42 protein-coding genes (1 of these 42 only partly in view) are annotated in these 48,909 nt (G+C 62.1%); 22 read left to right on the top strand and 20 right to left on the bottom strand.

The window, feature by feature from the left end; translation table 11 throughout:
- Both B9Z49_RS14720 and B9Z49_RS14725 read right to left on the bottom strand, forming a co-directional pair.
- Nucleotides 1-212 carry the start of a CaiB/BaiF CoA-transferase family protein gene (locus B9Z49_RS14720; protein ID WP_108354187.1) on the bottom strand. Its footprint begins 988 nt before the window's first position, so the window shows 212 of its 1,200 coding nt (coding positions 1-212); the start codon lies at nt 210-212; the stop codon falls past the left edge of the window.
- Nucleotides 209-1,153 (bottom strand): hydroxymethylglutaryl-CoA lyase, encoded by a 945-nt coding sequence (locus tag B9Z49_RS14725; RefSeq protein ID WP_108354188.1) that lies wholly within the window; start codon nt 1,151-1,153, stop codon nt 209-211. Before B9Z49_RS14725 ends, B9Z49_RS14720 begins: the two co-directional genes overlap by 4 nt.
- A 110-nt stretch (nt 1,154-1,263) precedes the next feature.
- Here B9Z49_RS14725 and B9Z49_RS14730 point away from each other — a divergent pair, with 110 nt between their 5' ends.
- Nucleotides 1,264-3,264, top strand: coding sequence for an aconitase family protein (locus B9Z49_RS14730; RefSeq protein ID WP_108354189.1), 2,001 nt, complete (start codon nt 1,264-1,266; stop codon nt 3,262-3,264).
- 15 nt (nt 3,265-3,279) lie between these two features.
- Here the strand turns inward: B9Z49_RS14730 and B9Z49_RS14735 are convergent, their stop codons facing one another.
- The 3 genes from B9Z49_RS14735 to B9Z49_RS14745 form a co-directional block, all read right to left on the bottom strand.
- Nucleotides 3,280-3,540 carry a DUF3297 family protein gene (locus B9Z49_RS14735; RefSeq protein ID WP_108354190.1) on the bottom strand — a complete coding sequence of 87 codons (261 nt, stop codon included), beginning with the start codon at nt 3,538-3,540 and terminating at the stop codon, nt 3,280-3,282.
- A gap of 90 nt (nt 3,541-3,630) precedes the next feature.
- The gene (locus tag B9Z49_RS14740; RefSeq protein WP_233254642.1) at nt 3,631-4,374 is read right to left on the bottom strand and encodes a response regulator transcription factor; all 744 of its coding nucleotides are present in this window, start codon (nt 4,372-4,374) and stop codon (nt 3,631-3,633) included.
- Nucleotides 4,371-6,254: an ATP-binding protein gene (locus B9Z49_RS14745; RefSeq protein ID WP_108354192.1), complete on the bottom strand. Its 1,884-nt coding sequence runs from the start codon at nt 6,252-6,254 to the stop codon at nt 4,371-4,373. The genes B9Z49_RS14740 and B9Z49_RS14745 overlap by 4 nt, the downstream gene beginning before the upstream one ends.
- Nucleotides 6,255-6,485: 231 nt before the next feature.
- On the opposite strand from B9Z49_RS14745, the gene B9Z49_RS14750 reads away from it, so the two are divergent.
- The gene (locus B9Z49_RS14750; RefSeq protein ID WP_108354193.1) at nt 6,486-6,767 is read left to right on the top strand and encodes a hypothetical protein; all 282 of its coding nucleotides are present in this window, start codon (nt 6,486-6,488) and stop codon (nt 6,765-6,767) included.
- A gap of 53 nt (nt 6,768-6,820) precedes the next feature.
- Here B9Z49_RS14750 and B9Z49_RS14755 read toward each other — a convergent pair whose 3' ends face one another.
- On the bottom strand, nt 6,821-8,593 hold the full coding sequence (locus B9Z49_RS14755; protein WP_146188535.1) for a DUF1302 domain-containing protein: 1,773 nt from the start codon (nt 8,591-8,593) through the stop codon (nt 6,821-6,823).
- Nucleotides 8,594-8,879: 286 nt separating this feature from the next.
- Here B9Z49_RS14755 and B9Z49_RS14760 point away from each other — a divergent pair, with 286 nt between their 5' ends.
- Complete coding sequence (locus B9Z49_RS14760) at nt 8,880-10,133, top strand: Hsp70 family protein (RefSeq protein ID WP_108354195.1); 1,254 nt, start codon at nt 8,880-8,882, stop codon at nt 10,131-10,133.
- Between the two features lie 172 nt (nt 10,134-10,305).
- Here B9Z49_RS14760 and B9Z49_RS14765 read toward each other — a convergent pair whose 3' ends face one another.
- Nucleotides 10,306-11,580: a tetratricopeptide repeat protein gene (locus B9Z49_RS14765; RefSeq protein WP_108354196.1), complete on the bottom strand. Its 1,275-nt coding sequence runs from the start codon at nt 11,578-11,580 to the stop codon at nt 10,306-10,308.
- Between the two features lie 18 nt (nt 11,581-11,598).
- Here B9Z49_RS14765 and B9Z49_RS14770 point away from each other — a divergent pair, with 18 nt between their 5' ends.
- The 3 genes from B9Z49_RS14770 to B9Z49_RS14780 all read left to right on the top strand — a co-directional run bounded on the left by B9Z49_RS14770 (nt 11,599) and on the right by B9Z49_RS14780 (nt 14,842).
- A complete protein-coding gene (locus B9Z49_RS14770; protein ID WP_108354197.1) occupies nt 11,599-12,783 on the top strand; it encodes an MFS transporter in 1,185 nt (394 codons plus the stop codon).
- A 189-nt stretch (nt 12,784-12,972) separates the two neighbouring features.
- A complete protein-coding gene (locus B9Z49_RS14775) occupies nt 12,973-13,440 on the top strand; it encodes a CoA-binding protein (protein ID WP_108354198.1) in 468 nt (155 codons plus the stop codon).
- A gap of 118 nt (nt 13,441-13,558) precedes the next feature.
- Nucleotides 13,559-14,842: an O-acetylhomoserine aminocarboxypropyltransferase/cysteine synthase family protein gene (locus B9Z49_RS14780; protein ID WP_108354199.1), complete on the top strand. Its 1,284-nt coding sequence runs from the start codon at nt 13,559-13,561 to the stop codon at nt 14,840-14,842.
- Nucleotides 14,843-15,025: 183 nt separating this feature from the next.
- On the opposite strand, the gene B9Z49_RS14785 is transcribed toward B9Z49_RS14780, so the two are convergent.
- On the bottom strand, nt 15,026-15,904 hold the full coding sequence (locus tag B9Z49_RS14785) for a DMT family transporter (RefSeq protein WP_108354200.1): 879 nt from the start codon (nt 15,902-15,904) through the stop codon (nt 15,026-15,028).
- The gene (locus B9Z49_RS14790; RefSeq protein WP_108354201.1) at nt 15,901-16,812 is read right to left on the bottom strand and encodes an alpha/beta fold hydrolase; all 912 of its coding nucleotides are present in this window, start codon (nt 16,810-16,812) and stop codon (nt 15,901-15,903) included. Before B9Z49_RS14790 ends, B9Z49_RS14785 begins: the two co-directional genes overlap by 4 nt.
- 138 nt (nt 16,813-16,950) lie before the next feature.
- On the opposite strand from B9Z49_RS14790, the gene B9Z49_RS14795 reads away from it, so the two are divergent.
- The 6 genes from B9Z49_RS14795 (at nt 16,951) to B9Z49_RS14820 (ending at nt 20,940) form a co-directional block, all read left to right on the top strand.
- Complete coding sequence (locus B9Z49_RS14795; protein WP_108354202.1) at nt 16,951-17,664, top strand: YebC/PmpR family DNA-binding transcriptional regulator; 714 nt, start codon at nt 16,951-16,953, stop codon at nt 17,662-17,664.
- 54 nt (nt 17,665-17,718) lie between these two features.
- Entirely contained in the window at nt 17,719-18,057 is a 339-nt protein-coding gene (locus tag B9Z49_RS14800; protein ID WP_108354203.1) for a type II toxin-antitoxin system RelE/ParE family toxin, read from the top strand.
- On the top strand, nt 18,054-18,365 hold the full coding sequence (locus B9Z49_RS14805; RefSeq protein WP_108354204.1) for a DNA-binding transcriptional regulator: 312 nt from the start codon (nt 18,054-18,056) through the stop codon (nt 18,363-18,365). Before B9Z49_RS14800 ends, B9Z49_RS14805 begins: the two co-directional genes overlap by 4 nt.
- Before the next feature lie 136 nt (nt 18,366-18,501).
- Nucleotides 18,502-19,500: a tripartite tricarboxylate transporter substrate binding protein gene (locus B9Z49_RS14810; RefSeq protein ID WP_199225071.1), complete on the top strand. Its 999-nt coding sequence runs from the start codon at nt 18,502-18,504 to the stop codon at nt 19,498-19,500.
- 315 nt (nt 19,501-19,815) lie between these two features.
- Nucleotides 19,816-20,415: a DUF502 domain-containing protein gene (locus B9Z49_RS14815; RefSeq protein WP_199225072.1), complete on the top strand. Its 600-nt coding sequence runs from the start codon at nt 19,816-19,818 to the stop codon at nt 20,413-20,415.
- A gap of 57 nt (nt 20,416-20,472) precedes the next feature.
- Complete coding sequence (locus tag B9Z49_RS14820; protein WP_108354205.1) at nt 20,473-20,940, top strand: DUF3237 domain-containing protein; 468 nt, start codon at nt 20,473-20,475, stop codon at nt 20,938-20,940.
- Here the strand turns inward: B9Z49_RS14820 and B9Z49_RS14825 are convergent, their stop codons facing one another.
- A complete protein-coding gene (locus B9Z49_RS14825; RefSeq protein WP_108354206.1) occupies nt 20,941-21,396 on the bottom strand; it encodes an Lrp/AsnC family transcriptional regulator in 456 nt (151 codons plus the stop codon).
- A gap of 118 nt (nt 21,397-21,514) precedes the next feature.
- On the opposite strand from B9Z49_RS14825, the gene B9Z49_RS14830 reads away from it, so the two are divergent.
- The gene (locus B9Z49_RS14830) at nt 21,515-25,102 is read left to right on the top strand and encodes an indolepyruvate ferredoxin oxidoreductase family protein (RefSeq protein ID WP_108354207.1); all 3,588 of its coding nucleotides are present in this window, start codon (nt 21,515-21,517) and stop codon (nt 25,100-25,102) included.
- 96 nt (nt 25,103-25,198) lie between these two features.
- Here B9Z49_RS14830 and B9Z49_RS14835 read toward each other — a convergent pair whose 3' ends face one another.
- The 8 genes from B9Z49_RS14835 to B9Z49_RS14870 form a co-directional block, all read right to left on the bottom strand.
- On the bottom strand, nt 25,199-26,419 hold the full coding sequence (locus B9Z49_RS14835) for an alanine--glyoxylate aminotransferase family protein (protein ID WP_108354208.1): 1,221 nt from the start codon (nt 26,417-26,419) through the stop codon (nt 25,199-25,201).
- A 131-nt stretch (nt 26,420-26,550) separates the two neighbouring features.
- Complete coding sequence (locus B9Z49_RS14840) at nt 26,551-27,789, bottom strand: FAD-binding oxidoreductase (protein ID WP_108354237.1); 1,239 nt, start codon at nt 27,787-27,789, stop codon at nt 26,551-26,553.
- A 529-nt stretch (nt 27,790-28,318) separates the two neighbouring features.
- Nucleotides 28,319-29,689 carry an MFS transporter gene (locus B9Z49_RS14845; protein ID WP_108354209.1) on the bottom strand — a complete coding sequence of 457 codons (1,371 nt, stop codon included), beginning with the start codon at nt 29,687-29,689 and terminating at the stop codon, nt 28,319-28,321.
- Nucleotides 29,673-31,154: a carboxypeptidase M32 gene (locus B9Z49_RS14850; RefSeq protein ID WP_108354210.1), complete on the bottom strand. Its 1,482-nt coding sequence runs from the start codon at nt 31,152-31,154 to the stop codon at nt 29,673-29,675. The genes B9Z49_RS14845 and B9Z49_RS14850 overlap by 17 nt, the downstream gene beginning before the upstream one ends.
- Nucleotides 31,155-31,192: 38 nt before the next feature.
- A complete protein-coding gene (locus B9Z49_RS14855) occupies nt 31,193-32,176 on the bottom strand; it encodes an alpha/beta hydrolase (protein WP_146188537.1) in 984 nt (327 codons plus the stop codon).
- On the bottom strand, nt 32,139-33,125 hold the full coding sequence (gene dgcA / locus B9Z49_RS14860) for an N-acetyl-D-Glu racemase DgcA (protein ID WP_199225073.1): 987 nt from the start codon (nt 33,123-33,125) through the stop codon (nt 32,139-32,141). The genes B9Z49_RS14855 and dgcA overlap by 38 nt, the downstream gene beginning before the upstream one ends.
- Nucleotides 33,122-34,126: a DUF1611 domain-containing protein gene (locus B9Z49_RS14865; protein ID WP_108354212.1), complete on the bottom strand. Its 1,005-nt coding sequence runs from the start codon at nt 34,124-34,126 to the stop codon at nt 33,122-33,124. Before B9Z49_RS14865 ends, dgcA begins: the two co-directional genes overlap by 4 nt.
- A 76-nt stretch (nt 34,127-34,202) precedes the next feature.
- Complete coding sequence (locus B9Z49_RS14870) at nt 34,203-34,868, bottom strand: cupin domain-containing protein (RefSeq protein WP_108354213.1); 666 nt, start codon at nt 34,866-34,868, stop codon at nt 34,203-34,205.
- A gap of 108 nt (nt 34,869-34,976) precedes the next feature.
- Here B9Z49_RS14870 and B9Z49_RS14875 point away from each other — a divergent pair, with 108 nt between their 5' ends.
- Entirely contained in the window at nt 34,977-36,299 is a 1,323-nt protein-coding gene (locus tag B9Z49_RS14875; RefSeq protein WP_158273510.1) for a serine hydrolase, read from the top strand.
- On the opposite strand, the gene B9Z49_RS14880 is transcribed toward B9Z49_RS14875, so the two are convergent.
- Nucleotides 36,278-37,564: a PLP-dependent aminotransferase family protein gene (locus tag B9Z49_RS14880; protein ID WP_369913614.1), complete on the bottom strand. Its 1,287-nt coding sequence runs from the start codon at nt 37,562-37,564 to the stop codon at nt 36,278-36,280. The two genes, B9Z49_RS14875 and B9Z49_RS14880, sit on opposite strands and share 22 nt — an antisense overlap.
- A 100-nt stretch (nt 37,565-37,664) precedes the next feature.
- On the opposite strand from B9Z49_RS14880, the gene B9Z49_RS14885 reads away from it, so the two are divergent.
- Nucleotides 37,665-39,782, top strand: a complete 2,118-nt coding sequence (locus B9Z49_RS14885) for a TonB-dependent receptor (RefSeq protein ID WP_158273511.1) — start codon at nt 37,665-37,667, stop codon at nt 39,780-39,782.
- Nucleotides 39,783-39,788: 6 nt separating this feature from the next.
- Nucleotides 39,789-40,214: a nitrilase-related carbon-nitrogen hydrolase gene (locus tag B9Z49_RS22400; protein WP_108354217.1), complete on the top strand. Its 426-nt coding sequence runs from the start codon at nt 39,789-39,791 to the stop codon at nt 40,212-40,214.
- A 106-nt stretch (nt 40,215-40,320) separates the two neighbouring features.
- On the opposite strand, the gene B9Z49_RS14895 is transcribed toward B9Z49_RS22400, so the two are convergent.
- Nucleotides 40,321-41,466 (bottom strand): M20 family metallopeptidase, encoded by a 1,146-nt coding sequence (locus B9Z49_RS14895; protein WP_108354218.1) that lies wholly within the window; start codon nt 41,464-41,466, stop codon nt 40,321-40,323.
- Between the two features lie 200 nt (nt 41,467-41,666).
- Between B9Z49_RS14895 and B9Z49_RS14900 the strand changes: the two genes are divergently transcribed.
- From B9Z49_RS14900 to B9Z49_RS14925, 6 genes are all read left to right on the top strand, one after another.
- Nucleotides 41,667-42,659 carry a dipeptidase gene (locus tag B9Z49_RS14900; protein WP_108354219.1) on the top strand — a complete coding sequence of 331 codons (993 nt, stop codon included), beginning with the start codon at nt 41,667-41,669 and terminating at the stop codon, nt 42,657-42,659.
- A 126-nt stretch (nt 42,660-42,785) separates the two neighbouring features.
- Nucleotides 42,786-44,057 (top strand): sarcosine oxidase subunit beta family protein, encoded by a 1,272-nt coding sequence (locus B9Z49_RS14905; protein ID WP_108354220.1) that lies wholly within the window; start codon nt 42,786-42,788, stop codon nt 44,055-44,057.
- A 15-nt stretch (nt 44,058-44,072) separates the two neighbouring features.
- Nucleotides 44,073-44,345: a sarcosine oxidase subunit delta gene (locus B9Z49_RS14910; RefSeq protein WP_233254646.1), complete on the top strand. Its 273-nt coding sequence runs from the start codon at nt 44,073-44,075 to the stop codon at nt 44,343-44,345.
- Nucleotides 44,324-47,200 carry a 2Fe-2S iron-sulfur cluster-binding protein gene (locus B9Z49_RS14915; RefSeq protein WP_158273513.1) on the top strand — a complete coding sequence of 959 codons (2,877 nt, stop codon included), beginning with the start codon at nt 44,324-44,326 and terminating at the stop codon, nt 47,198-47,200. Before B9Z49_RS14910 ends, B9Z49_RS14915 begins: the two co-directional genes overlap by 22 nt.
- Nucleotides 47,181-47,786 carry a hypothetical protein gene (locus tag B9Z49_RS14920; protein WP_158273514.1) on the top strand — a complete coding sequence of 202 codons (606 nt, stop codon included), beginning with the start codon at nt 47,181-47,183 and terminating at the stop codon, nt 47,784-47,786. The genes B9Z49_RS14915 and B9Z49_RS14920 overlap by 20 nt, the downstream gene beginning before the upstream one ends.
- Nucleotides 47,787-48,110: 324 nt before the next feature.
- The coding region (locus B9Z49_RS14925; protein WP_108354223.1) for a MotA/TolQ/ExbB proton channel family protein at nt 48,111-48,909 on the top strand (799 nt) is incomplete at its 3' end.

Consider the following 48,909-nt stretch of genomic DNA (forward strand, 5'->3'; position numbering starts at 1 on the left):
TTGATGCTCTTCTTGTTGCGGTTGAACATCGGGAAAAAGCCCGCGCCCGAACCCAACAAATGCCGTGTGCGGTCGCCCTCGATCGGCTCGACCTTGATGACCTCGGCCCCCATGTCGGCCAACACCATGCCGCAAGTCGGGCCCATGACCATGTGGGTGAACTCGACGACGCGCAGGCCTTCGAGCGGAAGTTTCTTGTCGGAAGTGTTCATGCCGTCACTTCAGTTGCGCGCAAGGTCTTGGGCAAACCCGCCTGCGCGATCGAACCGTGCAGGCTCTCGCCCGCAAGCCACTGCGCCACCTGGGCGCGCAAAGCGATGAGCTGACCGAAATCAATGCCGGTGTCGATGCCCATGCTGGCCATCAAATACGCCAAATCTTCGGTCGCCACATTGCCGCTGGCCCCGGGCGCATGCGGGCAGCCGCCGATGCCGGCCAGACACGCGTCAAACCGGGTCTCACCCGCTTGCAGCGCGGCCATCACGTTGGCCAGCCCCAAGCCCCGCGTGTCATGAAAATGCCCGCAGCCCAGCTTGTCGCCCGCCACCTCGCGGGCTTTGGCAAACAGCTCGCCCACCTGGCGCGGATCGGCATAGCCCACGGTGTCAGCCAAGCCGACGCGGTCCACGCCCAAAGCGACGACCGCCTGGAGCAATCGCAGCACTTCGTCGACGGCCACCTGCCCCTGAAGCGTGCAACCGAACGCGGTGCTCATGCCCACTTCGATGCGGATGGCGGAACCCCGTGCCCGGCGTGCCTCCACCATGGCCCCGATCTCGGCCACCACGTCATCCGGCGCTTTGCGCAAGTTGGCCAGACTGTGCGCGTGGCTGGCCGACAGGGGCAGCAGCATCCAGTCGGCACCGCTGTCCATGGCACGCTCGGCCCCCTTCAGGTTGGGCACCAGCACCGACACGACCAGGCCCGGCAGGGTTTTGGCAAAGGCCACCAGTTCGGCGGTGTCGGCCAGTTGGGGCAGCAGTTTGGGCGGCACAAAAGAGCCGACTTCGATCTCGCGGATGCCAGCGTCGTAAGCGCCTTGAATCCACTGCAGTTTTTGTGCAGTGGGCAGGGTGCGGGCAATGCTTTGCAAGCCGTCGCGCAGGCCCACTTCGCGGACCGTCACGCGTTCGGGCCAATGAAATACCGTCATGTCCAATGTCCTTTAAGGGGGGGTAAGAAGAGTTTAATGGCTCGGATCGCTCATAGAATTCAAATTGCCCTTTGACTCCTTGGTAAAGCATGCCTCACGACCACCCTCCCATGAACACCTTCCACGGGAAGATTCTTTACCTCAGCCAAGACCCTGCCCTGATTCGCCGCCAACTGGCGGGCGAGACCCTGACACGGGATCAGGCCGAGCCGCTGCGCGACGATGTCTCGACCGACGAGATCACGCCCGTGCACATCATGAGCCATTACGACGACAGCTTGGGCGACTTTGCCCACACCGGGCTGCGCTGCGGTCAAGACAACCCCATCGAACGCCGCGCGCTCAGGCAAGCGGGCTTTGCGGTGCTGGTGGGCGGAAGGCGTTACGGCAAGGGCTCGTCGCGCGAGCACAGTCCCACCGCCGAGAAGCTGGCAGGTGTGCAGCTGGTGATTGCCGAGAGTTTTGAGCACATCTACCGCCAGAACGCCGACAACATTGGCCTGTTCACTTCGACCGATTTCGGTCTGCTGGCGCGCATTGAGCGGGGTGAGCACATCACGCTGGCCGATCTGGTTCAAGGGCGCGAGGCCTTGGCGGCGTCGGTTCTGGAAGCGGGTGGTTTGCTGCGCTGGGGGCAACGGTTTTTATTGGGCGCACATTCGCCCACGGGGGTGGGATCCTACGAGGAAGACCATACGCGATCGGTTGCCATCAAAGCAAACGGCCCTCAAACGCTGTTTGAAAAAATCCTGATGCGCCACCACCTGACAGCGCCCCACACACCCGAGCAGCCCCAGCCCGGCGACGGCTTGTTCGTGCAGGCGGACTGGCGCTTCATCCACGAGTACTACACCGGCATGGCCGACACCTTGATGAAAAACGCACTGGGCAAGGATTTCACCCTGCAGCGACCCGAACAGATCGTGGTGTTCGAAGACCACACCTCTTATGTCGATGAAAGCCCGGCCCATGTGCGTGGTGGCCTGATCGTCAACATGCACGCCATGCGCCAGGCGCAGCGCAACTTTGCCGCGCGCCACGGCCTGCGCATGCACCGCACCCTGACCGAAGCCGAAGTGCTGTTGGACGACGGCCGCAACGTGGCCGGCATCTCGCACGCCATGGTGGCCGAGCACTACGCCCTGCCCGGCCAGGTGGTGGTGGGCACCGATTCGCACACACCGCACAGCGGCGCCTTGGGTTGTGTGGCCTTTGGTGTGGGCACCACCGACATGGCCAATGCCTTTGTGACCGGCGCGGTGCGCGTGACCCTGCCCGAGTGTGTGCGCGTTGAACTGCAAGGCCAGCTGCCAGCGGGCGTGACCGCCAAAGACCTCATGCTGCACCTGCTGGCCACGCCCTACATCCGCAGCGGCAGCGGGGTGGGCAAGGTGTTCGAGTTTGCGGGCGAGGGCATTGCCCACTTGAGCACCGACGAACGCGCCACCCTCACCAACATGTGCGCCGAATTGGGCGGGCTGACCGGCATCGTGGCGCCCGATGTCGAAACTCTGCGCTTTCTGCGCGAACGGCGCGGTGTGGACGCGGTGATCGAGGACTGGATGCACAGCGACGATGGCGCGCAATACACCCACCACATGGCGGTGAACCTGTCCACTCTTAGCCCTATGGTGGCGCGGCCCGGTGACCCCGGTCAGGGCTTAGCGCTGGTGGACTTGCCCGAGCGCGTGCACATCGACATCGCCTATGGCGGCTCGTGCACAGCGGGCAAACGCGAAGACTTTGACCACTACCACAGGGTACTTTCTTGGGGTCTGAAAAACGGTCTGAAGGTGCCAGAAGGCGTGCAAGTGTTTTTGCAGTACGGCACCACCGCCGTGCGTGATTACTGCTTGGCCCAAGGCTATGACAAGACTTTCGCCGCTTTGGGCGTGCGGATTTTGCAGCCCTCTTGCGGGGCCTGCGCGAACTGCGGGCCGGGTTCATCGACCGATGCGGCGCAAGTCACCGTGAGCGCCATCAACCGCAATTTTCCGGGTCGCTCAGGCCCGGGACAAGTCTGGCTGGCCAGCCCGCCCACGGTGATGGCGAGCGCTTTGGCGGGGGAATTAATCTCGTTTGAAGCGTTGCAGCGGCGTACCCCGCCGTGAACGCTGCCACAAGACTCAGCGGTAAAACGCTTCGACCGTGCCTTTGATTTTGATCAGCAAGGGCTGGCCTTTGCGGTCCAGCGCCTTGCCGGCGGGCACACGCACCCAGCCTTCGCTGATGCAGTATTCCTCGACATCGTTGCGGTCTTTGCCATTGAAGCGGATGCCGATGTCGTGCTCGAACACGGCGCGCACATGGTGCGGGCTGCGGGCGTCGATGGACAAACGGTCAGGCAATTCGGGACGGGGTTCTGCGGCAGGGGTGGTATCGGTCATGGGCTTAAACTTTTTTAACCTACCGAATCTATACCAAAACAGGCCCACATGACGTGTTTTGTCGATCTAACCGACAGGCATGGGTGGCCCTCAATGCACAAAATGGATGCGCACGCAAAGCTGGTAACCCACACCCCAAACCGATTTGATGGCCGGCTCGTCGCCTTCGGCCTGGACGCTTTTGAATTTTTTGCGCAACCTGGCAATCATTTCTTCGAGGGCGTGCTTGCTCATCAAGCTGTCGTCATCCTCGTCAGCGAACAAATCGCACAAAGTGCCCGACTGCATGGTGTTGTCTTTGGCCTGCACCAGCGCCAGCAAAATGGTTTTCTCCTTGCTGGTCAAACGCAACTTTTGAGTCAGGTCTGGCCCCTGCAAAGTGCGGTCACGCAAACTGAGCGACCACGCTTTGGTCGTCTGCGCCTGTTTCAAGCGGCGTCCCAGATTGAGCAACACCAACACCAGTTCGTCCGGCGACACGGGTTTGGTCAGGTAAAAATCGGCCCCGCCTTGTTTGTAACCCGCGATCCGATCGTTCAACGCGACCCGGGCGGTCATGATCACGATGCCGGCATCCGGTCGCGATGCCCGCACCCGGCGACAAAGGCTCAAGCCATTTTCTCCAGGCAGGTTCAGGTCAATCAGGTAAAGGTCAAATGCAACGCGGGCAGTCAGATCATCCAAGCCCATCGCGCTGTTGGCGGCATGCACCTGAAAACCGTGCGCCGTCAAGTGCACTTCAATCTCCTCGCGCAACAAGCGGTCATCCTCCACCAGGGCCACCACCAGGGGCGAGTTCGAATCTGCAGACTCTAACGAAATAGGGGAATTCAATGCGGGATCCTGACTTCAAAAACCACTTCCTGGTCTGTATGCAGATAGCTGACGGTGGCACCCATCTTTTCAGCCGCCGAATGCACCAGACTCAAGCCAATGCCCATGCCAGGGTGGTTCTGAAAATTGGGGTGACGGTAGTAACGCTCAAACAACCGGTTTTCGTCAGGCAGGCTCTCCTTGGCCACACGGTTGCTGATGCTGAAGCAGGTCATAGCGGGTGTTTCATGGCCAATGGTGATTTTGATTTTTCCATCGGTTGAATATTTGACAGCATTGCTGACCAGGTTTTCCACAATGAGGGCCAAAAAATGCGGGTCGGCACGAAAAAACGCGCCCTCTTGAATGCGCAATTCAAACCGGTCTGCATCTTGATACTCCTGCATGACCACGTTCATCAATTCCTGCGCCGAAATCTTTTCCGCAGAATCGCGCACATCATGGCGCTCGATTTTGTTAGACAATGCCACGTGCTCGATCATCGCATTCATTCGGTTCACAGAAGCATCGATGCGCTGGATACGCTCAATCGAATCTCCTTGTCCTTTGGCGGCCATCTTCAGCGAGGCCAAGGCAAATTTGATGGTGCTCAACGGCGTCTTCAACTCATGGGTCAGCATGTCAATCAGCTCTCTGCGTTCCTTGAGTTTTTCTTGGTTGGCTTTGGACTGAGCCGCCTCCATCTGAAAGCCCTGCAACTCTTTCAATTTCTCGATTTTGCGGTTGGATTTTTCAGTCGCCACAACCCAAAAAACGGCCATGCCGATGGGCACTCCATTGAGCCGCCAGTCTCCAGTGGATTGAAAAACAGTGATTTGCTCTAGAACGTCCGAAAATCCGTAAGTGGCCAAGACCCCCAGGGTGGTGAGAACCAAAAACAGAGACCAGCCTGTCAACAAAATCGTTCGCAATTTGGGTGGGAAGTTTTGCGATGAAAACACGCCCCACAACTGCACCATTGAATTGATCCACATCACCACAAAATTGATCTTCAATGCCGAATCGGCATGTCCTGTCACCAACCACAAAAGGTTCATGCCACAGACCATCAACAGGGCCACGACCGCTTTGGGATAGAAGGGCGCAGGACTGCATGCTCGCAGGGCCGCCCAGCCCAGCAGGATGACAAAAGGCACGCGGATGACTTGCCCCAAGTTGCTCATGTGATTGACGGTTTCGGCCGCCAGCATCGGCAACCACTGGGCCAACAGACCGCTGTTGGCGGCGATCATGAACACCGCCGACGCCTGAAGCCAGCAAAACACATGCAGCAAGACCGAGCGTTCCAGAAGCAGGAAGACGAGCGACAGCACCAGCACGGTGACCCCCAAGGTCAAAGACGCCGTCATCTGCTGGATGCGGCCTATGGCATTGGGCATCACCTCGTCAGATGAAACAAGGGCGGTATTGACCACCCTGACCGTGTCGGTCTGTATTTTTAAATACGCGGTGACCGGGCTGCCTTTTGGCGCTTCGAACGAAAAACAGTACAGGTCATCTGGGCAGTTCTTCCATGACTTGACAAAACGGTCTCCGCCTTGCTGTGCCACCCATTGCCCATTTTCCTCAACATAAAACGTCAGCTGATCCAGGGAATAGGGCCCCACCCTGAGGACCAAACGCTCCCCGGGAGTGGTCTGTGCCGCATCGACCGTCGATACATTCGCTTGTATTTGCAGTCGGATCCAGGTTTCGCCCTTCACAAAACCCAGTCGAAGCTCACCTTGATAAGGTTTGAAGCTCAGCAACTGCGCCGCTTCCAGGGTTCGCGATGGCCCTTCTTCATGGTGGAACGCAGTGTCGAGCCGAAAGCGTGCATCTGCCGCATGCACAGTCACTTGGCAAAACAACAAAAACAAGAGTGAGAACAGGAACTTCATGGGCTGGCCAAATCATAGGAGCTTGGGCTTGATAAAACCGCAACCCAATGAAAAGGCAGTGGATTTGACGCCTGAAGTGAGAGCAATTGTGAGCTTTCACGGCGTCGATACAACAACAGGCCGGACCTTTGTGAGGATCTGTGCGCTTCTATGAATTTTGGTGTGAAAACCCACAGGGCAAAGGGTTAGATTCCAGTCCACCTTGTGCTTATTTTTTTCAGGACTGACACCATGGCTACTTTTCAACAATTGCAACAACAAAAAGCCGAACTGGATTTGAAAATTGCCCAGTCAATGGACGCGGCCAGAAGAATGGCCGCCGAGTTGGAGCAAGCCCAAATACGCCACGAAGAAATTGAAGCAGGCACGGCACAAATCATGTCGCTCATGGAGAAGTACAACCTGAGCAAGGAAGATCTTTTCCCGGGTTCGTCTCCCTCCAAGGTGACGAACTTGCCACTGAAAGAAGCCAAAACCTTGGCTGAAATGCGCCAGTATTTCAACCGCCGCTGATCAAACCATGGACATCGTTCAGCATTTCGCCCATGTCCACAGCCTGGCAGCCTTCAGAATCGGGCACCCGCGACCAGACTCACATGGTCGCGGTCGATCCGCAGGTTGTATCGGCCACCGCTGAAGCGGTGGTACTGAAGATCGCCAAAATAACGCCGCCCAAACTCCGCGCGCAAGGCAGGGCGCAGCAGGGTTCGACCTTCTGAGTAAAGACCGTCGTAAGAGTAGCCTCTGACATCCCGGGCCCACAACAAAGAAGGCGTCCAGGTGATGCCCGAACCGGCCGGGGCATATCGGGCCGAAGCCAGCATCCTCAGACCCCAAGCGCTCGATGAAATGTAGCCATCACTGGTGCAGGTCTTGCCGGGCACGGTGTCCACACAGGCGGGGCCCCCGGTGTAGGCTGCCCCGTTGTAGCCCACGGGTCGGCCGTAACGCAACACCGCGGAATCTGGCAGACCTCGCACCTGGCTGACGCCGACTTCGGCCAGCAAGCTGATGCGCTCTGCGCCCAGGGTTTTTGGAAACACCGTGTTCACGCCCAAGCTGCCCGTGGTCACGGCAAAGCGGTCATACGCGTCAAAGCTGGCGCCCACAGGCAAAGAGTTGATGCCTTTGTTCAGCGCCAGCACCGAGGCTGGGCTGCGGGAGGCAAAGCTGGACAGCACGTCAAAAGCGTTCAAGGTGATGGGTTGATGCGGCCGGTAAGCCACTTCGCCCAACAGGCGCGTGGTCGGCGTCAGCTTTTTGATGAAACTCAAGCCCATCAAAGACACATCTTCAGGATAGACCATGGCGTAGCTGACCGAGCGCACACCCGGTGTGAGGGCGTTGATGGTCAAGCGCAAGCTGGGGTTGGCGCTGTGCGTGTTCATGGCAAAGAATTTGACATCGGCATCCCAGGGCTCGGCCTTGTAGCCCACCAAAATGCCATAAGCGCCTGTACTTGCTGCCTTCACATCGGCATTGCGGTTCAAATAGGCGCCACTGGCCAGCAGGCTTTGCTCGGACGCGCCGGCCAAGGCCGCGAATTCGCAGCCCTGTGGCGCAAACGACTGCACGTCGAAAAAGGTGCCGCAACCGGGCAAGACCGCGCTGCGCGACTCGTAGGCCGCAAAGCCCTCCAGACGCCACAGGCTGCTCGGCGCCCATTGGGCGCTCACCATGCCCACGGGCAAGCGACTCTCCGAAGGCAAAGCCCCTGGCCGCAGCATGGAGGCCACATCGGCGGGGTTGATGGCCGCATTCACGCCGCCCATGCCCAACAGTGGCCCACCCCACGCAAGCACTTGGCGGCCCAGACGCAGTTTGAGTGGTGTGTCAGCGCCTGCATCGACCTGCCCGTACACGAAGACTTCATGTAAATCAAGGTTGCCGAACCGGGCGCTGGGCGCAAACCCCTTGTCACTCAACGGCTGGTTGGGCTGAAAGCCGTTGGGATAATTGCCATAGGCCGCATTTTTCTCGCCCAAAGCAAAATCGTGCCAAGCTCTGCCACGCACAAAGAGGCCCATGTTGTCTTTTTTCAAGTCCAGGTCCCACACGAGCTTGAGCACGTTGGAAATGGGCTGGCCTTTGGCAAAGTTCAAATTCGACCCGCCGGTCTGGCCCTGCAAGTGGCCCTTGGGCGTGCCGGGCACAACCCTGGAGGGCCAATCGGCATAAGCGTCCGGACTGGGCGATTCGGTGCGGATTTGCGTGCCCCAAGTGACCGCGCCATGGAACTTGGCCTCAACACCCTCACCCAACTGGATGTCGATGGCAGCAGCCTGAAAACAAGCCGCAGCCATGGCCGAGAAACCCAGCGCGCTTCTTGTTGTATTCACTTGGATATTCCTTGCTGTCAATCGGGTGGGCCCTGTCACTGAGCCCCATTATTGGCCGCAACGTTGTTTGGTACTACGTCTACCCGATCACGGGACTGGTATTTTTGACATTTTTAATGATTATTGACCCTTCTTCAGTGCGGTGGCGCATGCGCACGCTTTCATCTCTGCGATTGAAGGGACATTCACGCACTTGGTGGCAAAATGCCCGGTCCATAAAACATGCCGACTCAAGGCATGCGTCCCACGCCCGGGCTTCAGCCCTTCTGATTGACAGCCCCCATTCATGATGTCCTCCCCCGTCGGCACACTCGGCATCGATTTCGGCACCTCAAACTCGGCCATGGCCTGGCTCGACCCCGAGGGCAACGCCCGCCTGATCCCGCTGGAAAGTGAGGCCATGGCCATGCCCACGGCCGTGTTCTACAACGCCGAAGACAGCAGCACCCACTTTGGGCGGGATGCTCTCAAACACTATCTGGAAGGCACCGAGGGGCGTTTGATGCGTTCGCTGAAAAGCCTGCTGGGCAGCCCTTTGCTGCTGGAGACCACACAAATCGGGCATCAGCAGATCAGTTTTCAGGACATCATCGGCACCTTTTTGGCCACTTTGCGCGAACGCGCTGCGCTGCACTTGGGCAGCGCACCGCGCCGCGTGGTCATGGGCAGGCCCGTGCACTTTGTGGACGATGACCCTGAGCGCGATGCGCAGGCCGAAGCCTCGCTGCGCCAAGCCGTGGAGTCGGTGGGTTTTGACGAGGTGTCATTTCAGCTGGAGCCGATTGCGGCCGCGTTGGACTACGAACAACGCCTGACAAAAGAAAGCACTGTACTGGTGGTGGACTTGGGCGGTGGTACGTCGGACTTTACGGTGGTGCGCCTGGGGCCAGATCGAAGGCAACAAGCCGATCGCAGTGCGGACATTTTGGCCACCTCGGGTGTGCACATTGGTGGCACTGATTACGACCGGCAACTGAACCTGGCGCAGGTCATGCCGCTGCTGGGCTACAGGCACTTGGGGCCCGAGCAGCGCGAGGTGCCTAGCCGCGTGTTTTTTGATCTGGCCACATGGCACCTGATTCACTGGCAATACCAACCCAGAGCCATCGCCCACGCCAAAACCCTGCTCAGCAATTACAGCAACCCGCGCCTGCACGAGCGCCTGATGCAGGTCCTGAGCGAGCGCCACGGTCACCTGATGGCGCACGAAGTGGAGCAGGCCAAGATCCGCTGCTCCGTGCAGTTGACGGACACATCGATGAACTTGGCCGTGATCGAAAAAAACCTGCAAGTGGGTTTGGGCCTGGAAGACATGCAGCTGCACTTGCGCGAGCTGCTAACGCGCACCGTGGCCTGTGCGCGTGAATGCGTGCGGCGGGCGGGCCTGACCGATGCGTCTTTGGATGCCATCTACCTCACGGGCGGCTCGTCGGCCTTGCGCACCTTACAACACGCCTTGCAAGCCGAGTTTGTCGGCGTGCCCTTGGTCGAGGGCGACTTGTTTGGGGGCGTCGCACTGGGTCTGGCCTACCACCGCTGAGCAGCCCAAACCTCCCCTCGTAGGTCGGGCCTTTATGGTCCGACAGCCACCTACAAAACCCCCTTAGCCTTCCTTGCCATTCATGGGCGGTCCCCTCTTGGGTAGCAGATGGTCCGGTGCGGGACCTTATGGGTTCAAGCCTGAGACACTCGTACTATGGGCGCCTGCCCGATCACGTCTTTTGCAGATAAACATAGGCGCCCATGAGTGGGTTGGCCTGGTCCAGCCGCAAAGGTGCGCGGTACAAGCGGGCCCATTGCCAGCCGTGCTGAGCAGCCAGCCCTTGCAGATAAGTCAGGTCGTGCGCATAACGCAGCGTGCTGTGCAACTGCACGGCCAGGCCAGGATCTGCCTCTTCCACGGTGAAAGCCAACCAGCCACCCGGCCGCATTCGGGGGCCCAGGGCCTCAAAAACCGCCTCCAGATGCCCCACGTAGATGAACACATCGGCCGCCAGCACCAGGTCAACCCGCTCGGTGCCTTGCTTCAAAAAATCGACCAACTCCTGGGCGTGCAGGCTGTCGTAAACCCCCAGCGCACGGGCTTTGTCCAGCATGGCCGAAGACAGGTCCACCCCAATCAAGTGCTCGGCACGCGGACGTACCAAGTGGCCACACAAACCAGTGCCACAACCCAAATCCCAAACCCGTTCAAACCGCGTGTCCGGTGGGATGGGCAGTTGCTCCAACAACACACGGTGGCCCTGGTAGCCCAGCTGGCCCACCAGGTGTGCCTCAAAGTCGTTGGCGTACTGGTCAAACAGGGTTGCCACATAAGCCGCAGGCGCATTCACCACGGGCTGCTCCGGGCTCAGGGCAGCCAGGTAATAGCGGTGCAGCTCGGGGTCGGCCCCCAGCTGCATCGCCCGCTGGTAACCCGCTTTCGCCTGCACGGTCTGGCCCATGTCACGCTGCACATGGGCCAGCTGGCTCCAGGCTTCGGTCAACTCGGGCTCATGCGCCAAGGCCTGCTCAAAGACTTGCACGGCTTGCGGCAATCGCCCTTGATGCGCCAAACACTGGCCCCAGCGCAAACAAAATTCAGCTCCGTCGGCGCCCAAGGCATGGGCTTGCTCATGGCAATGCAAGGCTTGCGGCCAGTTGCCCAAGGCCATTTGCGTCACGCCCCAGGCCTTCCAGGCATCGGTTTGCGAGCCGTCTGCTTCTATGGCTTGGCGCAGGCACTCGTCGGCCCGCTCAAAGCGGCCCAGCTGCACGCAGCTGACACCCAGGTTCATGAGCACTGAGGACCTGCCCGGCGCGTGCCGCAAAGCTTGTTCAAAAAACTCGCAGGCCGCCTCGAAGTCGTGGCGTTCAAACTGTTCGATGCCAGCCACAAAGGCTTGGCGAGCTTGTTCGAGTGAAGGGTCCATGATCGCCAGTGTGACACAGGCTTTGTGACCCCAAGGGTGCGCCCATCCAGCGCAAGGCACAATGCTTTGCAACATGCGAACACCGGAGACTCCATGAAAGAAACCCCTTACGCCTGGGTGGTGGTTTGGGCCACTTTTGTGTGCCTGGCCTTGATCTTTGGGGTGTCGTATTCGTTCGCGGCTTTTTTTGAGTCGTTTGCGATTGAGTTTTCGGCCCAACGGGCCGATGTATCCTGGATCTTTGGCCTCTCGGGCTTTGTCTACTTTGTGATGGGGGCTGGCGGCGGCATGCTGGCCGACCGCTTTGGGCCGCGCATCGTGTGCTCGGCGGGCATGGCACTCATTGCGCTGGGCTTGTTGGCCACCAGTTGGGCCACCTCTTTGCTCACGGTATACGTGAGCTACGGCTTGTTGGTCGGATTGGGCATTGCGCTGGTCTACACCCCGTCCATTGCCAGCGTGCAGCCTTGGTTCACTACCCGGCGCGGGCTGGCCGGGGGCATTGCCAGCTCGGGTGTGGGCGCGGGCACCTTGCTGGTGCCGGTGTTGGTGGCCATGGCGATTGGCCCCATGCCCTGGCGAGAGGCGATGCAGGTGCTGGCGCTGGGTGTGTTGGTGTTGGGTTTGTTGGCGGCTGCTTTGCTGCGGCGCGCACCGGCCGCTCCGTCCAGCGGATCAGGCGGATCTGCCACGGGCCTGACTTTGCGTGAAACCTTGCGCAGCCCGACCTTTCGCTGGCTGTACCTGGCCACGGTGCTGGCTTCGCCCGTGATGTTCATCCCGTTCGCGCACGTGTCGGCCTCGGCGCGAGATCTGGGTCTGGGTGAAGCGTTTGCGGTGGGCCTGGTGGGCTTGATTGGCGTGGGCAGTCTGGTCGGGCGCTTTGCCATTGGCCTGCTGGCCGACCGTCTGGGCCGGGCTCAAACACTGGTGCTGATGCAGCTGTCCATGGGCGCATCTTATGTGCTGTGGGGTGCGGCAGGCGGGCAGTTTTTGTTGATGATTTTTGCGCTGTGGTTTGGCCTGAGTTATGGCAGCATCGTGTCGCTTTTGCCGGCCATTTGCATGGATTACTTTGGCGGCAGATCGGTGGCCAGCGTGGTGGGCACGCTCTACAGCGGCGCGGCTTTTGGCAACTTGTTGGGCCCGGTGCTGGCCGGCGCGGTGTTTGACCACAGCGGCCACTACCTGGGCGTGATGGCGGTGTGCGGGGTACTGTCACTGTGCGCCACCTGGGCCTCAAGGCAGATGAAGCGCAGTGGGCAGGTGACGTATTGAACTTGACCCCTATGAAGATGACAGGTTCGGTACTTGGCTTGATGGTTTTGTGGGAGCCCACCCCTGTGGGCGATGGCTTGTGGGGCGTGTTCCACGCCCATCGCCCACGGGGTGGGCTCCTAGAAAGAACTTGCGCCGCTTAAGCTGAAGACTCCAACAGAACGACGCCGAAGAGACAGAAGGACTTTCATGCACAACGATTTACACGCGCTCAGGCGCATCCTCAAAACGTGCACCACCATCGCCGTGGTGGGCCTGTCAGCCGAATGGCACCGGCCCAGCTACTTCGCGGCCAAGTACATGCAGTCGCACGGCTTTCGCATCGTGCCTGTTAACCCGCGCTATGCGGGCACACAGGTGTTGGGCGAGACCTGTTATGCCAGCCTGGGCGATATCCCTTTCAAGATCGACATGGTCGATGTGTTTCGCCGCGCCGAAGATGTGTTGCCCATTGCCGAGCAGGCGGTGCAGATCGGTGCGCGTTGCCTGTGGCAACAGCTGGGCGTGGCCAGCCCCGAAGCCGATGCGCTGGCTCGGCAAGCCGGGCTGGATTCTGTGAGCAACCGCTGCGTCAAGATCGAACACGCCCGGCTGTTCGGTGGCCTGAACTGGGTGGGCGTGAACACCGGCATCATCTCGGCGCGGCGCTTGGTGTGAGGCCAGTGATCGCCCACGGGGTGGGCTCCTACAAATACAGGCACGCGTCACGTCCCATGGCCGACATGTTGTCCATGCAATTGCAGTTTTTTGAACCGACTTTTTGATATCCACCACCATGACCGACCGCCAATTCCATCCCGAAACTCTGGCCATCCACGCCGGGCAAATTCCCGATGCAGCCACGGGCGCACGCGCCCTGCCGATTTACCAAACCAGCAGCTTCGTGTTTGACAGCGCCGAGCACGCGGCGTCGCTGTTCAACCTGCAGACCTTTGGCAATGTGTATTCGCGCCTGAGCAACCCCACGGTGGCGGTGCTCGAAGAGCGCGTTGCAGCACTCGAGGGCGGGCGTGCTGCCGTGGCCAGTGCCTCGGGCATGGCGGCCGAAACCATGGCGCTGATGACCCTCTTGCAATCGGGCGACCATGTGGTGGCGGCCGGGGCTTTGTATGGCGGCTCGGTCACCATGCTGGCCGTGAGCCTGGCCAAGTTCGGCATCGAAACCACTTTTGTCGATGCGACAAAGCCCGAAGACTTTGCGGCTGCCATGCGGCCCAACACGCGGGCAGTGTATGCCGAAAGCCTGGGCAACCCGAGCATGGTGGTGCTGGACATCGCGGCCGTGGCCGAGGTGGCCCACGCGCACGGCGTGCCGCTGATCATCGACAACACCGTGCCCAGCCCGCTGCTGTGCAATCCGCTGGCGCTGGGCGCAGACATCGTGGTGCATTCGGCCACCAAATACCTGGCCGGGCACGGCACCACGCTGGGCGGCGTGGTGGTGGAGGGCGGCAAATTCCCTTGGGACAACGGCAAGTTTCCCGGTATGACCGAGCCGTCCAAGGGCTACCACGGTGTGAAGTTTTACGAGACCTTTGGCGACTTTGGCTTTTCCATGCGCTGCCGCATGGAAAGCCTGCGCGTGTTTGGCGCATCGCTCAGCCCCATGAGCGCTTGGCAAATTTTGCAAGGCGTCGAGACCCTGCCGCTGCGCATGCAAAAGCACTGCGACAACGCGCTGGGCGTGGCGAAGTTTTTGCAGACCGACCCGCGTGTGGCCTGGGTCAATTACCCGGGCCTGAGCGACCACCCACAACACGCCCTGATGCAGCGCCAGATGCGCGGCGCGTCAGGCTTGCTGTCCTTTGGTGTGAAAGGCGGTTTGGCGCAGGGCGTGACGTTCATCGAGTCGGCCCAGTTCATGAGCCATCTGGTCAACATCGGCGACACCCGTACCCTGATCAGTCACCCGGCCAGCACCACGCACCGCCAGCTTGACGAAGCACAGCAACTGGCTGCGGGCGTGCCGCCCGACATGGTGCGCATCTCGGTCGGCTTGGAAAACCTGGACGACATCCTGTGGGACATCGACCAGGCGCTGGACAAGGCCAGCCGCTGAGTCGATGCCGTGGCGCATGGGCCAAGACCGTCACGGCGCGTGCCGAGCCCTATCGCCCACAGGGTGGGCTCCTACAAAAAACGGGCACCTCCCTGTAGGCGTCCACCCTGTGGGCGATGGCTTGTGCGCCCAGATCGATGCGCACATTGACAACTCAAGCGCACCACACAATTAAGGCGCAGATCAACGCACCAACAAGGCCTGCTTGCGCATGCGCTCAGACTGAAGCAAGCCCAACCCGGCCGCCACCACCAGCGCAATGCCGCCCCAGGCCAGCGGGTTGGGCACATCGCCCCACATCAAATAGCCCAGCACCAGCGCCACCAACAAGCCGCTGTAGCGAAATGGCCCAATCACGCTCATGTCGCCCAGACGCATGCTGAGCGTGAGAAGGTGATACCCCGCCGCCAGACACAGCGACGCGCCGAACAGCAGCCACAGATGCTGCGTGGTCATGGGTTTCCAGGGTTCGAACAAACTCCACACACCCGCCATCAAGGTGACCATGACTGCGGTAGACAAGGTGATCAACAGCGAGGGCACTTGCGCAGGCACTAGGCGCGTGAGAAAGTCTCGGCCCGCGTGCAGCACCGCCGCAAACAAGCACAGCAAGGCATAGCCATTGAAGTCCCCCATGCGCGGCTGCACCACCAGCAACACGCCCGCAAAGCCCAGCACGATCAGTGCCCATCGGCCCAGTGTGACCCGCTCATGCAAAAAGAACACCGCCATCAAGGTCAGGAACAGCGGGCCCGCCAAATTGATCGCCGTGGCGTTGCCCAAAGGGATGTGAAACACCGCTGTGAGGTAGGTGAAGGACGCCAGACTGTCGAGCACAGCACGGGCAGGCACCGAGCGCGTCAGCGTGGTGCGCCAGAGCTGCAGCTGACCCATCCACCCAGCCAAGGCCAACAGCAGCGCCGTGGTCATCACCCCGCGCACAAAAATCAGTTGCGGGGTTGAAAGGTCCGCGCTGACCCACTTGACCAGCGCATCGTTGACCACAAAAAATACCATGGCCCCGGTCATGGTGACGATGCCGCGCCGGTTATGCTGGCTCATGCTGCCAACCCTTGCAAAAACGGCAAGGCCTTGGCCAGCAAGGCATCCGGCGCTTCTTCGGCAATGTAATGGCCGCAGGGCAAGGCCTCGCCACTGACTTGGGTGGCAACTTTCTGCCATTCCTTGAGCGGATCAAAACAACGCTGCACCACCCCTTGCGCGCCCCACAGCACCTGCAGCGGGATCTCTAGCCGCCGCCCTTGAGCGATGTCCTCCCGGTCGTGCACCAGGTCAACCCCCGCTGACGCTCGGTAGTCTTCGCACAGGCCATGCGCGGCTCCCGGCAAGGCCAGGCAGCGCTGGTATTCGGCCAGCGCCCGCGCATCAAAAGGGGCCAGCCCGGCACTGCGGTTGCCCATGACATCGGTCGCATAAGCCGCCGGGTTGGCCTGGATCAGTCGTTCGGGCAGGGGCTGCGGCTGGATCAAAAAGAACCAGTGCCAATAGGCGCGGGCAAAGGCTTCGGTGGTTTGCGCGTACATGGCCAAGGTGGGCGCGATGTCGAGCAAGGCCATGCGGCTGACCGCTTGCGAATGGTCCATGGCCAGCCGGTGCGCCACCCGGGCACCCCGGTCGTGGGCCAGCACCGCAAAGCGCTCAAAGCCCATTTGGCGCATCAGGCTCACCTGGTCTTGCGCCATGCTGCGTTTGGCATAAGCGATATGGTCCAACCCGCCTTGGGGCTTGGACGAATCGCCATAGCCTCGCAAATCAGCCGCCACCACCGTGAAGTGCTGCGCCAGCGTGGGGGCCACTTTGTGCCAAATGGCCAGGGTTTGCGGATGCCCGTGCAGCAAGAGCAAGCCCGGCCCCTGGCCACCCAACATGGCCGAAATCGTCACGCCGGGGCTGACCTCCAGCAGGTGGTGGGCAAAACCGGGAAACAAAGGCAAGGCAGGGTGGTTCATGGGCAGCGTTGTGTCTGATCGGCCATTATTGACCTGCCAAGCCTGCGCCCCTGTGACCTTTGAGACCCTTGTTGGCCAAGGTGTGCGATGGGCGAGCGCTTAAACTCTCCGCTTTGATCCTAAGACAAGGAAGACACCATGGGCGCGCAGTGGAAAGCAAAAGGCAAGGCACAAGCAGCTGACGCCCGCGGCAAATTGTTTGGCCGTCTGGCCAAAGACATCATGATCGCGGCCCGCAACGGCGCTGACCCGTCGGCCAACTCGCGCCTGCGCCTGGTGGTTGAACAAGCCCGCAAAGTCTCCATGCCCAAGGAAACGCTGGAACGCGCCATCAAGAAAGGCGCCGGCCTGCTGGGCGATGCGGTCAGCTTTGAGCGCGTGATTTACGAAGGCTTTGCACCGCACCAAGTGCCCGTGATGATCGAGGTGCTGACCGACAACGTGAACCGCAGCGCGTCAGAGATGCGCGTGCTGTTTCGCAAGGGCCAGCAAGGCACTTCGGGCTCGGTGTCTTGGGACTTTGACCATGTGGGTTTCATCGAAGCCGAACCCACCCAAGCCGGGGCTGACGCCGAACTGGCCGCCATCGAAGCCGGTGCGCAAGACTTTGAGCCCGCCGACGAAGACGGCGTGACGGTGTTCATCACCGAAGCCACCGACCTGGACCTGGTCAGCCGCGCACTGCCCGAACACGGCTTCACCGTGGTGTCGGCCAAGCTGGGCTACAAACCCAAAAACCCGGTCGACCCCGCCAACCTGAGTCCGGAACAACTCGAAGAAGTCGAAGCCTTTTTGGGCGCGATCGACAACAACGACGACGTGCAGAACGTGTTTGTGGGGCTCGCGGGTTAAGGGTTTAAAAAGCCAGGCTTGATTTTGTACGCAACTTACGTACAATCATGATGCATGAAAGCACTCTTTGTTGAGTTGCCAGCTTTCGAGCGCTACCGACAGGAATACCTGAGCGATGAAGCGTACCGAGGCCTGCAAAATGAAATGCTCAAAGCACCCGAGACCGGTGACGTCATCACGGGCACAGGTGGCTTACGCAAAATCAGACACGGAGATACGCAGCGAGGCAAAGGCAAACGTGGTGGGCTCAGGGTGATCTATTTTTGGTGGGAATCCCAGCGTCAATTTTGGCTTTTTACCCTTTATGACAAAAGCGAAATGGATGACCTCTCACCCAAGGATCGCGCAGCGCTCAAAGCGATGCTCAAACAAGAACTGGAGTCCCGCAAATGAAACGCAATTTGTTCGCTGAAATTTCCGAAGGCTTTGATGCCTTGGCTAAACAGCGCGTTGGCAAAACCACGCTTCGCACCGTTGAAATAGAAGCCAAACCTGCCCCTGAAATCAGTGCCATGGAACTCAAGGCTATTCGTGAAAAACTCAAGCTCTCGCGCCCCGTCTTCGCGCACTACCTGCGCACCAACCCCAGAACACTGGAAAACTGGGAGCAAGGCCGCGCCAAGCCCAACGCCCAGGCCGCCTTGCTGATTCACTTGGTAGACCGTTACCCCGATACCGTCAAGCGGCTCGCCGCAGTTTGAGCAATCAAGCCGAAGCCTGCATGATCAGCGCCTATCGGGTCTTGCAGGCGACAGCTGAACGCCCCACTTCAGGGTTTTCAATGTGGGCGCTTCGGGAGCGATTCGATAGCATGGACAGATCCTTCAGGAGTTCAACATGCCGTTTTTTGTTTCAGACACCATTGCCTCTGCGTCACGCTCCCGGGGTTTGACCCTCATTGCGGCTTTGCTGGCCGTGTGTGCCAGCAGCAGCGCCCTGGCCCAAGCCTGGCCGCAGCGCCCCATCAAAGTCGTCATTCCTTTTCCACCCGGCGGGCCCACTGATCTGGTCATGCGCACAGCGACCGAAAAAATCCAGACCATCCTCAAGCAACCCGTCGTGATCGAGAACCAGCCCGGGGCCGGTGGCAACATCGGTGCGGCCACCGTGGCACGTGCCGCGCCCGATGGCTACACCTTTTTGTTCGCGACCGACACGCTGCTCACCGTCAACCCGCATGTCTACAAATCCATGCCCTTCAAGCTTGACGACTTGAAGCCCATCAGCGTGCTGTCTTCGTTCAGCCAAACCCTGGTGTGCAACCCTTCGCTGGGTGTCAAAACAGTGTCCGAGCTGATCGCCAAATCCAAAACCATGCCCTTGAGCTATGCCTCGGGCGGCGCGGGTGTGCCGGGGCACTTGTCCACCGAATTGCTGCTGAGCATGACCGGCATGCAGATGACGCACATCCCCTACAAAGGCCCGGCCCCCGCGATGCAGGACGTGCTGGCCAATCAGGTGCCATGCGGTTTGCTGGCCGGGCCCACGGTGCTGCCGCATGTGCGCTCGGGCAAGTTGACAGCGCTGGCGGTGTCGGGCCATGCTCGCTCGCCCTCTTTGCCCGAAGTGCCCACCATGGACGAAGCCGGGGTGAAAGGCTACGAGGCCGACTTCAGCCTGATTTTGATGGCCCCCAAACAAGTGCCCGATGACATCGTGGCCAAATTTCGCCAAGCGGTGGTCGACGCACTGCGGGCCCCAGAAGCCACGGAGCGGCTCAAGGCATCCGACCAGATCGTGATCGGCAGCACGCCGGAGCAGGCGGTCGTCAAAGTGGCCAAGGACTTTGCCAAATGGGGCGCAGTGTCGCGCAAGATCGGTTTGAGTCTGGACTGACACCAGCGCAGCCCCAAAATGACAAGCCCGACCGGCGAGCCGGTCGGGCCGATGGGTCGTCACGAGAGGATCGTCCCAGGGGTTGCCCAAAAGAAGCTTCATCGTTCTGGTGGGCGGGGTGCATGAATGCACCCCAGAGGATGCTTCGATCGGTTTCCCGATGTCAGCGATGCCACTTTACGCCCACCGGGCGATGGGGGTCAAGGCACTGTTACATCTTTTGCAGGGGCTCCACAGCGACTTCGGCAGACCGGTCCTCCATTGCACTTTTCCCCGTCCCTCCCAGCCCTTTGCCGCACGGTCACAATCGGTCGCATGAAACGCCTTTACGCCTATTTTTTTCGCGGTCTGATCAGCTTTTTGCCTGTCGGCCTGACGGTTTACGTGCTCTACCTGTTTGTCATCTGGGTGGAGGGCTCGGCCATGCGCGTGTTGCGCCCATTCACGGGCGAATTTTATCTGCCGGGTCTGGGCATCGTGCTTGGCACGGTATTGATTTTGGTGCTGGGTTTTCTGGTCTCGCAGCCCTTCATGACCCGCATGCTCAGCTGGGTGGAGCTGCCCTTCACCAACTTGCCGCTGGTCAAAAGCATTTACTCCTCGCTCAAAAGTTTTGCCGATTACTTTTCACCACACGAGCGCGATGCGCAGCAGGTGGTGCTGTTGAAAAAACCGGACAGCGAGCTGTCCATCATCGGCCTGGTCACGCGCCAGAACCTGAGCGAGCTGCCGTTGGATGCGCAGACCCGCCAAAACGTGGCGGTCTACCTGCCCATGGGCTACATGATCGGCGGCTACACCGTGTTTGTGCCACGCGAATGGGTGCAGGTGCTGGACATGTCGGTGGAAGAGGCCATGCGTTCATCGTTGACGGCCTGGATGGGCAGCACAAAAACTCCGTCCGATCCCGCGTGACAGCTTGCCAGGCGCTGCGCCTTAAACTGCGCATTCCCCTTGTTTGGAAGATCTGCCATGACCTTGCCCCCACCCGCACTTGAGCATGTTTGCGACCTGGCCGTGACCATCGCCCCCCCTGTGGAAGTCGGCCACACACCCGCGGGCCTGCGCCGCATGATCCCGATCACGGGCGGCACCGTGACCGGCTCCCGCTTGAATGGCAAAGTGATGGCGGGCGGCGCGGACTTTCAGCTGATTTTGGGCGGCGGCACGCAGGCGCACCTGGACGCCCGCTATGTGATCGAACTGGATGACGGCTGCCGCGTGTTTGTGCAAAACACCGCGCTGCGTGTGGCCTCGCTGGAGAATTCCCAGCGCATCATGAACGGCCAACCGGTCAACCCCGAAGAAATCTATTTCCGCTGCCAGCCCAAGCTGGAAGCGACCGCGTCCCAATGGGCTTGGCTGAGCGAAAGCCAGTTCATCGGCACCGGGCGGCGTACGCCAGACGGCGTGTATTTGAGTTTTTACCGGGTGCTGTGATCACAGGGGCAAGCCCGTACCCTGCTTGACCTCGCGCAACACGATGCTAGAGCGCACATGCGCCACCGCAGGCAACTTGAACAAAGTGCGCATCAAAAACTGCTCGTACTGCTCAATGTCGGTGGCCATGATCATCAGCACATAGTCGGACTGGCCGGTGGTGGAGTAGCAGCGCACAATGTGTGGTGTGGCCTGCACCGCCGCCTCGAATTCGGCCACGGTTTTGTCAGTGTGCTGGGCCAGGTTGATCTCGGCCATCACCATCAAATTGAGGCCCACCTTCTTGCGGTCCACCTGCACGGTGTAGCCGGTGATGACCCCTTGTGCTTCCATTTCCTTGATGCGTTTCCAGCAGGGCGTGGTGGACAGACCCACCCGCTCGGAGATCTGCTGGACGGTCATGCGCGAGTCTTCTTGCAAGGCTTCGAGGATTTTGAGGCTGTAGGCGTCGTTCATTCTCCAATTTTATTCAAATGAAGAATTTCATTCTTCCAATGCCCGATATAAAGGTCTGAATAAGGTATTTATTCGCTGATGCGAGGTCTATTCTTACTCTCTCACCCAGGAGATACACATGCCCCCCACCAGCCAGACCACCAAGCCAACGCCCGCGCTGCGCGACTACCAACTCCAGGACAACATCTGGGCCACACACGGTGTGGTGTTTCTGTCGGGCACGCAGGCCCTGGTGCGCCTGATGTGGATGCAGCGCCAGCTCGATGAGCGCCAGCAGTGGAATACCCGGGGCTTCATCAGCGGCTACCGTGGCTCACCGCTGGGCATGGTGGACCAGGTGATCTGGAAACAGGGCGAGAAATTCAAGAATGCGGGCATCGAGTTCGTGCCCGCGATCAACGAAGAGCTGGGTGCCACACAGGTGCTGGGCACGCAGCGGGTGGAGTCCGACCCTGAACGCACGGTCGATGGCGTGTTTGGCCTGTGGTACGGCAAGGGCCCGGGCGTGGACCGCGCAGGCGATGCGCTCAAGCACGGCAACGCCTACGGCTCGTCACCCCATGGCGGTGTGCTGGTGGTGGCGGGCGATGACCACGGCTGCGTGTCGTCCTCCATGCCGCACCAAAGTGACCAGGTGTTCCAGTCTTGGCACATGCCAGTGGTCTCGCCCGCCGATGTGTCTGAGCTGGTGAGCTTTGGCCTGTATGGCTTTGCGCTCTCGCGTTACTCGGGGGCCTGGGTGGGCATGACCGCGCTGTCAGAGGTGGTGGAAAGCAGCGCCACGGTAGATCTGGACGGGATCCATGCACAGACCGACACCTGGAAAACCCCGCAGGAGGTGAAGAACCTCACCGAACACCAGCCCCCACCCGATGGCCTGCACTACCGCTGGCCCGACCTGCCCTCCTTGCGCATCGAGTCGCGCCTGCAGGACAAACTGGCCGCTGTGGCCGCATTTGCCCAGGTCAACAGCATTGACCGCACCGTGATCGACAGCCCGCAGGCCCAAATTGGCATCGTCACTGCGGGCAAGGCCCACCATGACCTGATGGAGGTGTTTCGCAGGTTGGGCCTGAGCGCAGCGGCGCTGGCCAACGCCGGTGTTCGGGTGCTCAAACTGGGCCTGACTTTCCCCGTCGATGCGCCGCGCCTGCAGGGCTTTGCACAAGGCCTGCGCGAGCTGCTGGTGATCGAGGAAAAAGCCCCCATCGTGGAGCAACAGCTGCGCGACCTTTTCTACAACGCCCCGGTGCGTCCAACCATCGTCGGCAAGCGCAACACCCAAGGTCAGGCCCTGCTGTCGGCAATGGGTGAGTTGCGCCCTTCGCGCCTGATCGTGCAAGTGGCGCAGTGGCTGCAGCAACACACGGGTGAAGCGCTGAACATTCCGCACCTAAAAGTGCACGATTTCGTGCCCGCCGAGATGCTGAGCAATGCCAGCGATGCGGTCAAGCGCCTGCCGTATTTTTGCGCGGGCTGCCCACACAACACCTCCACCAAGGTGCCTGAGGGCTCCACCGCCCGTGCCGGCATCGGCTGCCATTTCATGGCCAACTGGATGGAGCGCGACACCGCCGGCCTGATCCAGATGGGTGGCGAAGGCGTGGACTGGGTCTCGCACTCGCGCTTCACGCGCACACCCCATGTGTTCCAGAACCTGGGCGACGGCACCTACTACCACTCGGGCTACCTCGCGATCCGGCAGGCCGTGGCGGCCAAGGCCCGCATCACCTACAAAATTTTGTTCAACGACGCGGTGGCCATGACGGGCGGGCAACCGGTCGATGGCGTGATCAGCGTGGACGCCATCGCTCGCCAGGTCGAGAGCGAAGGCGTGTTGGCGCTGGCCATCGTGAGCGATGACATCGCCAAATTCAACGCGATCAAAAACCGCTTTCCGGCCATTGCCACCTTCCACCCCCGCGAAGAGCTGGACACGGTGCAGCGCCGCTTGCGCGAGGTGACGGGCGTGTCGGTGCTGATTTACGAGCAGACCTGCGCCGCCGAAAAACGCCGCCGCCGCAAGAAGGGCGAGATGGTCGAGCCCGCACGCAGTCTGATGATCCATGAAGGCGTGTGTGAAGGCTGTGGCGATTGCGGTGTGCAAAGCAACTGTGTGGCCGTGCTGCCGCAAGAGACGACTTGGGGCCGAAAACGCAAGATCGACCAGACCCAGTGCAACAAGGACTATTCGTGCGCCAACGGCTTTTGTCCCAGCTTTGTGAGCGTGACCGGCGGACAACTTCTCCGCAAGAGGGGTGCAACGCCGCAAGCGCGCGCGCAGCTCATGGCACAAGCAGCTCGCTTGCCCGACACCCACCCGCGCAGCAAAGACAGCCCCTGGGATCTGCTGATCACCGGCGTGGGCGGCACCGGTGTGGTCACGGTGGGCGCGGTGATCGCCATGGCCGCGCACCTGGAAGGCCAGCAGGCCAGTGTGCTCGACTTCATGGGCTTTGCCCAAAAAGGCGGCTCGGTGCTGAGCTTTGTGCGCATTGCGCCCACGCAGCAGCTGCTCAACCAGGTGCGCATTGACACCCAACAAGCCGATGCGGTGTTGGCTTGCGACGCGGTGGTGGCCGCTTCGCCCGAGGCCTTGCAAACCATTCGCCACGGCCGCACCCGCGTGCTGGTGAACGTGCACAAAACCCCGGTGGCCGACGCGGTACGTGACCCCGATGCGCAGTTGCAAACCGACTTGCTGGTCGAAAAGATGCGCTTTTCTGCCGGTGACGCGCAGGTCGAAACCTTTGACGCACAAGCGCTGGCCGAGCAGGTGCTGGGCGACACGCTGGCCTCGAACATCCTGGCCCTGGGCTATGCCTGGCAGCGCGGCCTGGTGCCGGTGGGTCTGGCGGCGCTGGAGCAGGCGATTCGGTTGAACAATGTGGCAGTCGAGTCGAATCTGCTGGCGTTCACGGTGGGGCGACTGGTCGCTGGCCAACCCGACGCCCTGAACGTACTAGCCGCGCTCGACGCAGCGCCCTCCCAGTTCGCGCCTTTCATCGCGCAAGCGGCTGAACAGCTGGCCACTTACCAGAATGCTGCTTGGGCACAGCGTTTTGTTCGCTTGATGAACGAGGTGCAAAGCGCCGCCCAGGCCGCCGCCTGGCCCGATGACACCTTGGCACTGACCGTGGCACGCAGCCTGCACAAGCTGATGAGCTACAAGGACGAGTACGAGGTGGCCCGGCTGTTCAGCGATACGGCGTTTCAAGCCCAACTGGATGCCCAGTTTGAAGGCGACTACCAGCTGGACTTCCACATGTCGCCGCCTGCGCTGTTCAAAGCAGCGCCCGGTCAAACGCCGCGCAAAGTCAAGCTGAGCGGCCGCTGGATGCGCCCTGCGCTGCAACTGCTGGCCAAGGGCAAGGCCCTGCGCGGCACGGCCCTCGACCTGTTTGGTCGCAGTGCCGAACGGCGCATGGAGCGCGACTTGATCGAACAGTACGAAAGCCGCGTGCGCGAGCTGTTGGTGAACCTGCTGCCCACGCTGGAGGTCGCACAACGGCCAGCGCTGCTCGACCTGCTGGCCTTGCCGCTGTCGATGCGCGGTTTTGGCCATGTGAAGCTGCGCAACGTGCAGGCCGCGCAGCAGCGCGAAGCCTGGCTGCTGCACCGCTTGCTGCCCACTCAATACGCCCGCCCCGAAGACAAGCGCTCAACCGGTCACTGGCGCGGCATCGCGGTGGTCAAGGCGTCGTGACACGGCTCACCTGCAAACCACGTCACGCAGCCTGGTCAACGTCTTGGTACCGGACCAGTTACCGGGTATGACAGCAGGCTTCATGATGGACTGGTCTCAGACTGATGCCGCCACGCTCTGAGCGGCCAGAAAAGCCACCGCCGCCGCGACACCATCGGTGCCAAAAGGAATCTTTTGCACCGTCATGGCCGCTTCAATGCCGGCCAACGCCCCCAAGATCATGGGCTCGTTCATGTCGCCCAAGTGGCCAATGCGAAATACCCGCCCAGCCAGTGGCCCCAAGCCTCCGGCCATGGCCACCTGAAAGCGCTCGCGCGCCACCGTGCGCAAAGCCTCGGGGTCGATGCCCGGGGCCACCTCGATGGCGGTGACCGAGGCCGAACGCGTCTCGGGCTGACGGGCATGAAAGCGCATGGCCCCCGGCAACGCCCAGCGCTCGACCGCCGCGTGCACCGCACCGGCCAGGCGCTGGTGCCGTGCCCACACATTGGGCAAACCTTCCTCTTCGAGCAAGGCGATGGCCATCTCCAGCCCAGCGATGTGGGCCAGCGGCGGCGTGCCACAAAACTTGGCCGACTGGTTGTCGCTGTCGCGGCGTTGCCAGTCCCAGTAAAAACGCGGCTCGGCATGGCGGGCTGACCATTCCATGGCTTTGGCGTTCACGGCCACAAAGCCCAAACCGGGCGGCATCATCAGACCTTTTTGCGAGCTGCCCAAGGCAACGTCCACGCCCAACGCGTCCATGTCAAACGGGCTGGCGGCCAGCGAGGCCACCACGTCCACCACATACAGCGCCGGGTGCGACGCCGCATCGATGGCGCGGCGCACCGCCTCCAGGTCGCTGGTCACGCCGCTGGCCGTGTCGGTGTGCACCACCAGCACGGCGCTGATGCGGTGGCTTGTGTCTTCGCGTAGGGCTTGCTCGATCGCAGCCACATCAAAGGGGTGGCCCTCTTGGTAGGGTGTGCGCTGCAAAGCGATGCCCAGCCCCTCGATCTGGATCGCCCATTGGTCCGAAAAATGGCCCGAACCGGCCAGCAGCAAGGTGTGCTGCGGCGACGCCAGGTTGGCCGCTGCCGACTCCCACATGCCGTGGCCGTTGCTGGCAAACAGGAACACCTCAGAGCGCGGGCTGTGCAAGAGCCTCTTCATGCCGCTTTCACATGCCGCAATCATGGCCGCCACCCGGGGGTCGGACAAATCGGTCATGGGCCGCTGCATGGCGTGCATGACCTCGTCGGGCACATGGGTCGGACCCGGCGAATGTACAAACCGGATGCCGGGGATTCGGGGAGTGGACGGTGAAAAACGGTTCATGCCATGCCTGCGGGTCGGTGAAACAAGATTTCAGTTTAAAGCGACGCGTGGCGCACCGCTGTGTCCTGCGCGATAGCACCAGACTTTAGACAAAACAGGCGCTTGCCAGCGCCAGTGCCCGCAACGGCATTTCAAGCAAACCGCGCCGGTCGATAGGGTGCCGGGTCCAGCAAGGTGTTTTCAGCACTGACCATCTCGGCCAGCAGCCGCCCGGCGACTGGCCCCAGCGTGAAGCCCTGGTGCGCGTGGCCAAAGTTGAACCACAGGCCCCGGTGGCGCGGCGCGGGCCCCATCACGGGCAGCATGTCGGCGGTGCAGGGGCGTGCGCCCAGCCAGGGCGGCTCGGGCAAAGGCTTGCCCAAATCCACCAACTCGCGCGCCAGCGCTTCGGCCTTGGCCAGTTGCACCGGGGTGGGCGGGGCATCGATGGGCGCAAATTCAGCACCCGTGGTCAAGCGCAGGCCGCGCTGCATGGGGGCCAGCACATAGCCGCGTTCGACATCGAGCACCGGCTGCCGCAATGGGGCGGGCGAGGTGTAGTGCTGGTGGTAACCACGCTTGATGAACAGCGGAAAGCGGTAACCCAGTGTGCGGATCAGGCCGTCGGCCCAAGGTCCCAGCGCCAGCACCGCCTGCTGGGCCGCCACACGGCCCTCGGTGGTCTGCACCGACCAGCCCGCGCCTTGCGGCTGCAAGCTGGCGGCATCGCCCGTCAACAAGCGTCCGCCACGGGCCACAAACAGCTCTGCATAACGCTGCACCAAAGCGCCGGGATCGTTCACCGCCCAGGAATCCAGCCAATGCAAGGCCCCCGCCAATGGCACGCGCAAGGCGGGCTCGGCCTGCGCCAGCCGGGCCGTGTTTTCGGCCTGCGAGCGCACGCCCAAACGGGTGCGCAAACGGTCAGCCCGCTGCGCCGCCTTGTCAAAGGCCTCGGCCGTGCGGTACACAAAACGGAAACCTTCACGCGCCACCAGATCCTGCGCACCCGCAGCGGCGATCAACAGGTCGTGCTCATCGGTGGCGTGGGCGATCAGGCGGCTGTAACCCTCGGCGGCGCGGGCATGGGGCTGGTGGTGCGAGTTTTTGTAATACGCCCACAGCGATCCGGCCATCTGCCACAGGCCCCGCGCATGCCAGTGCACCTCGGCCCCGCGCCCTAAGGCAGCATTGAGCAAAAAGCCAGCCTCACGCGGAAAAGCATAGGGCTCGACCGCCTCGCGCTGGATCAGGCCGGCGTTGCCCAACGAGGTCTCTTGGCCTGGTACGCGCCGGTCTACCAGCACCACATCGAAGCCCCGCTGTTGCAAATGCAGGGCGGTACAGGTGCCGACCATGCCAGCGCCGAGAACAAGGATGGAAGAAGCCATGGTGTTGAGAAAGTGTTCAATTGCCCATGAGGCGCTGATGCGCTTGGTGAAGGTCAAATTCAGAATGCTCAGTATAGGGGTCAGACCCTTTGAAGTTTGAAGCTAAAGACCTGCAGCACCGTGCAGCTGTCGAGCTGCTTCATGAAGCCTCTTTCAGGACAAGACGCCCTGGTCACCGCCCGGGTGCTGCGGGCGGGCAAAGCCATGGCCTTTGGCGAAATCGACCCGGCCGAGTTGCTCTAGAGGGCGCGGCACTACTCGGAACAGATGGACCACGCCACATGGTGTGTCACGGATGGTGCAGCCGTGGCCACCACATCTGGAGGGACCGTCGTGCGCATCGACTCCGTTTCTTGCTTGCGGGGCGGAGACTTCAGTTGAAACCTGCGCTCTGACGATGTTCAGACGGAACGCCTGCTGCGTCATCGCCCAGTACCGTTTTTTTTCCAGGACATGGTTTGGCTGCGGCCATCTGACCTTGCTGCCTTGCTTCCGCCTGGCATCGACCGAACCATGCTGCGCCAGACGTTCAGGACGCCTCGACAGCGCGCGCGGCGCGTGTGGTCTGCACATAGCCACGGCCGCAGAGCAGCATCAATCCAGCGGCCAACAAAAGGGCGGTGGTGGATGTGGCCGTCATCGCCAACATCAGGCCGTCAGGACGCGGCTTCAGGGCGTCGGAGATGGCACCCACGACGGCCGGGCTGAGCGAACCCAGGACCATGTTGAACATGATGATCAGCGAGATAAGGCGCGCACGCAGCGGCGCCGGGGTCATCTCTTGCAGGGCCGTCGGAAACACCATCGTGCCGGCCATCAGGAAGGTGTGATGCAGGGCCATCAGTGTGAACAGCTCCACCGGCGTTCTCGCCAAGTAAAGCGTTGCGGCAAAAACGCCGCTGGCTGCTGCAGCGAAGGCCAGAACCCGTACGGGCAACATCGGGCCCAATCGCGGGGCCAGCCACTTCATGCCCACATTGGCAATCAACAGCCCGAGTCCCGCTGACACGAACGTGGCGATGCCCATTGCATTGCCCAGTTCCAGCGACGACACGCCCATCTGGCGCATGGCCACCACGGGGATGAAAGCGCCGGTGGCGCCAAAGCCGAACACCAGCAAACCCACCGACAACATGAAGGTGGCAAACGAGAAGCGCTGGCTGCGCAAAAACGGCCAGACAGACGGCTGTTTGGCTTGCACAGCTGTCGGGGCGCCCGGCTGCGGTAGAGCCAGCGCTCGCTTGTTGATGGGCAGCAACAGGATCATCGGCACGAACAGGATGCCCGGAAGCGCCGTGGCAAAGAAGGCCAGCCGCCAGGTCGGCAAGGCTTGTAGAACGTCGGGCAGCAACGGCCGCCAGAGGTCAATCGCGTGGATCATCCACCCGCACATCGCGATGACGAGGCCAACCACCAAGCGTCCGGTGACGATGAACAAGGAGTTGGCCAGCTGCCGCTGGCCGCCGCGAAATAGCTCGGGAATCAAGGCATAGGCAATAGGCAGCAAGCCGGCCTCGGCGGCACCCACTAAGGCGCTGGTGAAAAACAGTTCGTTGAAGTCGCGCGCCAGGCCGCAGGCGCCAACGGCCAGACTCCAGGTGGCGATGCAGCCGGCCAACACCGTGCGGCGGTCAAAGCGGTCGGACAACCACGCAATGGGGTAGCCGACCACGGCCGCGAACAAGGCCACGCTGACCCCTTGCAACAGGCCAAACTGCAGGTCTGTCAGCCCCAGTGCCTTGCGCAAGGGCTCGGCCTGCAATCCGAAGATCTGCCGGTCCATGTAGGTGTACAGACCCAGCGCGATCAGCACCAGCAAGCTGACCCACGCGCCCGTCGGTGCCCGTTCGGATGCCTTGCTTTCGGGCGGCGTCAAGGCGGCCTCAGTTTGAACGGCCATGGCGTTGCTCCAGTTGTGTACGTAGTGCGTTGTCCGACAGGGGTTCACCGGTGGCGTGCTGCATCATGGCGTCCAGATCGTGGCGTGCACCTTGCTGCCAGATGCGCGGCGCCAGCCAGTTGCCGAGCGCCCCCTGGGCTTGCAGGTCGGGCACGTCACGGCGCAAGGCAGCGAAGCACTGCGCCGCCACCATGGCGCCCAGAAGATAGGCCGGGAAGTAGCCGAACATGCCTTGCACCCAGTGCGGGTCTTGCAAGGGGCCCTGGCTGAACGGCGCTGGTGGGTCCACGCCCAGCAGCCGCTGAAGATGCTCGTTCCACCATGCAGGCACGTCGTCGACCTCGATTTGGCCTTCGACCAGCGCCTGCTCAATCTGCACACGCATGATGACATGCAGTGGGTAAGTCAACTCGTCGGCCGCTACGCGGATGGGGCCGGGCCGGATGCGTTTCAGCAGCCGCGCCAGGTTGTCAGGCTCGAACGCGGGTTGCGAACCGAAGGCCTGGCGCAGCAGTGGCGTCAGCAACTGGCAGAAGGCGGGCTCTGGTGCCAGTTGGCGCTCGAAGATCAAAGCCTGGCCTTCATGCAGTGCGGCCGAGTGGGGCCCTGCCAGCGGCTGGCCCAGCCAAGCCCGTGGCAGGTTCTGTTGGTAGCGCGAATGTCCCGTTTCGTGGATCGTGCCGATCAGGCCGGGCAGGAAATTGGTCTCGTCGAAACGCGTGGCCATGCGCACGTCTTCAGGCACGCCACCGGTGAAAGGGTGCTGCGTGGTGTCCAGGCGGCCGGCATCGAAGTCGAAGCCCAGCAAGGCCATCACCTGTTCGCACAGCCGTTTTTGCGCTGCAGCCGGAAAGGGGCCGACGGGCTCCAACGGCGGCGGCGAATTGGCTTGCGCAACCAAGGCATGTTCCACAAGCGGCGGCAGCCAGCCCTGAACTTGCCCAAATAAGGCGTTCACCCGGGCCATGCGCAGGCCCGGCTCCCAACGCTCCAGCAAGGCGTCCATGGGCTGCAGACCCAAGGCATCGCCCAGCCGCGCGGCCGATTCGCGCGTCACGGCCACCACCGGTGCCCAGGCGGCGGCAAAGTTGTCCCAGTTGTCGTCCTGCCGGGCGCGGCCCCAGGCCTGCATGGCCGCGCCGGTGACGAGTTCACGGCGCTCGGCCAGGGTCGCCGGAATCGCGGCTTCGATGCGGCGCGCCTGGCGCATGCGCGCGAAGTTCAACGCCGCATCGCCCAGCAAGGGCTCGTGAGCAGCGGCTTCGAACTGCTGGGCGAGGGTGGGATCGGCCTGCAACTGCTTGATCAACACGGTCAAAGCCGCCTGCGCGGCCGCGCGAGCTGGCCCGCCCGCGGGCGGCATGTGGGTCATGCGGTCCCAGGTGGCGATGGCCTGCAGATGCTCCAGGTCATGCACGCGTCGGTGGTGTGCCACCAGGGCGTCGTAGGCAGGCGACTTGCTCATTCAGACCTCTCGTCAGTCGGATTGCGGCAGCAGGTCGGCTATCGCCGAAAAGCGAAGCGCACCCCGCGCGCGATGCCTGCGGGCGGCACCATGTTGTGGTCGTCGCCCTCGTGGACCACGGTCTCCACATGCAAGCCGGGCGACGCGAGCGCTGCGAGCCTGGCCCCGAGTTCGACCGTGTTAGGCACCATGCGGCATTCTTCGTTCATGTCGCGAAAGTCTTGCTCGGTGGCGGGCAGGCCAGGGACAAAGCGAAACGTGGACTCCAGCGCGCCCACCGTGATCAGCGCACGCGCTTTGACTTGGCCCGACCGGACTCGGTCACTGAAGGCGGTCTCGTGTGCCAACACTGCACGGTCGTTGTACCAAATGGATGGGCTGATGGCCACGAACTGCTGGAACATCGCGGTGTGCCGGAATAGCGCATGCAAGGTGGTGAGGCCGCCCAGCGAATGACCCATCAGCACCTGGTCCTGCTGGTTGATGGCCACCATGGCCTCGACACGCGGCTTGACCTCTTCCTCGATCACGCGAAAGTAGTTGTCCATGCCGCCCCAACCTTCGGACGGCCGGGGCATCTTCGCAATGAAACCCTTCTGCAAACGCTCTTCGGAGATCGGCGTCGTCAGGTCGATCATGCGCAGTTCCAGCGCGGTGCTGACGCTGTCGGTGGGGTAGCCGATGCCAACCACGACAGGGTCGATCACGTCCGGCCAGCAGGCCTGGATACGGGCTGTGTCGACCGCGATGCCGAAGTGCAGGTTGCCGTCGATCAGGTAAACGACTGCATGGCCTTCCGGCGGCGTCGGCCGCCGCGTGGGGATGGAGACAAAAAGCCGGTAGGCACGGCCGTTGACCTTGGATGTGAAGTCGATGACCCGGGCATTGAGGGCCATCTCGGCGCTGGGTGCGGATGTCGCGGTTGTTTCCATGATGAGCGTCCAGTTGAGGGTATATATCGAGGAGCGAGCTGGCTCGACCAGGTCAGCCCCAAAGGGCCGGCTGAGGTGGCTGCACAACACCTTGGCCGAAGGTCATGGCGTGGGTGCGGTCGCCCACCTGAAGCAAGGGCCCATCGAGGTCCGCCCAGCGGGCCAGCTGAGCCACCAGGAAGGCCGGCGCCATGCCCAGTGAGGTGCCACACATGTTGCCCACCATCAGGTCGAATCCATGCGCACGCGCCTCATTCGCCAAGGCCAGTGCCTCGGTGAAGCCGCCGCACTTGTCGAGCTTGATGTTGATGGCCTGGTAGCGGTCATGCAGGGCCGGCAGCGAGGAGCGGTCGGTGCAGGACTCATCGGCGCAGATCGGGATCGGTGAGTGCAGGCCAGCCAGCGCATCGTCCGCACCCCGCGGCAGTGGCTGCTCAATCAGCTCGACACCGGCTGCGATCAAATCGGTCATCAGATCGGCCAGCAAGCCGGCCGTCCAGGCTTGATTGGCATCGATCACGATGCGGGCTTCGGGCAGCTCGTCGCGCACGATGTGCAGGAGGTCCAGATGGCGCTGCGCGTCAACCTTCAGCTTGATCAGCGGCAGGCCGCGGGCCGCGCGCGCCCGGCGCCGCACCTCTTCGTGGCTTCCCAGGCCGAGGGTGAACGCCGTGACCACGGGCCTGGGCTGCGGCAGGCCGGCCAAGGCCCACACGGGCAGACCGCGCTGCTTGGCGCGCAGATCCCACAGCGCGCAGTCGACCGCGTTGCGGGCGCCGCCGGCAGGCAACAGGTTCAGCAGGTCTTTGCCGCTCAGGTCGTCACGCAAGAGCGTCGCGACCGCATCGATCTGGGCCGCCATCGATGCCGGCGTCTCGCCGTCGTAATCGACACCAGCAGCTTCGGCCCGACCCGTGTGGCCGCTACCGTCGGTCAGGCTGACCGAGATCAGGGGCAGCTCATGCATCACCTCGCGCGAGATCTCAAAAGGCTCGCGCAGCTGCCAGCGCTCCAGCAGGACCTCTACGCGCAAAGTCATGCCAGCAGGGCCCTGGCAATCGCGTCCACACCGCCGCGCATCGGGTCACACACCGGCAGGCCCAGTTCGTCTGCAACCGCATGGCGATATCGGGCCCAAGCCGTGTCGTCGAGCGAGGAGGAGTTGATGGCAACGCCCACGCAACGTACCGATGGATTCGTCAGCTGCGCGGCCTCGACGTAGCGGCGGATCGCCTCCTGCAGGCTCGGCAGCGGGATGTGAGGATAGTCCTCGATGGTGGTGCGCGAAGGATCGTGACACAGCACGATCGCGTCGGGCTGCGAGCCGTGCAACAGGCCCAAGGTCACGCCAGCATAGGCAGGATGGAACAGCGCTCCCTGGCCCTCGATCACGTCCCAATGGTCAGTTGTGTTATCAGGCGACAGCAACTCGGCCGCGCCTGAAATGAAGTCGGCCACGACGGCGTCGATGGCAATGCCTTCGCCGGCAATCATGATGCCGGTCTGGCCGCTGGCCCGGAAGCTGGCCTTAGCACCAAGTGCCTGGAGTGCCCGTGCCAGGGCCAGTGCGGTGTACTTCTTGCCCAGCGCGCAATCGGTGCCTACGGTCAGCACACGCCAGCCGCTGCGCTTGCGGCCCGTGCCGGTAGGCAAGGGCAGGTCGGAGTGGCGCACATTCACCAACCGCGCACCGCTGCGTGCCGCTGCTGCGGCCAGGGCCGGGCAACTTTCCAGGCGCGTGTGCATGCCACTGACGATGTCCAGACCCGCGTCCAAGGCCTGCACCAAGGCAGGCACCCAGGCCGGCGGGAGTTGCCCGCCGACCGGTGCCACCCCAATCAACATGGAGCCGGCTCCCCGCTCCGCCCCTTCTTCAGGCGTGACCACGGGCAGACCCAGGCTCACAGTAGCTTGCGGCAAGGCCCACTCGCCGATCACGTCAGCCGGACACCAATCGCGTAATCCGAAGCCGGTCTTGGCGTCTGACTTTAGCGTGACGTCGCCAAGAAAGAGGAGATAAGGTTTCCGCAGGTTTTGCATGCGGTGGATAATATATCATCCACTGTGTTTTGTAAAGCCGACCTCCGTCGGCTTTGCGCGGCGGCGCCGATGGTGTTTACAGGGGTGGCGTGTTAGCGCTGACCACCACGGCCTCGTCATCGCCGACGTTGCGAAAGCGATGGGGCAGGCGGCTCGAAAACAGGTAGCCGTCACCGGCCCCGAGCACCTTTGCGACACCGCCGACCGTGACTTCGACCTGCCCCTGGATGACAACGCCACCCTCTTCACCTTCGTGACTGTACGGCTGCGCGGCCGTTTCGGCGCCTGGTGCATAGCGCTCCAGAAGAATCTGCAGGGGCCGGCCTGTGAGGTTGCGCCCAACTTGCAGCAAGGAGATGCCGCCGGCTCCCACGTCGAGCAGTTCATCGCGTCGAAAGAAGACCTGCGTCTCGATGTCCGGATCGAGAGAGAAAAACTCGGACAGCATCATCGGCAGACTGTCCAGGATCTTGCGCAACGATCCCACCGATGGCGAGATCGTTTCTTTCTCGATACAGCCGATGGTGCCGTGATTGAGGCCCGCGCGGCGTGCGAGTTCGCGCTGCGACAGGCCGTGCAGCTCCCGAACGTAGCGCAGTCGCGCGCCGACTCCGGCCGAAGGCTCACCGTTGGCCTGCGTTGCCCCAAGAACTTCGGGCGCGCTGGATTCGACAGCGGGTGCTGCCTTGGCGGGCGTCGATTTCTTGCGTGGTTTGGCGCTTGGAGTCGTCTTGGTCTTCATGGGGAGGTTGCGCTCCAAAGTGGAATTGTTATTTTAACGACCAGTCGAGCGTGCTTGTCGCGGCTGCGACCGATGGCTAAAATACTGAACAGATTGTCGAATTACCCTATGTCCGAAATATCACCTCTGCCCGCAGCTCTGGCCGCAACCCTGACCGAGAGTGCGCGCGAATTCGGGATTCCCGGCCTGGCAGTGTGCCTGCTGGCGCCCGGGCGTCGGAGCGTCTTCACCACCGGCGTCGAAGTCACAGGTTCCGAACGCCCCGTGACCGGCAGCACCTGGTTTTCGGTCGCGTCCCTGGGAAAGCATGTCACCGCCTGCGCCGTGCTGGATCTGGCGCAGGCCGGCTCACTGGATCTGGAAGCGCCGATTGGTCGCTACCTTGCCGATGTGCCGGCTGCCTGGGCGCAGCGCCCTGTGCTCTCCCTGTTGCGCCACACCAGTGGGCTGCCCGAATACCTGGCCTATACCGAGGCCGAGACAGTGCCCGAGCGGCGCGACGAGTTCATGCGCAGCTACGGCGCCATGGCTACAGTCTTTGAGCACGACGCAGGCTGGATCTACACCAATACCAACTACATTCTGCTCGGCTTCCTGATCGCGCAACTTGCCGGGCGCCCGTACGCCGCGGCGCTGCAGGCGCTGTTCGACCGGGCCGGCTGTGTAGGCGCCACGGTAGCCAGCCCACAGTGGACCCGGGACGCCAACGCACTGGGCCTTGGCATCGCGGGCCGCGACGCGGCCAGTGCCCGGCGCGAGGTGATTGGTGACGGCGACATCTCCTTCACCGCGCAAGGCGCGCTGGACTGGATGCAGGCCTTGTTGGGCGGCCGGTTGCTGTCGGCGGCGAGCATGGCCACAATGTTCTCGCCCGCGTTGCTGCACACCTCGCGGCCATCGCCCTATGGGTGTGGCTGGTTCGTCGACATGCTGCGCGGCTCCGTCATCGGTCACCATGGGGGCCACTACGATGGCTGGACCGCAATGGCCTGCCTAGCGCCGGCTCAGGGCTGCGGCGTAGTGGTCATGTGCAACCTGGCACCTGGCAACACCCGCGCGGTGAGACATCTGGCGCAGCTGGCGCTGGAGGGCTATGTGCCCGGCAGCACGCCCTTGTCGCTGCTGCCCATCCCAGATGACGCGCCGGCCCTCACCGCCATGGCCAGGGCGCAACTGTTTCGCAACGGTTCCGCGCTGGACCCAGGCTGTTTTGCGGAAGAACTGTTGCATGTGGTGGCCCACGGCAGTGCGGTGCGCAACGTCATCAACCTGTGGGCCGGCGTCGAGCCACTGGGCTTCGAACTCGTGGAACAGTTGCAGCAACCGACGCACAGGTTGCGGCGCTACCGCGTCCGGTACGCCGATCGTGTCGAGCACCTGCTGGTGGGGACCACGCCGGAGAACAGGATCTACTGGGCTTGGCCGCTCTGATTGGCCAGCGCACGGCGCACCAACTGCGCCAGGGTGGCCACGCCCTGCGCGATGCGCTCAGCAGGCTCCGTGACGAAGGACAGCCGGAGCGCGTGATGCATGGGGGTGGTTGCGAAGAACGCGACGCCCGGCACGAAGCTCACCCCTTGCTCAATGGCCAGCGGCAGCAGCCTGGCGGCGTCGATCTGCCGGGGCAACGTCAACCAGAAGAACATGCCGCCTTGCGGGACCTGCCAGGTGGCGAGATCGCGCATGTGCGTGTGCAATGCCTGTGCCATGGCATCGCGGCCGAGGCGATAGCGCGCGCGCACGTCGTCCAGGTGGGTATCGAGCATGCCGGTGTGCAGCAGGTCAACCACCAGGTGCTGCGCAAACATCCCGCTGTGCAGATCAGCCGCCTGCTTGGCCTGCACGAGTAGGTCGTACACAGGCGCTGGCGCCACTGCATACCCGAGGCGCAAACCCGGCGCCAGAATCTTGGAGAACGAGCCTAGGTAGACCGTGCCCTGCGGCCAATGTGCAGCCACCGGTGCAGGCGGTGCCCGGTCGAACCACAGATCGCCGTAAGGGTCGTCCTCGATCAGCGGCAGCCCCAGTGCTTGAGCCTGAGCGGCAATCTGCACGCGCCGCGCCTGCGGAATGCAACGCCCTGTGGGGTTCTGGAAGTTGGGCAACAGGTACAGCGCCCTGGCGTCGGCCACTTCATGCAGGCGTTCGGGCAGTGGCCCGGCTTCGTCGCAGGCGACCTCCACGGCGTCCGCCTCATACGGTGCAAAGGCCTGCAGCGCACCCAGGTAGGTGGGTGACTCGACCGCAACTTGGGTGCCTCCTTCGAGCAACAGCTTGGCAACCAGGTCCAGCCCCTGCTGGGATCCGCTGGTGATCAGCACTTGTGCGGCATGGATGGCCAGGCCACGCTGGAGCAAGCGCTGCGCTACCCATTCGCGCAGCGCGGGTAACCCTTCCGTGGTGCCGTACTGCAGTGCTTCGCGAGGTGTCTGGGCCAGGACGCGCTGCGACGCTTCGCGCAGGGGCTCGGCCGGAAAGCCGTCGGCCGATGGCAAGCCGCCGCCGAGTGACACCAGGCCCGGGCGACCCATGAGCTTCATCAGCTCGCGAATCATCGAGGGCGTCAATCGACTCGTGCGCTGGGCCAACCTGAAGGCTGTCGGGTTCATGTCTGAAGCTTCTTGTTGTCTATTAAATACACCATCAATGCACCAGAAGAGCGAAGCGACAGCTCTTTTTTCAGAAGGATGACGCAACCAGATCCGTATTTTATCGGTTGACGGATATTATATTATCCAATAGCATGACGCCTATCAACCAACCAACCAAGGACTGGATCACATGAACACAAGAACGATGAAATACCAGCTGACGCCGATTGCCGCCCTGTTGGCCGCATTGCCGTTGATGGCGCAACCCACCACCGACGACGCAACGCGATTGCAGACGGTGGAGGTCACTGCGTCCAAACGAAGTCAAATGCTGATAGATGTGCCCTACTCGATCACCGCCATCGGCGCCAGCGAGATCACCGACCGCGGCGTCACCGATATCCAGCAAATGCAGTCGGTGGTGCCGTCGCTGTTCATCAACCAGAACGCGCCGGGCGCCAGCCGCATCCAGTTGCGCGGGCTGTCACAAGGCGTGGGCTACGGTGCTGCGCTGGTGGGCACCTACCTCGACGAGATTTCATTGAACATGCCGGACGCCCAGCGCTCGCTCGATGTGCCCTTGGTGGACATGGCGCGCATCGAGGTGCTGCGTGGCCCGCAGGGCACGCTTTATGGCGATGGCTCGATGGGCGGCACCATCCGCTTCATCACGCGCTCACCGCGCCTGGACAAGTTCGAGGGAAGCGTCGAAACTGGCTTCAGCCAACTGAGCGGCGGCCAGACCGGTTGGCGGACCAATGGCGTGTTGAACGTGCCGCTGTCGACGGGTGTCGCCGGCATTCGACTGGTGGCCGGGCATGAGGATCTGCCGGGCTGGGTGGACAACAGCGTGACTGGTGCCAAGGACATCAACAGCGCCAAGCGCGACTTCCTGCGCGGCAAGCTTCTGCTCAGGCCGGCTTCGAATGTCGACGTGAGCGCGATGTTCTTCCATACGCAAACCGACACCAAAAACAGTTCAGGCTCGAACGCCGAGCGCACCATCGCTTCGTTCATCCCGTCTCCGACCAAGGACAAGACCGACCTGTTCAACCTGGTGGTGAACGCCGACCTGGGCAGCGTGCGGCTGGTCAGCTCCACCGGCTACCTGGACCGCAAGATCGACACCACGGCAGAATTTACGGCCGTTTACGCCGGCGCGCCCTTCAGGGCGCTGGTCATGCCCAAGCCCACCTCCGGGGCTGCCTATCGGCAAGATATGTCGCAAAAAATCACGACACAGGAGCTGCGCCTGGAGTCGGACGACAAGGGGCCGTTGAGCTGGACCGCCGGTGTCTACTACCGCAAGACCGACACGCACGCCGTCACCTCGGACGTGTGGACTGATTCCACGTTACGTCTGCAGGGTGGCTTCGATGGCACCGGCCCCACCAACGTCACCCAGACGGCCCTGTTCGGCGAGCTGACCTATGCCTTGTCGCCTCAGTTGTCACTGACCGGCGGCCTGCGCTCGTTCAAGGAGAAGGCAGAGAACGTCGGCTCCAAGCTGCCGTCTGGCTTTGCGCCCCCAGGCACACCTTCGACACTCTACAACGATCAAGCGGAGTTCAGCGCCACGACGCCCCGACTGAACATGCTGTGGCGCTATTCGCCCAAGAACGCGCTCTATGCAACCGCCTCCAAGGGCTTTCGCAGCGGCGGCTTCAATTCGACGGCAACGCCGCGCAACTACGGCCCCGAGGACATCGTCAACTTCGAGATCGGCAACCGCGGGTCTTTGTTCGGCGACATGCTGCAGTACGAGGTGGCCGCGTATCAGAGCAAGTACAACAACGTGCAGGCACAGGACCTGGCTCCCGGTTGCACGCCCGCAACATGTCGGGCACTCACGGTCAACACCGGCAAGGCCTCCGGCCCCGGCCTGGACATCACGCTGTCGGCCGCACTGACCAAGTCCTTGACGCTCGACGTGGCGCTGGGGTACTCGAACCTCACCTACGACGTGAAGACCTCTGAACGCAACCAGGGCGATCCGTTGAACTTTGTTCCCGAGAAGACGGCCTCAGTCTCGCTGCACCAGCGCTTCAGCTGGGCCAAGGGCATGCCCGGCATGTTCCGCCTCGACTACCAGCACTCGGATCCCGTGAAGTTCATCGTTCGCAATCAAGGCGTCAACGTCAGCAGCAACAGCATCGACACGGTGAACGCACGCATAGGGTTGGAGATGCCCACCTGGCAGGTCTACCTGGAAGGAAAGAACCTCACCGACTCGAACGGCGTGACGTTCCCGGGCATCTTCGGGCTGCCGGACTCCCGGATCGCACCGCGTTCGATCGGCGTGGTTGCAAAATTGCAGTTCTAAGACCAAGTGGACACGCAATGGGTCGCGTCATCACGATTGCGCCCGTGCAACTCGGACCGGTCCGGTTCCGCGCCGCGCGCAGCTCGGCGCGGTGGTCGAACTCATGCTTGCCCCCATGGAGCAGGCGTCGCGGTTCGGGCGGCCCTGGTCGTGTTTTCGGAATTGGCGTTGACCTCGTTCCTCCCACGCTGGGCCATCGACGACGATGCGCTGCTCGAGGTCTTCTTCGAGACCTCGATGCCCAGTCAGGAAACCCAGCCACTGTTCGATGTGGCACGTCGGCTTCGGATGGGGTTGTGCCTGGGCTACGGCGAACTCGCCCACGAGGGCGGCCAACGCCGGCGCTTTAACAGTTCGGCCCTGATCGGACCCGATGGCGGCTCGATCGACGGCTACCGCAAGTTGCAACTGCCAGGCGACCGCGAGCCCTAGCCGGGCTTCGAGCACCAACACCTCGAGAAGCGCTACCCTTAAGCGGCAATGGCTAGCGAGCCGCGGTTGCGATGTGCCTGTGGATCGAAGGGCGGCCCGGGCACGCCTAACGCAGTGTCTCCATCAACCGCATCAACAACTGGGTGCGAGGGACGATGCTGCTGATGTAGAGTCGCTCTTCCAGCGTGTGTCCCCCATCGCCGTCAACGCCCAGGCCATCGAGCGTGGGGGCGATGGCGGCGGTGTAGTTGCCGTCGCTGCCGCCACCGGTCTTCAGGTCGATCAGATCGAATCCGATCTCGGCCGCCAGCGCCTTGGCGTGTTCGTACAGTGCCGCGATCTCAGGTGTCTTCTCGTAACCGGGCCGGTTGATGCCGCCCTCGATGGTCAGCGTGACACCTTGCAAGTGGGGCCTGAGGCCTCGAATGCGACGCACGATTTCCTCCCCGATCTCGGGATTTGGCATGCGTACGTCCACTTCCACCGTTGCCGTGTCGGGCACCACGTTGGACCGTGTGCCGCCCTTGATCAGACCCACGCTGACAGTGAGTTCACGAGCGTAGTCGGTCATCTTCTCCAAGGCCAGCACCTGATGGGCAATCTCGTGGATGGCATTGCGACCGAGGTGATGTTCGACGCCGGCGTGCGCTGCCACACCATGGGCCGTTACCGTGAAGCCGGCGATGCCCTTGCGGGCGGTCACGATCTTGCCGCCCGAGCGCGCTGGCTCGGTGACCAGTACAAACTTCGCGCGCCGCGCTTCGCGCACGATGTGTTCGCGCGAAGTGTCGCTGCCCATCTCCTCGTCGCTGACCATCAGATGCCGCACCGGCAGGTGCGTCTTCAGGCCTTCGCGCGCAATCTGTCGCAAGGCGGCCAACGCCAGATAGGTGCCGCCCTTCATGTCCTCGGCGCCCGGCCCGTAGGCGCGGTCGCCCTCGATGCGGAACGGCAAAGGGCCGGCCAAGGTACCGATTGGATGCACGGTATCAATGTGGCTCAGAATCAGCACCCCTTTGCCCTCGGCGGCCTGCGCAGGGCAGTGGCGGTCATCTATGGCCAGCAGGTGGTCGCCGAACCCGTCGCGACCGGCAATGCGCTCCACCCGCACGCCAATGGCTTCGTAGTCGGCCTGCACACGCGCCGCCATGCGGGCCATGCCCGTAGGGTCATCGGTCGGGCTCTCGATTTCGATCCAAGCCCGAATTCCGGCCAATATTTCGTCCACATTAAGTTGTTGAGTAGCAGGCATTTGAAGTTTATCCATTTGTAAAAAAGGTAGGCGATCGCATCATGTGGATAGTATAATAACCATATGTTCAATTTGCTGCCCTCATTCGACCATTGCGGCCCGGGATTCGAGGACGATGGACCCAACCCCACATACGCAACTGACCTGCCTGGCGAAGGCAGCTTGCCTGCGGCCGCGTTGCAACCCGTACCCACCATGCCATGAGGTCCGCACGCGAGATTATTGACGGCTGCCTGGTCTGGGACAACCACGGGTGCATGCCGCTACGGCCGATTGACACCAGTTTCTTGCCGCAGCTTGCCCGCTACCGTGCAGCAGGGTTTGACCATGTCTCACTGAACATCGGCTTCGGCGACGACGGTATCGAACAGCACGTGCGAATGATTGCCAGCTTGCGCGAATGGCTGGCACAGCGTGCTGAGGAGTTCGTTCTGGTGCGAACGGTGGGTGACATCGAGCTGGCAAGGGCGAGCGGTCGGCTGGCCGTGAGCTTTGACATCGAAGGCGCCAATGCCGTCGCCGATCAGATCAGCCTGGTTCAGCTCTATTTCGACCTGGGTGTGCGCTGGATGCTGCTGGCCTACAACCGCAACAACGCTGCGGCCGGGGGCTGCCAGGACGACGACTGCGGCCTCACTGACTTTGGCCGTAGCCTGATCGACGAGATGACGCGCGTGGGCATGGTGGTGTGCTGCAGTCACCTGGGCGAGCGCAGCGCGCGCGAGGTGCTGGCCTATGCGCCCGGGCCCGTCATCTTCTCGCACTCCAACCCGAGTGCCGTTCGGCCGCATCCGCGCAACATTTCAGACGCCCTGATGCGGACTTGCGCGGCCAAAGGCGGTGTGGTCGGCATCAATGGCGTGGGGCCATTCCTGGGAGAAAACGACATCCGCAGCGAGACGTTCGTGCGCCACCTTGACCATGCCGTGCAACTGATTGGTCCCCAGCATGTGGCGCTGGGTCTGGACTATGTGTTCGACCAGGCTGAAGTTGACGCAGGCATGGCCGCCATGAAGGATACGTTCCCCCCCGAACTGGGTTACGGCAACGGCATGAGTTTCGTTCGCCCGGAACAGCTGGAGGAGATCGTCACGGGGCTGTTGCACCTAGGTTATGCCGTGGACGATCTGCGCGCCATCCTGGGTGGCAACCTGATGCGCGTCGCCCAGCAGGTCTGGAAGGTACCCGCATGACATGCAGCTGGTTCGTCATCGTTTGCCATCCACACCGGCGGTTTGCCGGAAACTGTGTGCGCAAAGCTATTCGTGCGGCAGGCCTAAGTCCTACCGGGCCCATCGCAATTTGCTCGGCTCACTTTGATGTCTGAACAAATACCACAGCGCAAGCACTACTCTGCCTGGAACCTCTTGGCGGCCGCCAGGCATGGCCATGCCGACTGGGCCCCTGCTTGGCGCGATGCCGAGCCCAAACCGAGCTACGACGTCATCGTCGTCGGCGGCGGCGGCCACGGCCTGGCCACGGCCTACTACCTAGCGAAGAACCATGGCATCACGAATGTGGCCGTGCTCGAAGCGGGCTGGATCGGCGGTGGCAATACCGGGCGCAACACCACCATCGTGCGGTCGAACTACCTCTACCCCGAGAGTGCGCGGCTGTACGACTTCTCGGTGCGGCAGTATGAGCAGCTGGCGCAGGAGCTTAACTTCAACATCATGTTCAGCCAGCGTGGGGTGCTGACGCTCGCGCATTCGCGCCACGACATGGATTCGCAGGCGCGCTGGGCCAATGCGATGCTGTGCAATGGCGTGGATGCCGAGTTGCTCGATGCCGCGCAGGTGCGCACGCTCGAGCCCCGCCTGAACTTCGGTTCCGAAGCGCGCTATCCCATCCTGGGCGGATTCATACAGCGGCGTGGCGGCGCGGTAAGGCACGACGCGGTGGCCTGGGGTTACGCCCGCGGCGCCTCGGCCCTCGGCGTGGACATCGTGCAGAACTGTGCTGTCACCGGTTTCCTCAAGCAGGGCGACAGCGTGGTCGGAGTGACGACAAACCGTGGCGACATCCGTGCCGAGAAGGTGGCACTGGCGGTGGCTGGACACTCATCGGTGCTGGCCGGCATGGCTGGTTTCCAGCTGCCCGTTACCAGCTACGCGCTTCAGGCCATGGTGAGTGAGCCGGTCAAACCGGTGCTCAACACCGTCACCATGTCACCGGCGCTGGGTGCCTACTGGAGCCAGAGCGACAAGGGCGAAGTCGTTATCGGCGGAGCGCTCGACCATTTCCCCTCGTATGCGCAGCGCGGCAGCTTTGCCATCCTGCAGCAGGTGATTGCGGCGACGGTAGAGATGTTCCCCACGCTGGAGCGCCTGCGCCTGTTGCGCCAATGGGCCGGCATCGTGGACGTGGTGCAGGACAGCAGCCCGATCATCGGCGCCACGCCGGTGTCCGGTCTGTACATCAATTGCGGATGGGGCACCGGCGGCTTCAAAGCCATCCCGGTGGGCGGCTGGACTCTGGCCCATGTGCTGGCCACCGGGCGCAACCACGAATTGGCCGAACCCTTCCAATTGAACCGTTTTCACACCGGCCGGCTCATAGATGAAGCCGCTGCTTCTGGTATCGCACACTAAGTTGACAAGATCATGATGCAACTGAACTGTCCCTTCTGCGGGCCGCGCCCGGAGAACGAATTTCACTGTGGTGGCACGACTGGTATCGTGCGGCCCTCGCTGGAGTGTGATGACGAAACTTGGGGTGCCTATTTGTACTTTCGCGCCAACCCCAAGGGGGCCCACGCAGAGCGCTGGCGCCATACCTACGGCTGCCGCCAATGGTTCAATATTTTGCGAGACACCGTCACCCACGAGATAACGGCTGTTTACGGGATCACAGAAGTGTGTCCATCAAGGTCATCATGAGCGGCTACCGACTTCCCGCTCCCCATGGCGCCTGGATCGACAGGAACAAACCTCTGCGATTGCAGTTCAATGGGCGCGATGTGCATGGCTTTGCCGGCGACACCGTGGCTTCCGCAATGCTTGCCCAGGGAATCAAGCAGGTGGGCCGCAGCTTCAAGCTGCACCGGCCGCGTGGCATCTTCAGCTGCGGGGTGGAAGAACCCACGGGCCTGCTTGACATCGGCCTGGGCGGCGCACGCACACCCAACACGCGGGCCACCGACATTGCTGCAAGCGAAGATCTGCAAACCTTTACAGGCAACGCCTGGCCCAGCTTGGACTTCGATCTGGCGGCGCTCACACAGCGCTTCGCCGCGTTGCTGCCAGCGGGCTTTTACTACAAGACCTTCATGTGGCCGCACTGGCATTGGTTCGAACCCACCATCCGGCGCATGGCTGGTCTGGGTGTGGCCGCCGACGCCCACGACCCCGACCGGTACGACCAGGTCACTCGCCGGATCGAGGTACTCGTTGTCGGAGCAGGCGCTGCCGGGATTCAAGCAGCGCTGTCTGCCGCGCGTAGCGGCCGGCAGGTGCTGCTGCTAGAAGGTGCGGCCCAACTAGAACCAACGTCGGCCGCCCGATTGCCCGAGCTGCTGCAGGTTGGCGTCGAAGTGCAAACCCACTGCACCGTTTTCGGCCTGTACGACCATTTGATGGCAGCGGCGGTGCAGCCTGTCGGTGGCAATGTGCGCGAGCGTCTGTGGAAACTGCGTGCGGATCGCATTATCCTGGCCACCGGCGCATTCGAGCGGCCGATGCTGTTTCCCGACAACGACCGCCCTGGCGTTATGCTGGCTGGTGCTGTGGGGCGTTATGCCTCGCACTACGGTGTGGCCTGTGGGCGCCGGGTGGTCATCGCGACAGCCTGCGACAGCGGCTACGACACGGCTCGCACGCTGATTGCCAATGGCGTCAACGTCGCCGCCATCGTGGATCACCGCACTTCTGCTGCTGCCCAAGAGCCTGCCGGTGTACCCGTGTTTCGCGGCAGCGCCATCGTCGCCGTAGAGGGCCAGCGCGCGGTGCGACGAATTGTTGTGGCAGGCCAGGACGGCGGCGCCGTGCAGCGGCTGGACGCCGACTGCGTCGCCAGTGCCGGCGGTTGGGCGCCCGCCGTCCATCTCTACTCGATGGCAGGCGGAAAGCTGCGCTGGGTGGACGAGTCGGCAATGTTCGTGCCCGAGCGGGTGTTAGACGGCATTGCTTCGGTGGGCGCTTGCGCCGGTGTCTTTGATGCAGAGCATGCGCTGGAGCACGCGGATGCGGTGGGCCGAGGTGAGGCATTGACGCCGCAGGTCGGTGGCCTCGGGCGGGTGGCTGAGAACAACAGCCCTTCCGCTGCAGCCTTGGCAGCCGCGGGGCGCAAGCCTGCAAAGATGTTTGTCGACCTGCAAAATGATGTCACCGCAGCCGATGTGGCCCTGGCCGCACGCGAGAACTACCGCTCGGTGGAGCACCTCAAGCGCTACACAACGACGGGCATGGCCACCGACCAAGGTAAGACCAGCAATGTCAATGCGCTGGTGCTGATGGGCGCGATGACCCAGAGAACGCCTGGCCAGGTGGGCACCACCAAATTCCGCCCGCCCTTCAAACCAGTGACACTCGGCACACTGGCCGCCGGTCGGTCTGGCAGCCGTTATAGGCCACTCAAGCGCATGCCGGGCCACGCGTGGCATGAGGCACACCAACCTCTCTGGGAAGAATTCGGCGGCTGGCAGCGCCCTGCCGCCTACTTGCAACATGGCGAATCACTCACCGCGGCGGCCGAACGCGAGGCGCTACAAGTGCGCACTCATGTTGGTCTGTTCGAAGCATCACCGTTGGGCAAGATTGAAATCTATGGGCCAGACGCTGCGAGTTTTCTCGACCTGATGTACGTCGGCACAATGTCCACGCTGGCTATCGGCCAAGCTCGCTACGGCCTCCTTTTGCGGGAAGACGGTGTGATTTTTGACGACGGCATCGTCGCGCGCCTCGGTGAACACCACTTCTGGGTCAACACCACTTCGGGAGGCGCTGAGCGCGTCGCCCTTGCTTTCGAGGAATGGCTGCAGTGTGAATTTGTACACCACCGCGTCATGGTCACGCCTGTCACCTCGAACTGGGGCAATGTCACCGTAGCCGGACCCCGGTCGTGGGCGCTCCTTCAGGCAGCTGGCTTCGATCACGCGCTGGCACCCGCGGCGATGAAACATATGACCTTGCACGAAGTGCGCTATGGCGGCATCTTGATGCGGGTCTTGCGCGCGAGCTATAGCGGCGAGCTCGGCTACGAAATCAACCTCCCGGCGCTGCAAACCCAGTCCTTGCTTGAACGCCTGTGGCAGGTTGGGCAGGACTTTGGCGTGTTGCCCTATGGTATCGAAGCATTGATGATTCTCCGCACAGAAAAGGGTTATCTGCACTTGGGCGCTGACACCGATGGCACAACCTTCCCTGGCGACGTCGGTCTTGACCGCGGCATTGTTAAGAAAACCGCCAACTTCGTCGGCCGGCGCTCGCTGCTGCGGCCGGTCGCAACCGACGCAGACCGTATGCAATTGGTCGGCTTGCTGCCTCGGGACCGCCGAACCCACCTGCCCGTTGGCGCCCACGTGACGTCAACTGCTCCACCAGCACCAATTGAGGGCTTCGTCACGTCAAGTGTCTTCAGCCCCGTTCTTGGGCATCCCGTCGCTCTGGCCATGCTCAAACGCGGCAGCAAACGCCTTGGCGAGCACATCACCCTGTATCACCTTGGCCAGCCGATCGATGCCGAGGTGGTGAAGACGCCCTTCTTCGACGCCGCCGGTGAACGCCAACATGGATGAATCACTAACAGGGTCGCCCGCGGCCTACCGAGAACTTGATGAGCTGTTGCCTTTGACAGTGGATTCCACGACCCTGCGCGTTGTTGAGGGTTTGCGGGTGATGTGCCTGCGCTATCTTGAACATGGGGTCCAATCCGTCGAGTCAGCGCTGCTGCATCTGAACCTTAAAGCTTTGCCACAGCCGGACACGTGCGCCGGCCCTGATCCATGGCAGGTTTGGATAAACCCGACTGAAAGCTTGGTCCTCACCACGCAAAGTGCAGTCGCCGACAGCCTGCTCAATGCATTGCAGCCAGGCCGCGACATGTTGGCCTGCGCCTTGGATCAATCTGCAGGCTGCCTTGTGCTTGAGTTGACGGGGCGGCATGTTGATGGTGTTTTGACGCGACTGATGGAGGCCTCTGCGAATCCTCAGATTGGCGGACAGTCGACTCGTGTGCGGTTGATGGACATAAGCGCAACCCTCATTCGCATAGATCCGAATCGTGTTTTCCTTGCGGTCGACCGACCTCAGGGCCTCTATGCGTTCCAATGGATTGCATACGTTCTGGACACGGTGGCCGAGCCTCGCTTGTCTAAACCATAAAAGTATAAAAATGAGTTTCGCCACTTCAGACACTGATGGCTCGATCCGTCATGTAGCAGCCAATAAGTTTGGCCGATCGAGAAAATTGGATGCGACGATGCGCTGCCTACTGAAGACTTCACCGAAATTTCCCCTAGAGACACGGCCTAATTTCCGAGAGTACCCGCAGGAAAAGATGATCGAACGCGCTCGCTACATCTTTGCTCAACTTTTTAGTCGCCAAAGAGATTGAATCTGTTTGGATTCACCACAAAAAAGTCGCATCTTGAGCGGCCCATCCGAGTGCAAAAGAAGCTTGAGTTTCATTTAATAAAGGAGATCGTCATGGAGAAAAAAATTAACGCGTGGATACATACTTGGGCCTTGGCACTCGGATTGGTATTTGCTTCAGTGGCCGGCATTTCAACCAATGCGCTCGCCCAATCTACTGCGCCGGGAACAGCGGCGTCACAGACCGCGCAAGTGGCACCACCAAAGGCTGAAGCGCCGCCTGCCGCCGACAACCCCTATGGCATGGCGGCGGTCTGGAGAGCTTCGGACTCTGTTGCAAAAGGCGTGCTGTTGATCCTGGTCATCATGAGCATGGGCAGTTGGTACATCCTGGCTGTCAAGGTTCTTGAGCAGCGCAAGGTGGCTCGCTTGGGTCTTGAAGCAGCCGAGAAGTTCTGGAGTGCTGGCACAGTTGCCCAGGGAGCGGCTGCCTTGACCCAGGACAGTCCCTATCAGTTCATTGCGGCTTCTGGCGTGGAAGCCACCAAAAAGCACGGTGGACTTGTGAGCCATATTCCCCTGGCGGACTGGATCAGCATGAGCATGCAGCGCGCCGTTGACCGAGTCAACCGCGAAATGCAAAGCGGCCTGTCCTTTTTGGCCACCGTCGGTTCGGTTTCTCCCTTCGTCGGTCTGTTTGGCACCGTCTGGGGCATCTACCACGCGCTGTCGGCCATTGGTATTTCCGGCCAGGCCTCCATCGACAAGGTGGCAGGCCCCGTGGGCGAGGCCTTGATCATGACCGCCATCGGCCTGGCCGTTGCCGTCCCCGCCGTGTTGGGCTACAACTGGCTGGTCAATCGCAACAAAGATGTCATGGATGACGTGCGCAGCTTTGGCCATGATTTGAATG

Source organism: Limnohabitans sp. 2KL-51, assembly GCF_003063645.1.
Taxonomy (GTDB): Bacteria; Pseudomonadota; Gammaproteobacteria; order Burkholderiales; family Burkholderiaceae_C; genus Limnohabitans_A.

Bases quoted from the DNA above. Each gene is read 5' to 3' on its own strand.
- B9Z49_RS14730 (WP_108354189.1), top strand. From the start codon at position 1,264: ATGAACACCTTCCACGGGAAGATTCTTTACCTCAGCCAAGACCCTGCC.
- B9Z49_RS14845 (WP_108354209.1), bottom strand. From the start codon at position 29,689: ATGGCCGTTCAAACTGAGGCCGCCTTGACGCCGCCCGAAAGCAAGGCA.
- B9Z49_RS14785 (WP_108354200.1), bottom strand. From the start codon at position 15,904: ATGAGCCAGCATAACCGGCGCGGCATCGTCACCATGACCGGGGCCATG.
- B9Z49_RS14775 (WP_108354198.1), top strand. From the start codon at position 12,973: ATGCACAACGATTTACACGCGCTCAGGCGCATCCTCAAAACGTGCACC.
- B9Z49_RS14870 (WP_108354213.1), bottom strand. From the start codon at position 34,868: ATGAAGACCAAGACGACTCCAAGCGCCAAACCACGCAAGAAATCGACG.
- B9Z49_RS14865 (WP_108354212.1), bottom strand. From the start codon at position 34,126: ATGCAAAACCTGCGGAAACCTTATCTCCTCTTTCTTGGCGACGTCACG.
- B9Z49_RS14805 (WP_108354204.1), top strand. From the start codon at position 18,054: ATGAAACGCAATTTGTTCGCTGAAATTTCCGAAGGCTTTGATGCCTTG.
- B9Z49_RS14820 (WP_108354205.1), top strand. From the start codon at position 20,473: ATGACCTTGCCCCCACCCGCACTTGAGCATGTTTGCGACCTGGCCGTG.
- B9Z49_RS14765 (WP_108354196.1), bottom strand. From the start codon at position 11,580: ATGTTGCAAAGCATTGTGCCTTGCGCTGGATGGGCGCACCCTTGGGGT.
- B9Z49_RS14795 (WP_108354202.1), top strand. From the start codon at position 16,951: ATGGGCGCGCAGTGGAAAGCAAAAGGCAAGGCACAAGCAGCTGACGCC.
- B9Z49_RS14810 (WP_199225071.1), top strand. From the start codon at position 18,502: ATGCCGTTTTTTGTTTCAGACACCATTGCCTCTGCGTCACGCTCCCGG.
- B9Z49_RS14895 (WP_108354218.1), bottom strand. From the start codon at position 41,466: ATGCCTGCTACTCAACAACTTAATGTGGACGAAATATTGGCCGGAATT.
- B9Z49_RS14815 (WP_199225072.1), top strand. From the start codon at position 19,816: ATGAAACGCCTTTACGCCTATTTTTTTCGCGGTCTGATCAGCTTTTTG.
- B9Z49_RS14900 (WP_108354219.1), top strand. From the start codon at position 41,667: ATGAGGTCCGCACGCGAGATTATTGACGGCTGCCTGGTCTGGGACAAC.
- B9Z49_RS14800 (WP_108354203.1), top strand. From the start codon at position 17,719: ATGAAAGCACTCTTTGTTGAGTTGCCAGCTTTCGAGCGCTACCGACAG.
- B9Z49_RS14725 (WP_108354188.1), bottom strand. From the start codon at position 1,153: ATGACGGTATTTCATTGGCCCGAACGCGTGACGGTCCGCGAAGTGGGC.
- B9Z49_RS14745 (WP_108354192.1), bottom strand. From the start codon at position 6,254: ATGAAGTTCCTGTTCTCACTCTTGTTTTTGTTGTTTTGCCAAGTGACT.
- B9Z49_RS14910 (WP_233254646.1), top strand. From the start codon at position 44,073: ATGCAACTGAACTGTCCCTTCTGCGGGCCGCGCCCGGAGAACGAATTT.
- B9Z49_RS14735 (WP_108354190.1), bottom strand. From the start codon at position 3,540: ATGACCGATACCACCCCTGCCGCAGAACCCCGTCCCGAATTGCCTGAC.
- B9Z49_RS14830 (WP_108354207.1), top strand. From the start codon at position 21,515: ATGCCCCCCACCAGCCAGACCACCAAGCCAACGCCCGCGCTGCGCGAC.
- B9Z49_RS14840 (WP_108354237.1), bottom strand. From the start codon at position 27,789: ATGGCTTCTTCCATCCTTGTTCTCGGCGCTGGCATGGTCGGCACCTGT.
- B9Z49_RS14770 (WP_108354197.1), top strand. From the start codon at position 11,599: ATGAAAGAAACCCCTTACGCCTGGGTGGTGGTTTGGGCCACTTTTGTG.
- B9Z49_RS14790 (WP_108354201.1), bottom strand. From the start codon at position 16,812: ATGAACCACCCTGCCTTGCCTTTGTTTCCCGGTTTTGCCCACCACCTG.
- B9Z49_RS14835 (WP_108354208.1), bottom strand. From the start codon at position 26,419: ATGAACCGTTTTTCACCGTCCACTCCCCGAATCCCCGGCATCCGGTTT.
- B9Z49_RS14875 (WP_158273510.1), top strand. From the start codon at position 34,977: ATGTCCGAAATATCACCTCTGCCCGCAGCTCTGGCCGCAACCCTGACC.
- B9Z49_RS14780 (WP_108354199.1), top strand. From the start codon at position 13,559: ATGACCGACCGCCAATTCCATCCCGAAACTCTGGCCATCCACGCCGGG.
- dgcA (WP_199225073.1), bottom strand. From the start codon at position 33,125: ATGACTTTGCGCGTAGAGGTCCTGCTGGAGCGCTGGCAGCTGCGCGAG.
- B9Z49_RS14885 (WP_158273511.1), top strand. From the start codon at position 37,665: ATGAAATACCAGCTGACGCCGATTGCCGCCCTGTTGGCCGCATTGCCG.
- B9Z49_RS14760 (WP_108354195.1), top strand. From the start codon at position 8,880: ATGATGTCCTCCCCCGTCGGCACACTCGGCATCGATTTCGGCACCTCA.
- B9Z49_RS14825 (WP_108354206.1), bottom strand. From the start codon at position 21,396: ATGAACGACGCCTACAGCCTCAAAATCCTCGAAGCCTTGCAAGAAGAC.
- B9Z49_RS14850 (WP_108354210.1), bottom strand. From the start codon at position 31,154: ATGAGCAAGTCGCCTGCCTACGACGCCCTGGTGGCACACCACCGACGC.
- B9Z49_RS14905 (WP_108354220.1), top strand. From the start codon at position 42,786: ATGTCTGAACAAATACCACAGCGCAAGCACTACTCTGCCTGGAACCTC.
- B9Z49_RS14750 (WP_108354193.1), top strand. From the start codon at position 6,486: ATGGCTACTTTTCAACAATTGCAACAACAAAAAGCCGAACTGGATTTG.